The organism is Uliginosibacterium flavum (assembly GCF_040566545.1).
Taxonomy (GTDB): domain Bacteria; phylum Pseudomonadota; class Gammaproteobacteria; order Burkholderiales; family Rhodocyclaceae; genus Uliginosibacterium; species Uliginosibacterium flavum.
Genome location: NZ_JBEWZI010000002.1, coordinates 1 through 57671 on the forward strand (window position 1 = coordinate 1; position 57671 = coordinate 57671).

A 57671-nucleotide genomic window follows, 5' to 3' on the forward strand; every position below is an offset into this window, starting at 1 on the left:
GAAAACGCAAACCTCCTTTGTAGGGACCAATCGAGGATGAGTGCTGAATCCTGTAACCACGGTTGACGCGAACCTGGTTTTTATCGTCCACCCAGGAAACCCGGAAAATGACTATCCGTTCGGGCTCGACCAATCGCTCCAACAAACCGTTGGCAGCGTACTTCGGCTGATTTTCCAGAAAGGGCCACAGACTTTCCATCACCTCCGTCACAGCCTGCAGATACTCCGGCTGACCCGGATTTTGCTTGGCCACGCGAGCGACGAATTCTTCATGTGAGGCGTAATGCATGGACGTGCAGCTCCCTTGGCGAACCTGAATTCGCAGGTGTATTTGATGATCGGTGGGGTGACATATTTGGCGCCGCATTGGAAACAAAACAGAAACCAACAATCGTTCACAGGAGATGCTGCGACTGGCGCCGACAAATAGATTATCGAAAGACAGGACTGACTTTCCTGTACAAACGGCACTTTCAGCCTGAAAACGCGTCTTCTTGAAATCCATGAACATCATAAGGCCACACAGTTTGGCTTGATAAGCCAGGCAAACTGCACAACAATGTTTCCAAAATGGAAACAATGAGGCCTGTATGCACGACATCAATGACATGCTGATCTTTGCCCAAGTAGTCAAGGAAAAAAGCTTCACGGGCGCGGCCACCCGGCTGAATGTTTCCAAATCCCGGATCAGCAAATCGGTATCCCGACTGGAAAGCATGCTGGGCGTGCGTTTACTGCAACGCAGCACCCGCAGGCTCAGTCTGACCGAGGTAGGCGAAGCCTACTTCGAGCATTGCGATCGCATTCTGGATGAGCTCAGCCTGGCGGAAGACACCATCAGTCGTCTGCATCTGGAGCCGCGCGGCACGCTAAAAATCAGTTCGTCAGTCGCATTCGGCACACTGCATGTAGCGCCCGCACTGCCCGGCTTCATGGCGCAATACCCGGATCTTTCGGTAGATCTGACCATCAGTGACCGCTTCGTCGATCTGGTGGAGGAAGGCTATGACATGACCTTACGCATCACCGCTGAGCCTGGACTGAATCTGGTGGCGCGCAAACTCGCCCCGATCCGCAGGAAGATTTGTGCCAGCCCGTCCTACCTTGCCAGTCGCGGAACGCCGCAAATGCCAAGCGATCTGGAGCGCCACAACTGTCTGGACTACTCCTATATGAGTACCGGTGGGCACTGGCGTCTGTGCGGCCCAGATGGTGACATTGCAGTGCCGGTTTCCGGCACGCTGCGCATGAACGACGACGAAGCGCTTTCGCAAGCCGTACTGGGCGGGGTCGGTCTTGCGCTGTTACCCACATTTATCGTGGGTAAAGAATTGCAGGCGGGGAAGTTGGTGGAGGTTTTACCTGGCTATGTCCCAGTTGAACGCTTCCTCTACGCCGTGCATCTGCCTAACCGCCATCTTCCTTTGAAGACCCGGGCATTTATCGAGTATCTGCTGGCCCTGTTTGGCTCTGAGCCGTACTGGGACTAGACCTTGGCTTTTCAAAAAGCCTGAATATCCGCCGCCACCGGCCCGAAAGCTCAATGGCAAGCTGATGTAAAAAACAACAAAGCCAGCTTCAGCTTGGCTCAATCGCGACGAGCGCAGAGCGAAGCACCTGAACCACCTGAAGCGGCTTGCAGGCATCCGCTACGCGTAGCTTGCGTGCTTGGCGGAGTGCCGACCCGACCAGGAAGAGCCCGCAAGCGCGAGGAAGACTCTTTCTTGTTGTTGCGATTCAAGTCAGCCCCCCTGCACCCGAAAGCGTCACAGCCGTTCAAATCCCGCGTCGGCACGACACCTTGGCGTTGGCGTTGATAAACAACTTTCGTGGTGACACTTGCGGGCTCTTGCTGCCCGCAGGCAATGAACATCGCCGACCTTTTGGTAGCAATAAGCTCTAAGTCATTTCTGACTGAGCCAGCTTCGTTCTCATAGGAACGGGTGGCCTGTTTGCAGGCGCTTGAATTCGCCTTGTCTTCAACAGCCACTGCAGGCGGCTGACGTTGCGAGAGCTCGCTCTGCAAGTCCTGAACCTGTTTGCTCAGAACCTGCTCGCGCGACTCAGAGGAATCAATGACGTTCGGGCGAACGGCAATTTCAGAGCCAGTGCTATTGCCTGTGCATGAGATCTCCGAGAACGTCACTTTCCCATTTTCGATGCACTTGAAAACCTGAGCATTCGCCGACCCCATAACCGTCATAAAGCACGCGATGACAGCGATTCTGTTCCTCAGCATTGGACTCCCCTCGTTTTGTTTTGAAGACAAGGCATGCGCGCATGCCCCAAGCATCCATTGTGCAACCCAGAGCTGACTTACACCTGTTGCAAGGCTTGCATGAAGCTGACATGGAGATCCATTCCAAACACCTGAACATGCCCCGCAGTCGACCCGAAAGCGCCAAAACGCACCGACCACACAATCAGCGGCTCGATGCGCTGGATGCAATCGGCCGCACTCGTCACAGGCGCCGCATCAAAGCATGGCCGCGCACGCTCCAGCAGATGCGCCAGATCCGCGCCTTTGCCAACAATCAATTCCGTCACCCGCCCAGCCGCATCGCGCCAGCAGATCTGCGCATCGTCGGAAGCGGGCGCGGCCTCGTAACCTGACAGACATGACCACCTACAGAGGAGGTGGTTTCTAGAAGTCAATCAAGTCCGTCGAGCTTTTCGAACCGACCTGACGAGATCAAAAAAAGCCCGCGGCATGCCTTGGGCTTTTGATTATTGGTGAGACAGGTCTGTACATTCAGACATGCGCCTGCAGGCAGAGAATCAGAACACATCGCGGTGGATACGCCCTGCTTCGAGCAATCGATCCACCTGTTCGCCGCCCAGCACACTGCGCATCGCCTGATCCACACCCTGCGCCATACCCTGTGCACTGCCGCAGATGAGAATGTGGGCGCCCCCTTCCACCCAGACCTGAAGCTCCCTCGCGTTCTTCAGCAAGGCATGCTGAACATAGGACGTGATCGGATCGTCACGCGAGAAAGTCAGGTCCAGCTTCGTCAGGATACGACTGCGCCGCCAGGCCTCAATCTCGACATGGCAGGGGCGATCATGCCGCCCCGAGCGCTCGCCGAAGACAAGCCAGCAGCAGCGTTCAGGGGTGTTTTTTCCGGAGGCTGCGACAGCCTGTGCCCGGGCCTGCAGGTGGGCGCGCAAGCCGGCGATTCCACTGCCGGCGCCAATCAGGATCAGGGGCGTATCCAGACCGCATGCGAGGTTAAAACCAGGGTTACGACGAATCTTGAGCGAAGCCCGGTCATTGGCCCAGGCACTCTGATTGAGCCAGCCGGAAGCCAGGCCAGGCGTGCCATCTTCGCGAATCATGGTCCGCACGATCAGTTCAAGCCGCCCCTCCTCCGGCAGGGAAGCTATCGAATAGGTCCGCGCCCGGCCTTCCGCACCGGGCGGGATCAGGTCGACGAGATCCCCCGCCTGCCATGCCGGCAGGAGGCCGGCCAAGGGCTGCAGCTCCACCTTGAACAGCGGTGCGCCGGGGCTGCCGATATTCAGACAACGACGGCCAACAAAGCGCCAGTCCGAAAAGCCAGTATCGAGTGCAGGGGTCATCACCGCGGTCTGCGCTCCCAAACCCTGCAGGGCGTGCTTCCAGCGCGTCAGGCTTGGCGCATCCAGTCTATCTACATCAATACGCGGAAAGGCCGCAATGGCGCCGGACGCCTGCAGCCATTGATCGAGTTGAAGCCCGAAAGCGCAAAAGTGCGGGTAGCTGCGATCACCCAGCGCCAGTACGCCATAGCTCAGCCCCCGCAGAGCGGCGCATGCTCCGGCAGCCAGACGGGTCCGAAAAAATCCGAGGGCATGATCTGGCGGACTGCCCTCGCCACAAGTACTGACGACAAACAGCACATGGCGAGCGCCGGCGACTTCATTCAGCCAGGGCTGATCGATGCGGCGAAGATTGACAGGCACGCCCGACGCGCCCAAGGCTCGGCCAGCCAGCCGGGCGATTGCCTCGGCCTGTCCGGTCTGGCTTGCATAAATGATCCAGACCGGCTTCGCGTCAGTGCCGATATGCCTGTCCGCTTGAGGGCTGAGCCCCGCCAGCAACGCTCTGCGGTACATGAGGTAGCAAAGCAGCGCGTAGGCCAAGCTCAGCGCGAGCGCGACCTGTACGCGCCAGAGATCTCCAAATACGTATTCCATTACTTCCATTCCTTTAAGGCTGCAACGCCTTGAACTCGGTACTGGATGCCTCGCGCCATTTTCCATCTCCTCCCCGCCATTGCAGCAGGGCGCGCAGCCCTTGCGCTTCGGCGAGCTGCAGGCCTGCTTGCGCCCCCAGCACCATGATCGCGGTCGCCCAGGCATCGGCGTACATGCACTCTTCATGGACTACGGTCACCGAGGAGAGTGCGTGCGCAACCGGTGCTCCTGTCCGTGGATCGATCGTGTGCTGCATGGGGCGCCCGTCCAGCAGATAGCGCCGCCGATAATCTCCAGAGGTCGCCACCGCAAGCCCATGCAGCGCAATGCGTGTGGGCGGCAGAGGACAATCCACTGCGGGCGACTCCAGCGCCACCCACCAGGGCTGAGCATCCGGCTTCATGCCAGCGCCACGCAATTCGCCCCCCACCTCAACCAGGTGATGCACCAGCCCCAAATGCGTGAGGTAGCCAGATACGCTATCTACGGCGAAGCCCTTGGCTATCGCGGCAAGATTCAAGGAGATCCCGCCAGGCTGCTGCAGGCGCCCCTCTTTCACCTCCAGGGCTTGCCATGTCAGCGCTGGATGCGGAATACCCGTTGCGGGGGGCGTGAATCCGGCGTCACCAAAGCGCAGCGCCGCTCCGAAGCCCCACGCATCAATCGCGGGGGCAAGGGCCGGATCGAAAGCGCCCTGACTGAGCCGGGCTACGTCCAGTGCTGCGTGCATGACAAACGCAAACTCTTCCGGCAGCGCCATCCAGTCCCCCGCCTCCAGGCGTGCGAAGCGGCGCAGCACCGAGCTTTCGCGGAAGTGGCTCATCTGAGCCTCAATGCACTCCAGGATAGCTGCGATATCTGTCTGCAACTGACCGGGCACGGTGCGTTCCGAGATGACCACGTGCACACTCCAGATCGTGCCCATACAGGTCCCCGACAGCTTGTACACATCGCCCTCAGGCAGGCCGGAAGCGTGATCGATGCGGGTCGGAACCAGCACCCGGGAAACGGACGAATTCATCATCACACGCTCAGGGTTTGGTCGTCAGACGCACCAGACCGACTTCTTCCGCACCGGAGGCTTCCGCCTTCGCCGCGCTGCGAGGCGGCCACTGCATGGGTAAGCGCAGTAGTTCGTGGCCACCGTGCTCGCGTGCCACCTCGACCACAACTTCGTAGTCGCCCGGGGTCAGTTTCTTGACAGCGTCAGTCGCACCGAGATTGATCACATGATCGCCTGCCGGTCGGGTCGCCCCCGATACGCCATCAATCGGAAAGCTAGCCTGGCTACCACTCACCCGCCACCAGCTGCGCATATCGGGCAGCCACTTTGTGGCGCCGATATTGTTGGGCTTGGTCATGTCGTACCACACGGCAATGTTGCCAGCGAAGTCATGGCTGGCGGCCTTTTCCAGCCACACCGCGACGTAAGGGCGCTTGACCCGCGCGCCCTGAATCGACGGCAAATTGATTTCAAGCTGGGCATCAGCCGCCTGAGCAGGCAAAGCGAGCCCCACGCCGAAGAGGGACAGGATTGAAGAGCAGAGACGAGATTTCATGATTATTCCTTTCAAATTTAGATTCAATGCACAAAGAGCAGCATCAGCAGCAAGGGCAACAGCAGGCCCAGCCCCGTCACCGGCCACACTGTCCAGCGCGAACGTGCATGCACCTGCAGGATCAGCAGGCCGGTCACGCTGAAAATCACACAGGCGACGCCGAACAAGGTAATGAACCAGCTCCACACCCGGCCGGCATTTCGGCCCTTGTGAAGATCGTTAAAGTACGCAACCCAGCCGCGATCACTTGACTCGTACTGGATCGCCCCGCTATGCCGATCAATTGTCAGCGAGGCGTCCACGCCGGGGCTTTTCAGATCCACGAAGACTTCATCGGGCTGCCACTCACTCGCCTTCGGGAAGATCGCCAATTGCCAGTTCTCGCGCAGCCAGGCCTTGAGCGCGGTCGGCACCTCGCGCCCACCCTCACCCGCCTGCGTGTTCAGCTCGGTCAGCACGGCCGCAGGCAGCACGGCGGACTGGCGCGTCACCTTTGCCGTGGTGCTTTCGAAAACATCCGCGTTATTCAGCGTGATCCCACTGGCCGCAAAGAACAGCATGCCCACCAGGCTCACGGCGGAGCTGATCCAGTGCCACTGCATCAGCAACTTCAGCCAGACGGCACGACGCGTTGCCGCCTTCATGTCGGCATTGGAGGAAGGCGTCTCCTGCATCAGGATTTCATTACGTGCATTCATGTTCGCAGACTCTTGTTATGACAATCAAAAACTCACATCCACCGTTCAGCGGGCGGATTCCTGCGCCACCCGCTGAGCCGCCCCCTCCCACGGTGATGCTTCTCCAACCAAGGCATCAGGGCCCGTCCGATTGAGCTGGGATGGCTACATTGAACGACAGGTGTGTGAACCACATAGGGGACTTAGGCGGCGTTTTGTAAATGGCTTGTAAATACCTGTAACTGCATGTTCCCTATGCGAAAAAACCACGCCCCGCAGGCAGCTTCCGGCTATGCTGGAAAGCACCGAATTTCACGCGTACTGCCATGAACAAGAAAATTCTGGTCGTCGACGACGACCCGGAACTGACCGAACTGCTACGCGGCTACCTGGGCAACAACGGTTTCCTTGTCGAGACGGCGGGCGATGGTCAATCCATGCGCAAAATGCTGGAAGCATCTACCCCTGACCTGCTGATCCTGGATCTGATGCTGCCCGGTGAAGACGGCCTGACGCTGTGTCGAAACCTGCGTGCCGCCTCGCGCCTGCCGATCCTGATGCTCACCGCTCGCGGCGATGACATGGATCGCATCATCGGGCTGGAGATGGGCGCCGACGACTACCTGCCAAAACCCTTCAATCCGCGCGAACTGCTGGCACGCATCCGCAGCATCCTGCGCCGCGCCGAAGACCACGAACCCCGCGATCGCCCGGCCAAGGCGCTGCACTTCGCCGGCTGGACCCTGGATCTTGCCGCCCGAAATCTGATCGACTCGGATGGCATCGTGATTGCTTTGTCGACTGGAGAATTTCGCCTCCTGCACCTGCTGGCCGAAACGCCAAACTGCGTCTTCTCGCGCGATCAGCTGACCGATGCCATGGCCGGGCGTGACGCTGGGCCCTTTGATCGCACCATCGATGTGATGATCTCGCGCCTGCGGCGGCGTCTGAACGATGACGCACGCGACCCCCAACTCATCAAAACCGTGCGCAGTGAAGGCTACATGCTCGCCACCAGGGTGGAGGCGAGCGCATGAAATGGCTACCTCACACGCTCTTCGGCCAGATCGCGCTGGCGCTGTTCGTAGTCCTTGCCATCGTGCAGGTGCTGGGTCTGTGGTTGCTGCTGGAGGATCGCGGGCGCCTGAACTACAAATTGCTCGCCGAATATGCCGCCCAGCGCATGGCAGGCATCGCAACCGTGCTGGATCAGGCCGAGCCGACCGAGCGGCCAATGCTCGTCAAGGCATTGAGTGTGCAGCCGACGATGCTCTCCCTCTCGGTGCCTTGGGCCGTAGAAAAAATCGACGAATCGCCTGACGCCCGGCTCTTCGCTGCGGAAGCCACGCGTCAGCTCCCGCAGCCGCTGGAAATCCAGATGCTGGCACTGGAACGCATCGACCCCATGCTCATGGGTGTGCATCCACCGCCGCGCCCCAACCACCCGGAAGGCGGGCACGATTCAGTGCTTAGCCGGGGCAAGCTGTTCGCCCGTACCTACGTCGCCCAGATCCGTCTTCATGATGACGTCGTCGTCACCTTTCACCACCTGCTGCCGGTTCCGGCAACCGACCTGCCCTACCGCCTCATCGCGCTTCTGGTGTTGCTGGGTCTGGCGACGACAGCCCTGGCGATCTGGGCGGTACGGCGCCTGACCCGGCCCCTGGCCCACTTTTCGAGAGCCGCGGCCGGCCTCGCGAAAAACCTGAACCAGCCGCCACTCCCGGAAAGCGGGCCGCAGGAAGTTCAGCAGGCCGTGCGCGCCTTCAACACCATGCAGCGTGACATCAAACGCCTCGTGAACACCCGGGCGCAGGCCCTCTCGGCGGTATCGCACGACCTGCGCCTGCCCATCACACGGATGCGCCTTCGCCTGGAAGGCGATATCGCGCCGGAGCTGCGCGAAAAGATGGCGCGGGACCTCGGTGAAATGGACAGCATGATCGGCCACACGCTGGACTTTCTGCGCGCCGGCTCCGACACCGAACCGATGGTAGCGGTCAGCCTCAACGCATTGCTCGACAGCGTCATCGAAGACATGGAAGAACTCGGCGCCACGATCACCCGCCAAGGCCAATGCACGCACGCCATCAGGGCCCGCCCGCACGCTCTGCGTCGCTGCATTGCCAATCTGCTCGACAACGCGCGCTTCTACGGCGGCGGCAACATCAAGATCGGCGTCGAAGAAACGGATACGGCGGTACGCATCAGCATCACCGACAACGGCCCCGGCATTCCTGAAAGCGAGCTGGAGAAAGTCTTCGAGCCCTACTTCCGGATCGAATCCTCACGCGCCCGCCATACCGGCGGTACGGGCCTGGGGCTGCCAATTGCAAAGGCAATCGCGGAAGCCCACGGCGGCACCGTAACGCTGACATCCGGCATCGGCGAGGGCGTGACGGCAACCCTTGTCCTGGCCAAGCTTTCGGCATAATTCCAGACGGCACTCACCCGCACAACCTAGCTGAAGAGCCGCGCCTGCTGGCTTTCTGCAGGCATGCATCCCGAAGATCAAGACAGGACGGACCTTTTCACGTTTCCGGCCTGCAAAGCGCCGTTGCATGCGGGTCTACGGGCATCATCACGCCTGAGATCCTGCATCAGCACACCATTCACGAAACCGTTCAAACCACCAGCAAGCCACGTCGCTCCGCCAGGCTGATCGTTGCGCGCGTGCCGGCATTGAACTGCACGAAATCATGCTCCATGCCGTCGCTGAAAATCACGCCGTTCTCCGGCATTTGCGACACCAGCGTCAAGGGACTGGCCGGCGTCACCTGACCAAAGCTGATGGCGCTGGAGGACGTCTTGCTGGGCCACGGCTCGCGCACCGAAAAATACAGGTAGTCCGATTCCCAACTGAAATCAGCCATCTCGGCCGCCGCATCATCAGCCGCGCCTGACAGCGCCGACACGATGCCACTGGCGCCGGCGATCACGCTGCGCAGCCAGCCGCTCGCGCCCAGCCCCGTCGACACGATGATGCCGCTGGAGGACTGCTGCTCGGTCTGCCCGCCACAGCTGATTTCATAGCGGGCCGAAGTATGGGAGCGCGGGCCGATGAACAAGTCATTCACCGCGCATAGCGACTCGCCGGTGTTGAGCGTGGCTTGCGCCATGGTGATTTCGCGCACGCGGCGCTTCTCGGCGAAGACCTCCGGCAGCACGCGATCCAGATCACGCACGACGAAGGGCAACAGCACACCTTCCCAGCGCGCCGGGTCGGGATTCACGCCGACCAGCTTCTGGGTCGTCAGGTACTTGAGGACATTGGCCACCAGTCCATCCTGCCCCAGCGCCACGACCGTATCCTGGCCGCCGAACACGAAATTCGGCACGAACGCACGATCCACCACCTGCACGCGCCCATGCCGCGACAGGCTTTGCTCGGCATCGAACACGGCCTGCCGGTAACGCTGGTGTTCGAGCAGATAGTCCGAAAAATCCGCGCCCAGATGCTCGACATAGAATCGCGCCTGGCCTTCGGTATTGAAGCGTTGAATCAAGTCGTCCAGCCGGCTTTTTCGCGTAACCAGAACGATCTTGTTTTCAGTCTGCCGATTCATGCCTATTTCGTCTCGCGACTCAGCAAGCCATTCAGAAGCTCGGGCGAAATATTCAGCTCACCGATTTTCTCCGCATTCTCCGCCAGCTCCTTGAACGCCAAGGCGACCAGCTGCGCCGCATCCAGACGCGCGCAGGTCAAGGCTTGCAGCGTCTTCGGGTCGGTCTGCGACAGCGCCTTCATCATGGCCGATATGCCATAGGCTTTGGCATCCGACTCATCCCGCGCATTCGCGGTGGAGAGCGCCAGCAAATCCTTGTTCTGCTGCTCCAGGGCGATTTTGGTCGCCATCTCGGCTTCGCGCAGTTCGCGCTTTTTCTGCGCAACGGATTTCTCTGCGTCCATCTGCGCCTCCTTGATCTGGCGCTTCTTGTTCTCCACCGCGATTTCGGTATTCAACTCGTTTTCCTTGATCGCGCGCTCCTGCTCCACGGCGAAATTCCGGCGTGTAAACACCGCCTCATCGGCCTGCCGCAGGATGGATTCGCGCGTCTCCGCCTCCAGAGCGCGCGCCGTTTCCGGCGTCGGCTTGATGGCCAGAATCGACAGCCCCAGCACCTCGACCCCCAGCGATGAAATGGCTTCCGCCGCACGCAGACCATCGCGCACGCTGGCTACCAGCGTATCGGATCCGCCCAGCGCTTCGCGCAAAGGCGTCGAACGCAAGGACGTGCTCGTGAGCACCTGCGCATGGTTGATCAAGCGCTGCGGCAGCTTCTTCGAATCGTCGGAACTGAAGTCCCGGCCATTCGGCGCCAGCGTGAAATTCATCAGCTGCGCCAGCTTGCGCGGATCCGCCACGCGATAGGTCAGCTGGCCCTGCACCGTCACCTTCTGAAAATCCGCCGTCACCTCTTCAAAGATGAAGGGCACATCGACACTGCCGACGGGCACACGCACCAGCGACGAGGTCGGGCCGTAGTAGAAGAAGGACAGGCCGGCACCTTCGCGCACGACTTGCCCGCGCTTGAACTGGAGTACGAAATCCGTCGGTTCAACCTTGATGAAACGAATGCCAAACATGTTTTCTCCCGTCGTGTGTCGCTTGCGCAGTCATCCACCGTGAATGCCTGGCTGCGGAAAATCGTCTTTATTGAACCAAGCCCAGAAAGTGATTGAGGATATTGAAATGGTCCTCGAACAGCTCGCCTTCCATCGCTGCCAGCGCCGCGATCGGCACCCAGCGCGCTTCGGCCGCATCATCGGCACCGGCCACCTGCGGCGGACGGGCATTTTTCAGATCGAAGAAATGCGCGTGCGTGATCGTGCGGCCCCGCGCACTGCGATCAGGATGATCGAATACCGCCGTGCCCACCAGCGCCTCTTCCAGCGTCGCATCCAGCAGGCCGAAACCGGTCTCCTCGCGCAGCTCGCGGATCGCGCCCTGCAGCACCCGCTCGCGCCCGTCCAGAAAGCCACCGGGCAGTGCCCACAGACCCTTGCCCGGCGCGCGACCACGACGAATCAGCAAGATCTGGTCGGACGCCTTCACCAGCGCATCCACCGTGATGAACGGGCCGACACCCCACACCCGCTTGCTCGCCTCGATGGCCAGATGCTCTTCACGCAGCGCCGCGAAATGCGCCAGCCGCGCCCAGCCCTGCAGATACTCCAGCACCGCCGGCGGCAACAGCGGCGCCAGTAGCGCACGCGTCACGCAGGCATCCTCGCCCTCGAACCAGATCGCGCGCAGCGCGCTGGCCTCGATCTCGCCCTGCTGCGGCACGGCGATAAATGTCCAGTCCGGGAAGCGATTCAGATACTGGCTGGACGCATCCTTCAGATAACCGATCAAGGCCACCTGTGCGCCCTCACCCACGTGCGCCCGCACCAGCTCGCTGGCCTGCGCCGCCCAGCGCGCATCGTCATAGCAATCACGCATCGGCAGGAAGCTCACGCGAGCGCGCTGCGCCTCATCCAGCGTGCAAGCGATCATCGCTGCCCGCTCCTCCCAGCTGAAGGGGTTTTTGGCATTGCGCGCGGAGAAGGCCGAGCCCAGCAGCACCACGACTTGCGGCGCGGTCTCCAGCGCCTTGGCCAGCAGCGCGGCATGGCCCGAATGGAAAGGCTGGAAACGGCCGATCAGGACGGCGGTGGTGAAGGTTTGGGGGGTAGTCATGTTTTCTTTCTGGATATTCACGAACTACGGTCTTGTAGGGCGGGATTCACTCTGCACAAAAAACACCACTTTCCCGATTCCATAAAACGCTACCGTTGGGGGAAAAAGCCGGGGCGGCAATATCGCCAACAGGCCAAATTGGCCTTTTTGTCGTTTTGAAACAACTTTTGTACATAGACCTCATAGGACAATCAAAAACTTCTTCTCCATATTGAGCTTCAAGCAAAACATGTATTGCGGCCACCGAACTTACTAAAGAACCGAATGACGCTCGACAGAAATTGCTCCCCCTATCGTGCTTTGCAGCATTGTAATCGTCATACCATGGGATCGACTTAGTTGGGCTTTCATCGGACCATGATTTGAATGGCACAAACGTACCTAACAAAGGGTGCATCTCCAAAACAACCTCAAAAACATCAAGCTTCAAATACGGCAAAGCCCTTACAAAATCTTTAGTTGTGTATCTATTTTTCGGCTCATAATTATTTTCTTTTAAAAACTGAAGAAGAAGATACTCAACCTCAGCACACGCAATAGTAAGAACCTCTCTCACTCTATGGCCATACGCAGTCAAGTTTTCCATCACAGGCTCAAGCACCTTGAATATTTGCTCCATAGCCTCAGAAATGTTATGAAACGAACGAACCTCATCAATCAAAGAATTGCTAGTCCGTTTATATTGCTCATACAAGCAATAGCTACCGCGATTCATTCTTAAACTGTATACGCCGGATTCAAGTCGCGCCTTAGAAAATTCAACTATGTTTGGAGATATGTCCCCACCCGAAGACCAAACACTCCAAACAAAATAACTTGCCACCTTACTCATTGGGTCAGAATGCGTCGTTTCAGGAAAACATATATTTAAATCATCCTTTGCCGCAACCCAATGAGATAACTTGCACTCTGATTTTATCGGCAGAAAGTAATTGTTTGCCGCATATATATAGCAATCGTCGCCATCCACTTGAAAGTAACCCTGCGCGCCGCACATCGTTCTAAAAACATAGCTTTCCATAACGAACCCCCAAACCAGACTGTGTCAATTGCATAGGATGATACGCCGCGTAGGCACACCGTGCCCACCCTACATCGCCGGCTTTTCGGCCTCGCAGGGCGCACTTCAGGCTTTTAAAACGACCTGCCTGAAGACCCGCACCCAACGGACCTGAGCGGGCAGGCATGCCGCACAGACAGGCGCAGCGCGGATCTACAGACAGCCTCCTGAAATTCGCCAATCTGCGGCGTGGCAAGCCGCCAGCCTCACTCCGAAGCAGCTGAGCGCAAGACCGCGCGCACGCGCATCAGCACCGTGCCGAGCCGGTTCTGGCCTTGCCATTGGGCGGGATCAAGGGCGCGCGGGTCTTCCTCTTCGAGGCCGATACCCCAGATGGGATCGTCCGGACTGGCTTCGACCAGCAGGGTTTCGCCGCTGGCCAGCAGCTCGGCTGCGAGCGCGGGGTTCTGGCGGAATTTTTCGAGTAGGCCGATGAAGACAAGTTCTTCGCTGCGCGCATCCCAAATCGCAGCATCGAAACCGCGCACCTGCCGGCCGAGCAGTTTCTGGCGGCGCGGGTGCACTTCCTGCAGAATTTTTGCGGCTATTTCGTGATCGCCGAAGAGCATGGCTTTGGCATGCATCATCCACTGCTCGCCGCTATTGAAGCTCTGGCCGTCCACGACGAAAGTGCTCGGATACCAGTTGCCGAGGATTTCGTTGGCACGCCAGAAGAGGGTCATTTCAGGGGTGATGCGCATTGTGGTGGTCCTGACGGGTAATGTTTTTCGCGGCGCCGAGCTGGGAACAAAAGGAGAAGCAGCGGGCCCGAACATTCCCTCCTCATTTAAGGGGGAGGGCAAGGGTGGGGGTAAAAATGTCCAACAAAGGACACGCCTTGTTGTACGTGAGAACCCCCATCCCAGCCTTCCCCCTGCCAGGGGGAAGGAGCCGCGCGGGCCAGGCTTTTGGATTTGCGTTGACTAGATCCAGCGCAGTGGTTCATTTCATGTCGTCAAACCGGGTGCTTGAACACCTGCCGCAGATAAGCCAGAAAGGTTTCGTCCTCGCACAAGGTCTTGCCCGGCGAGTCCGATAGCTTGGCGACGGGCTGGCCGTTGCAGGCGGTGATCTTCATGACAATGTTGAGTGCCTTGTGCGGGGTGTCGTTACTCAGGTCGGTGCCGATGCCGAAGCTGGTCGGGATGCGGCCGCGGAAGTGGCGATACAGCTCAAGCGCGCGCGGGATGTTGAGGCCGTCGGAGAAGACCAGACGCTTGGTCTTCGGGTCGATGCGCAGCTTGGCGTAATGCGCCAGCGCCTTTTCGCCCCACTCCACCGGATCGCCCGAGTCGTGACGCAGGCCGTCGAAGAGCTTGGCGAAATACAGGTCGAAATCGCCGAGGAAGGCGTCCATGCCGACCACGTCGGTGAGGGCGACGCCCAGATCGCCACGGTATTCCTGCACCCAGCCTTCGAGCGCGGCTTTCTGGAAATCGCGCAAGCGGAAGCCGAAGGACTGGTAGGCCTGCAGGTATTCATGCGCCATGGTGCCGATGGGTGTGAGGCCATGCTGCTTGGCCAGATACACATTGGACGTGCCGCGAAAGTGCTGAGGAAATTCACGGGCGAAGGTCTGCACGACTTCTTCCTGCCAGGCGCCGGAGTAGCGCCGGCGCAGGCCGAAATCGAAGAATACGAAGGGTGAATCCGGATCAGCAGCCAACTCCGCTGCGTTGGCCTTGAGCAGTTCGATCTTGCCGCGCAGACGTTCGCGTGCCACCTCCAGTACGCCATCCTGACTCAGGCGGCGGAAGTAGAGCTCATTGACGATGTAGAGCACGAAAATCTCGAAGCCCATGACGTGCACCAGCGGCCCTTTGGCGACGACGGACAGATGCTCGCCCTCGGCGCGCACTTCGATGAAGCGGCGCTGGAAGCGGAAAACGGTCAGGAAGTCGACAAAATCACTCTTGATGAAGCGCAGGCTGGAGAGGTAATCCAGCTCGTCCTGCGCGAAGTGAAGGCTGCAGAGCCGCTCCAGCTCTAGTTCTACAGCCTCCTTCAATTCAGCCAGCGGGAAAGCCGTGGTATTGCGGCAGACGAAGCGATACTCAGCCTGCGCACCGGGATGACTGTGCAGCAGCGCCTGCCACATGGTGAATTTGTAGAGGTCGTTTTCGAGCAGGCTGCGCACGATGGGCGCTTGGTGGTTCTGATTCATGTTTGTTCTTTCAAGGGCCGTGTATTTTCCGGCCAAGATAATCCGGTTTCGTAGGTGCGACTTCAGTCGCACTTCTCGCGTGAATGGCCGACTGAAGTCAGCCCTACAAAATCAGATGTCCGCTTGCAACTCGGCAAGCACATCGCTCGCTCGGGCGATCTGCAAGCCGCGTGCCCGCATGCTGCTGAGAAATTCAGCCTGATTCACCTCGAAGCCGCCGACCGGGCTGATGCAGTCTTCGATCAGCACGAGCTTATGCAGATCGGCATGTTCGAAGTTATCGACGATGTGTTCAACCGTCGCCTTGACGCAATGACTGCCGGCCTCGCCCGCGATGTAGAGGCGATCCGCACGCTGGAGTTGGGCAATCAACTCGGCATTGAGCTGGGTGCTGACATCGGCGGAATCGGGCACCTCGGCCATGATGGCGCTGAAATGCTCGGTCCAGGGATTCGTGCCCTTCACGACTTTGCCGACAATGGCGAGGCGCTGCTCTTCCCAGCGATTGAGGGCGAGACGCAGGTCGTGGTGAATGTTGTGGCCCCAGGTGCCGATCTCGCAATGCACGGGCCAGACCATGTGCGTATAACGCCCGGCCGCCTCCAGCGCATCCAGATAGGCAAGCACGCGGCCCTGCGCCTCGGCGAGTCGGGGCTGAAACTTGCCGGCATACACGTCGGCAGCGGTGATCGGGGTGAAGGGCGCAATCGCCGCGCCACTGGCGTCACACCAGAAGGTGGGATGCGCGATATCCAGATGCTGGTGCGAATCCAGCGTGACGGTGATCTCGCTCAGCCCTGCCCGGCCCGCATCGATCAGCGCAGCCAGACGCTGCATGTCGGCGTGCGCGCCCGTTACCGGCAGCGCTGGCGTCATGGGAAGCCCGCTCAGCGGATCAGGCGGGCAATACGCCGCAGGCAGATCACAAAAATCATTCTGCGGATCAATGATCAGCAGATGTAGCCTGCTTTGCGCCATAAAGATTCTCCTGTCTTCTCGTGATTGCCATACATTCAGCCCGACTCTACACACCTTGGATTCGCCTCACAACGCCCGACAAGGGAATCGTGAGGGACTTCCACAGCGGCATAGCGCCTTGGCTTTGCGTCAATCAGATACTCAGGAAAAGTTCATGGAGGCGTCCGGAAACGACTTGTCGCCCTGGCGCGACGGGAACGCGCGCAATTTATCGTCTATGCCTGCAGCGCGTCACTGCAGCATGAATGTCTCGTACTCAAGACGACCCAATTTGTGATCAAGCAGATACAGGCCGACAAACAACGTCAGAAAGGTAGCAGCACAGTAGCCATAGCCGTACCAGACTGCGCCCATTTTTAGCGTCATTGCGGTGAATAAGACATTGCCCAGCACGAAGAGCGCACAGAGATTAAGAACAATGCGGCGCTGATCCAGATAAAAAAAGACGTTCAGCAAGGCCAGCAGCCCGACCTGAAGACTGGCGCCAACCGTCTGTATATAGAACAGTGAGAGGTAAAGCTCGGATATCCCCAGCGCCTTGAGCGCAGCCGGGCCAGTCACCATCGCCACGAGCACGGCCAGCATCTGTATTTTGCCGATTTCCAGCAAGCCCTGGCGGATCGCATAGAGCATCTCGTCACGCATGTTTTCGATATGCGTGAGCGAGCCGCCGGAGCGGACCGCGTCGTAGAAACGGTCGTAATACTCGACGAAATCAGTCTCGATACGAACCAGGAAAACGGCCATCCCTGGAATGATGAATATGTAGGCCATGAAAACGGGCAAGTCGTAAATCAGCGAGGCGCGCAAGGGGCCAATGATTGCAGTCGAGGTATCTGGATAAAACCAGAACATGATTTTGTCGGCCCAAACCCCAAGGTTGTAAAGCAGGCCAATCACCATCAGTGAAGGGAAAATCACCCCCTTGCGTAAAAAATCAAAGGAGATGAATTGTGGCGAATGAAACTGCCGAGCAATCAGCAGCCACACGCCAACCAGCAAGACGAACTGGCCCACCACGAATCCAGCCAGCAGCCCCTCCAGCCCCCATGGCCGGGCCAGCAAAGCCAGGCAGACCACAATCGCATAGGCGGAGGCATACAGCACGACGATAGCTAGATAGCGCTTCAGCCCGGAGAGCAGGATGGTCGCAATCCAGATGCCGCAGAGCATCACAAAGCCCGAAAGCATAAGAATTCTGTAGACCACCCCGAAGCCCGAAAACAGGGTCATCGCACAGAGCAGACCGAACATGCCGGCGGCTGCGAAGGTCACCAGGAATGCACCATTCAGATTGGAAAAAACCAGGTTTTCCTGATGTTCGAACATGCGGTCGGAGATGAATCGTGTAAACGCCAGTTGCAGCACGCCGGTCAAAATCAAGGACGACGCAATCAAGTACGTTACCGACACTTGAAATTGCGTTACCAGCACGTTTGGCTCGACGACTGCGTGCGATAGAGCGCCTACAATCAGAATGCCGACAATTGACAGCACCCAAGGCCCCGAACTAATCACGCCTGCATAGACATAGGCCTGCAGCAAACCCAGAAGCGTATCTTTGCGCAGCAGTTTTCGAAGCTCGAATCCAATGCCCGCCATGAGAATACCTACCCTCCGAATGGACAGCGCATAGGGGCGAAATCCGCGCCAGGAACACATGCGTGGTTCAAAGCACGCATGTACACGGCTCTGTACCGATCAAACATCAGCTCATCTGAATAATATTTCTCGACACGGGCAATGCCAGCGGCCTGCGCCGCGTACCAGTTATCCGGTTTAAGCAGGCTTATGGCGGCATCAGCCAGTTCTTCCGGATTCGCAATTCCCACGACGCGCCCACCCGCTCCCAGCGCGCGATCTTCCTCGTCCAGGCCATACACCAGCTGACGGCACGCACCAACATCCGTGGTGAGCGCTGGCACTCCGGCGGCAAAACCTTCAAGAATCACCAGAGGCAAGGCTTCTGATATAGACGTTAAAACCACAACCCCGATTTTTGGCATCAAATCTTCGATTTGCTGGAAGCCGAGAAACTGGAGCCTGTCACCCAGACCGAGGTTTTCAGCAAACTCGCGACACTCGCGAGCGTAAGCAGGGTCTTCATCTACCGGCCCGGCAATCCATCCTTCCACAACCGGCATGCGATTGGCCAGAATAAGCATTGCGCGGATGAAGGTCTTGACGTCCTTGATCGGCACAACACGCCCAATCAGACACAGCACCGGCGGGATCTTCTCTCCCCGCCTTTCCCGCAGCGCGGCCAATCGCCCCACGTTCACGCCATTCGGGATGTTGCAAGTGCGTTCCTCGCTAGCACCGTCTTCAATCTGACGCAGCCGGTTCTTTTCGTAGAGCGCGATGATCGGATCGGCGGAATCGTAGCAAATTCGCCCCAACCATTCGAAGAAATGAATCCACATCGTCTGGAAATGAGAGAGCTCCGAAGAATCCTTCTGGAAGGGGTTGCGGTTGTCGCGAATCCACTCACTCTGATACAGATCGATCTTGCGCTCCTTTGTGTAAATACCATGTTCAGACAAGATCAAAGGCAAGCCCCTTGAGCGGGCAAGCAAAGCTCCGAGCAAGCCGGCATAGCCTGTCGACACGGCATGCAGCGCTCTCACCGGAATCATGTTTTTCGCTATATCGGTAAGCTTCCACAGAGGCTGGTGCATGATGCGCACCGTCCAGAAATAATCAACGAAACTCGGGTCAGTGCAAAACCGCCGGTAAGAGTCCGTAATGAACGCCCAGGATTGCTCAGAGTGCAGAAAATCCTTCAAGGTGAGATTGCGGCCATGCATCATCCGCGCCGTGACCTCATCAAATGCTGAAAGATCTACGGCGCCTTGACGTCGAAAAGCATCGTGCAAATCACCCACCCGCGAAAACACTGCAGCGTCACCAGGCCTTGAGACAACGTCGACGCCGTGGCTGCTCAAATCGTCATACAAATAGTGCGTTTCCACGTGGACGACGTTGTCAGGCAACGCATATTTTAGATTGCCGTAGTCCTTGCGCCGGCTCCCCAGAAAAACCACGGCGAACCGGATTTCTGGAAACGCCTGGATGATCTGATTCACCCAGCTTGAAACACCGCCGGAAATGTATGGAAAGGTGCTTTCAAGCAGCAAGGCAATATCAGCATCCGCAGCCTTGGGAAAATTCTCTTCATTGCTCATGCTATCCCCCAGAAACGCAGCAATGGCTGAAGACGGCTCTGGTCAGGATAGGCTCGCAGCGTTTTCAGAAGTCGGAGGACTTCTGAAAAATCACGACGCGCAAACGCCAACTCGGCAAGGTAAGGTAGTACGCGTGGCGCAGGCAGGCCCAGAGAGTCTGCCCGATGATAGGCGGGACCAGCCTCTTCGATCCGGCCCATTTCCTGCAACAAGCGACCATGCCGCAGATGCAGGCCAGCATCCCTTTCTTTATCTGGCGTCTGTTCAAGAAAACGCAGAGCACTCTCTGCGGCATGACGACGCAGATCACCTTGCACCAAGCCTTGATAAATCAACTCCCAGTGCAACGCGGAAAGATGTCGCGCCGCCCCACGGCGTGAAGGCGCGTCCACAGCTTTTTGCCAGACAAGTCGCCATTTGTGAATCTGGGCATTAAGTCGCTTTTCCGGCGAATCGAGCATGCCATAAGCCAGCAAACGCAAATCGTCGGATTTATCCGCCAGCAGATCATGCAGAACCGGACTGGCACACTGCGTCGGCGCACCCTTTAGCGTTACCAAAGCCCTCAAGCGCTGATCCAGAGGAGCCCGATCATTGTGCAAAAAGTGACGCAATCCGGCCTGACGAAAAGCCCACTCGCCCGGTCGATCACGCGGATCCAGAAGTGGCAAGCCCAGCGCGGAAAAATGGGTCTTCTTGACGAACAAGGGCACTCGAAGCAGTGCAAAAGCAATACACATCACCACGACAAAGCCCAGCAGTGGCATGAATGCTGCAACACTAAAAAACAACGCCCAGAGCGCCTGCGATGTTTTTTTGACTTCTCCGGATACAATTAAAAGCATGCATGACGCAAGTGAAGCACTGGCAAGGAAATGCGTCATAAAAAACATAATGAATAGCACATCGGAAGCGCTATCCCGTGCGACGAACAGCCCCCATGCCGCGCACTCAAGCAGTAGCGCGTAGAGCGCAAGCATCGCTTTCAACATTGCATTCCTCCAGAACTTGACTGAGCAAAGTCAGTGGGGGCATGTCCCCGATTTGCCACGCGCGGAAGCTGATTCCAACCCCTTCAAGATTCGTTTCGAATTGCGATGCAAGCCAGCGCTCAGTGCGTGCGAGATAGCCGTCAACTGCTGCGGAGCCCGCCAAAGGCAGCAGCGCCAGCAATGCCCTCGGGCGTGCGGGATCCTTTCCAATCACCCAAGTAACATCCAGAGATCGTTCCTGACGCAGGATACGGGACGGCAAATCTTCGGAGGATTTATTGGCCGCAAAATTTAGTGCAATGAGAGTGCTGGGGACATCACTCTGGCGCTCAAGATGAGACAACCTTTGCAACTCGAGCGCAAACGCAGCCGGGCAGGCATGCCATTCAGATTGAATTGGGGCCACCAGTGCAGCGGCCGACAGACTATCTCCGTAGTAACCGAGCATCAAATTCAGCATATGCAAGGTTTCATCCTGCAATGCAAAAAACGGCAATGCATCCACGATCAAAAGCGCATGCATATTTTGTGAGACGTCTGAAACCGGAGCAACGACCAGGTAATGGCTGTCTTTTCGCTGATCACCATCAAGACTGCCGACATGGCAAAGAAGCTCTTCGTTCAACGCTCTGCACAGCAACGGATCATTCGTAACCAAAGCGAAACGAGCGCCGAGAAAGACTGCTTGTGAAGCCTGTAATGTCTTATTCTTGATTGGAACCAGCGCGGCTCGTTCGATCTGACAAAACTGTGCGGCCAATTTCAAAAACTCATCACTTGCAGGTAAGGATTTTTCAGGATCTGAAACAGAAGTCAGATCACGTAAACCGGTCAGCGCATCGCGCATCGACACGGGACGTGATCGCAGCTCTTGCTCCAGCTGATCATGAGAGAGCCGCAGCAGATAATGTGTTTGCGTCAGACTCCCCAGCCTGCGGTCAAGGTAGTCCTGAGTGGCTTCGGCACGACGCACTCGCCCTCGCCAGATTGATGCAAACTCACCCGCCAGCATCACCATGATGAGGCCACCTAAAAAGTAGAGCGAGGGGATTTCCTGCATGCCGAGATTAAAACCCTCGAGCCCATACCATCCCAAAAACAGACACAGCGCACCACCAAACCCCGGCAAGGGGCCGTATCGCAAAGCCAGAATAAGTGGTGTAAGCCACGGCCACGGAAATTGAGTACGGGCGAATAGCGGATCGTCGGGACTCAGCCACACGCCAAGCGCCAGCATTGCAGCAGGAAGCAACAGCATCTCAACCCCTGCTGCAACAGGTTTGCCAATCGGCGCAACGAGAATCGACAGTTTTGATGTCATGCTGGATCACATCCTGATCAATTCTTGCTGAACACAGGTTCCAGCATGGACTTCATTAATTTCTGCCCGGCGGCAGCCAGCGATTCGCGCGAGCCACCACTCTTCGCCCCAACTGCGGACCAGATAACGCGACCATCAGCCAGATCAACTATCCGCAAGCTGACCCCTACGACAGGCTCTCCGTCGACCCCCACCTTGTAGCGCCACTCTTGCACAGAGCCCGCCAATGCAAACCGGGCCTGCTGCGCGCGAGCCCACATCAGGGCCTGTTCTTGCGTATATCCCTGCCCCTGCCCGAACTCGAAAAGTTTTTCTTCCTGCATATTCTGTGGATAGCGCTGAATATCATTCACACCCAGCGTTTGAACCAGACCGAGTGCGACGGCTTCCGCGCGCTGTCCTGCTAGAGGAGTTTCTGTGCCATTTGAAAACGGCAAAACCACCCATCGAACCGTTCGGTCAAGTCGCACCAGCGGAGCGGAATCAATTGTGGTGGCGCAAGCAGACATCAACAAGCCAACCAGGCCCAGAAAAACAAGCCGACAAACCAGCTTCGAGTAAGCAAACATTTTCGATCCTTCCCTGGATAGATGTTGCCAAAACAGTAAATCAACGCGACCACATGGATATATCAATACGCAAGCCAGTAGCTGATGCCGAAAAGCGTGCTGCGTGGCAATGAGCGATGCCCCCCTTTCTCGGTAGTTACGCCAAACGCAAGTCTATCCGCCCCAAACACACTGCTGGCCACCCCTGCCGTTACGGCATACCCGACTCCTGAATACGTGTTATAGGTAACGTCAGCAGATCCATAAGGCCTGATTTTCCGAGAATACATACGCTCTTTTCCCATCTCAGAACTCAGCCTTAACCCGTAGAGCTCATAGCCAACAGGCATAAACGTTGCAACTTTTTCAGAAGAACTTTCATCTCCAGGAATACGCTCAGCAACTCGATCAAGATCTTCCGAATCAGAAAAATCTGAGCGCGCCTTGAAATGGTTATGGCTCAAGAACAACTCGGCGCTCAACTCTCTCGAATCAACTTTGAAACTATGGGAAAGGGTGGCTTCAATCTGCTGCCCCTTACCCAACCTTATTCCATTTTGCGTAGAGTACTGAGCCGCCTGACCTATGATCGTGAGTCGATCCTGATTAGTAAAATGGTAACTTCCATCAAATCCTGCAGAGTTACGCCAGCCGAAGGCCCGCAACTCCAGACTCTCCGACGTGGGCTGCCGCCAGCCTGCGTGCAACTTCAGATCCCAGTCGTCAGTCGCCACAACAGACTGAGACAAAGATATAGGCACCCAACTCGCAAAACTATCGTGCGCCCCGAGTCCAATCTCCGTGACATAAGCATTCCTGCTGCGGGAAAAAACGAGGTCGGCGTAACGCTCATTAGGTGCGTCGACCACTTCCTGATCGACATTTCGAACGATTCCTCCCAAAGCAAGCGAAAGGCGCGCCCCCGGAGCCACCCGAGACTCAACCTGCGCCACAGCCTCTGTTTCTCGCCACTCCCCATATTTCCTGTATTCCAGTTCAACGCTGGCACGTGCGGCTTGATTCAGCAAAGTGTCATTTAGCAACTCTTGCAGCGGCTCGTCGTCACGCAGAAGCATCTGGCTCTCGTAAGCGTCGCTCACCGCCACCTCAGGAGAGCCGAGCGTCAATGCTGAACTCGCCATATCGTATCTGGATGAAGGAACAGTCCGACGACTTAGCACCTGCGAAGCAGCGGGACGCCCACCAACCTCCTTAGCTACTGCGAGGGTCGCCCACTCTGGCTGAGAAACTCTGTCTGCATATCTTGCCCAGAGATAGCCGCGCGCCGCTTCCGTTTCATTTTGTGCGAGCAACCACGCCAGCAACAACTCATCAGATAAAGAACCTGGCTTGGTCTGCGCGACGCGATCCAGTCGCAAAAGTTCTCTCAACCCCGAAAGAGCGCGATCCCCCGGTGTCTGCGTCAGAGCAAGCCACACTCTCGCCTCGCGCAAGGCTTGGTCGGGTACAACATCAGGCGCTGCTCGCGGGCGCTCCTGCCACAGCGTTTGGCGCAACTGCCACGCCATATCGCCCTGCTGATCCTGCTCCAGCAAGTCAGCGTAATTCATCATCCACAGAAGGTCGCCCTTATGCTTCCCCACACGCGGGGTGAGATAGCGCTCCAGCGCCACGCGCGGAACGGATAATGTTTGCCAGGCAGCAGCGAGCGCGTCGTGCAGGCGCTCGCTGCGCGACCATTGTTCTTCATGTTTAGCCAGAAGCGACTTAAGTGCGCCTGCGTCACGGCCTTCGACCAGCAACCACAATACGCCTTCACATGCATCAGGATCATTCGGTGCGAGGGCTCGCCAGCGCTCGTAATCCGCAAGCGCCGCAGCCGTACGCCCCAAGGATCGAAAATACGCCGCACGCATTGCAAGAAAATGCACGTCAATGTCGCCTTTAGCCTTCCATTGGGGATTCAGATGAGCAAATACCTGACCGCTTCGCTCCTGACGCCCAGCCTGTGAAAAATAGTCCAGCGCTTGCAGAACGTGTGGCCAGCTATTGAACTGACGAGACGCACGAAGTGCAACTTCACCGGCTTGAGCGGGATCCACGTCGGACAATATGTCAATCAGAACATTGAAATCATCAACATCAGCCAGATCAAGATTTACCAGTCGTGCATAAGCTTCGCGCGCTGGAGTCTTGTCCTGCAGCCTTGCGGCCAACGCCCCTGACAAACGCCAATACTCCGTATCGTCGGATAGAACTTGCGAGCGTGCACTTTCCAGAGCAGCGTATGCGTCATCAATCCGGCCAGCCCCCATCAACATTGCAGCGAGCTTCATCGAGCGATCTCGCGTCGCGCCAAATCTGGTATTGATCTGCAGCAAAGTCTTGATCGCCAGTTCAGAATCCGCTGCACGCTCGGCCAGATCAGCCAACGCCTGCATGGGCTCCTCGGAGGGGTGCTTGGCAATAAAGCCTTGAAGAATGGCAATGCCTGCTTCAGGCTCGCCCATCCGTTCGTAAACATCGACCAATGCGGATAGCAACCGCAAGTCGTCGGGGTTTTGCGACAGCTCAAAATTCAGACCAAGCTGCAATGCCTGGTCATCGAAAAGCCCTGGTGCGAGACGTAAAAGAGCCTGTGCCACCTCGTCCTGCTCCCTGCGCAACCCGGAACCATGCTCAGCCAACCAGCGCCAATGAACAATCGCATCCTGCGGTCTTCCGGAACTCTCTGCGACACGCGCCAGCCTCCTTCGCCATGTCGCGTTTAGCGGTGCTTGCCTGACAGCGGACTCTGCAACCCGATAAGCGTCATCCAGATCGTTATTGGCCAAAAATGTTTCATACGCCAATGCATAGATTCGATTGTCAAATGGCAACTTCAGGTTGAGATCACTATTGGGGCTATCGGCAACAAATCGCCATTGCACCGAAAACTCGTCGGCGTCGGCCAGACGGTTCAGCTCGTCCTGCAAGGCGCAGCGCAACATCAAACGAACATATTTTGCGGCTTCTTTCGGTCGATTCGCTGCACGAGCCAGCTCAACCATTGAGACGAGACTTGTGAGGTCACTTTGCAGATCCTTGAGCTCTTTCTCAGCCAGAGCCAAAGCTTCAGCAGGCTGGTTTTGCGACAATGGAACACCAAACGCGGCAAAGAAATAGCTACGCTTGGCAGATACGGCCTGCGATCTATCTCGTGCAATCAGAAACAATTGAATGGCAGTTGCATACTCTCCTTGCCCTATCAGCTCCCTGGCGTGTTCCGCATACCAATCTGCACTGAACTGCAGGCCGTTGCTACCCAAGGTTTCAAACAGGCGCGTAGCCAAAGCTCTGTTTCCAAGATGGAGAGCGCCTTCTGCAATCTCAATCTGGGTTAGCTCATCAAGCTTGAGCACAGACAGAGCAGATAACTCAGTCATTAACTCCTGAAGAAGCTCCGCGTGGCGCGGGCTTCCAGGCGCCTCTCTGTGCCATTCCTTTTCACCAGCCCGCCACAGGAGCATCCGTGCAGAGATCCTGTCCGCCTCGCTTGCTGCAGTTAACACAGAATGCAAAGACATTCGCATAGACAAAAAATCCTCTTCTGCGAACTGATGTTGTGCCAGGCGCAATGCAAGATCGTTGTTTGACGGATCTGATCGCAACAGAAGATGTAAATAGGACACGGAAAGGTCCCCTCCGCGCTGATCACGCAACACCCCGTCAACCAGATCTTTGGCGGGAAACATCAGCGCTAGTGCCGCCGTCACCAACATTGATGACGATGCCAGAATCCAGGGGGAGATCAAACGCGGACGCTTAGCAAGCGCCACAGCAAACATTGAGTGTTGTCGCATAATCAGGGACTCGGAAGCGAAGCAGTTTGCCTTCTGGGGAGCCGGTTATGGCTCGTTTATTCGCCGTTACAGCACATCCAAGCGCATTGCTCAGGTCGAATTCGATTGGCACATTTCCTTTGATTTCTGCATGAACAGAACGCCCATTCCTGTCCCAGCTCAAGACGCGAGCATTTGAATTTGAGAGATAGACGGCCGTTTCAACCCCACCAACCTTATCGAAATGCAGACGCGCATCAGCAGCGGAGAGGACGAGATAACGGCCGTCCGGGCCTTCATTCCATCCGGCAATAGCACTGCTTGAAATCAAGCGTGGTTCACCAAGTGAAAGGGGTAGACGCATTGACCGTAACTCTCCGGCATTACGTACAAGAACAGAGCCGTCAGACAAATCACGCGCGAGCACGACGTGATTGAAGGAGTCCGCAATTGAAATGAATTCAGAGGCAAAAACCGGCCTGACGGAACGCGCCAATGCCCAGTCATACACTTTACGCAAAGCACCTAACGCGGCCGGCTTGGTTGCCGAATAGGTATGAAAATAGATATCAATCGGTTTTATTCGGCGAGGACTTCCTGTCATCTCAAACGTTTCCGTTACGCGTTGAAACCCATAGAATGGACCGCGCCATAAATTCGTATAAATATTCTCGTTGGTTATTGGTGCATAGACTTGGAAATACTCGTCAAGCCACGCACCAAGCGGAGAAATATTGGTGATACTGGGATTTGACCTAGAGATCAGAGTGTCGCCACCATTCATATTAAAAAGCTTGGCGGCCGCCATTACACGCATAGCCTTCACGTTAAGCACACAATCACCTGACCACAACATCACACGAACAGGCTTGCCCGCTGGCGCAAGGCGTGTGCGGATATAGTCAATAGATCCAATGATTTCGCGTTCAAACGATGGCGTGTAATTCGGAATGGCTAAACTGTAATCCTCGCCTACCTCACGGCTAGGCTCGTTCGCTTCGAATAAGCTCCAAACATACGGATGCGAATATGTATGACTTGCTATTTCAACATTCGGCAACTCGAACATTTTCCGCGCAATGCCTTCCAGTGCCGCACTATCCTGAGGATAAAGCCCTTGTGGGGATAGCTCTCCCTCAATGACAGATATCGTGTGCGGCACCATTGGATAACGTTTCAAGATTTCATCCAGCATGACCTGCGCACCGTAGGGACTCCCCGTAAACTCGGCTCGCGAGGGAAATCCGTCACCATCCATGTGCGCAAAAAGCATACGGCGGCCGGCATCGCTGGTTGTATCAGGAACAGGACGATCCTCCAAAGAGAGTGCTTGAGACAAAAACACCCAAGGATTCACAACCCAACGACTCAGATCCTCGGCATATTCATCCACAGAAAATGATCGCCAGGCAAAACCTCCCCAAGCAGTCAGGCCAATGCCATCAAATTTTTGACCCGCAGCATCACGCAAACTCAACCAGCTCTCACCAGCACCAGGACGCAATCGCAGCGCGACAAATGAACGGACCTGGGGAAATGGCTCCGACTCATATCCAACGCCAGCAGCCCGTTTATCAATCACAAGACGACCGGAAGGGTTGGGCGCCAATGCCAGCCCCAGTAACGCCAAGGTGTCGTTATCTGGAACGAAGCCCAGCTCATTAAATAACGCAATCCGCCAGCCTTCACCCACGCGTGCGCGCAGCCAGCGCTCGTAGCGACCCGATGATTCAGTAGTCTTCAACGGACCGTCAAACCACGCAACGATTCCGGCATATCGCCCCCGGTCTGGCGCCGGCAAGGCCCCGCTGGCATCAACATAGTCCGCCACATAGCCAAAATAGTTGAGTATCATTTCTACATAACGATGCGGGGAACGAAAATGCATCTCCGGGCCATCCCGACCGTCATATACGATCAGAATGTGCCGTGGAAGAACTTCTACTTTTCCAACGCCCAGAGTCGAAACACCTCCATCTGTAACCCACGGAACGAAGCCCGACTCCCGGATTTTTGCCGCAGTATCACGGGCCAGTCCGCGCGCATTCGGCGACACATAGTCGATCGCAATAACCGGAATTCCATAGCGACTTTTGACTTCATTCAACTGCGCCAAAAGCCATTCACGGCTCTGGGTTGGCACTTCAAAATAGACGCCTTTGCTGGCGTTCCAACCGCGAAATAGTGATTCAGCAGCAACCGCTTCAATCTCGCCGGCTAAATCAGGCATCAACTCGAAGCCACGATTTGCGATGAGCCGAATACCAGGGAAGCGCCGATGCAAGCTCTGTATCAGCGTGATCAAACCTGCTTGCTGGGCTGCGAGATCGGTTTTGGCACCACCAAGTCGGTAAGAATCCAGCGTATCAAGGAAGAATCCTCGATACCCACGTGTCCAAAGTGGCGCCATGATCTGCTCGACAAAAAAATCTCTCCACGCAGGGCTGCTCTGGTCAAGAATTCCTGTTCCCCAAATCGCGTTACCACCCAACTTCCAGTCGGCAGAAACCAGATTGGCATATGACTTGGAGGGATTGATTTCACCTACGCTTACATACGCAAAAAGTTCACTTGACGCGGTCCGATACGCGACAGGATCAAAACCATGATCGGGTTCCACAACGGCGACATCAAACGCGTGCAACTCATCAAGAGGAGCGTCAGCACCGTAATGGAATGCTATTGACTGCAAGGCGGCCTGCGCATTGTGGCCACACAATGCGAAAAGGAAAAACAGCCCAACTAAGCCGCTGAATAATATCCACTGTTTCATTGCTCGACCCCGCGCAGCCGAACCCGCCCCAAAGCAATTCGGCATATCACTGCACAATCAGGATCGAGCACCCCGGGGGCCGGGCAGTAATTAAGGCCCCAGATGTAGTATTTGCGACGCCGGTTTGGCAATTTATGCTTTTCGGAGTTCGCCGCCGCCGATGTAAAACCCGGCGTCCTTAAGATCATAGTCAGCCACGCCGGCAAAGCCCTACAGACAGAAGGGCAAGAAAAAAATATCGAAGCAACTTACAAAAATATAAATAGCATACAAATTTCAAACAATTCTGCAGCCACATTCATTGTCATGCGCTGCGCATACACGCCATTCTGAAGACAAAAAAAGCCCGCCGAGTCAATCCGGCGGGCGTCTTGTCATCCACACAGCGACTTACTTTCCGACTTTGGCTTCTGCCTCATTGATCGCTTTATCCAACTGATCCGGCGGCAAGTAGCCGCCCAAACGGCTGCCATCGGCCAGGAACATCGTCGGAGTGCCACTAATGCGGTATTTGCGCGCCATCTCGGCGTTTTTGGCGATGGGGTTGTCACACTGAGCATCCGCCGGCATCTTGTTCTCGGTCATCCAGTCGTTCCAGGATGCTGCACGATCCTTGGCACACCAGATGTTGCGGGATTTATCCATCGAGTCCGGGCTCAGGATCGGGATCATGAAGGTGTAGATCGTGGTGTCCTTCACGCCCTTGAGTTCCTTGGCAAGCTTCTTGCAGTAGCCGCAATTCGGATCTTCAAAGGTCACCAGAATGCGTTTGCCTGTGCCACGCACCTGCTTGACGGCCTGCTTCAAAGGCAAATCGGCAACATTCACGCGACTCAACTCGGCTTCACGCGCAGCGGTGACATTCTTCTTGTTCTTCAGGTCGATGATCTGGCCGGTGAGCAAGAACGTGCCTTTGTCATCGGCATAGACCAGATCACCATTGCTGAGCACCACCTCGTACAAATTGCCGTAGGGCACTTTCTGCAGGCTGACGATCTTGCCCTCTTCGCGCATGATGCTGGCGATGCCCTTGCGCACTTCAGCCTCGCCCGCCAAGGCAGGCAGGCTGATGGCGAGGATGCTGGCGGCCACGAAGGCACGACGAATTGATGATTTCAAAATACTCTCCACGCCGATTGGGCGACAGGTTAAAACAAGCCCGCAGCGTAACGTGCCATCACGCTGCGCAGCGGTGAAATCGCGCCGACCAGACTCATGCCGGCATTGCGTAAAAAATTCAGCGGCGCTACATCCGCCTTGAACAGACGCTGCAGCGCGTCTGTCGTGCCCCGCACCAGCAGGGTTTCTTCGGCCCGCGCCCGCGCATAGCGCTGCAGGGCCGTCACATCACCGCAATCGCGGAATTCCGGCAGTGCCAGCAGCACGTCGGCCAGTGCCTGCGCATCCTGAAAACCCAGATTGATGCCATGGCCTGACAGGGGATGCACAGCGTGCGCCGCGTCACCAATCAGGGCAAGGCGCGGTGCAACAAGCGTTTCAGCCTTCATCCAGCGCAGCGAAAAGCCAGCCGGCGCGGTCATCAATTTCAGCGTCCCGAGTTGCTGCCCGCCCGCCTCGGCGACCCGCGCGCAGAACGCCTCGGGCGCCAGCGCCAACAACTCCTGCGCGTGCAACTCAGGCGTTGACCACACGATCGAGATCTGGTTTCCCGGCAGCGGCAAATAAGCCAACACGCCATCCGGGCGGAACCACTGGAAGGCGGTACCGAAGTGCGGTTTCTCGCACTTGAAGTTCGCCACCACGCCCAGCTCGCCATACGGCCGCATCTCGGTTGCAATGCCGGCCTGGCTGCGCACCCAAGAATTCACACCGTCAGCGGCCACCACCAGCGAGGCTGTTATCCGGCGGCCATCTTCGAGCATGACTGTTGCAGAGGCGCTATCGACGGCCATCTCCACGGGGGATGCCGGGCACAGCACGCTGATATTGGGTTGCCGACGGACGGTCTGCCACAGCTCATCCGCCATGCGGCTGCTCTCGACAATCCAGGCCAGCGCTTGCAGGCCGCATTCGTAGGCCGAAAAGGCCAGCTTGCCGCCCGCATCGCCGCGCACATCCATCTTCTCGACCGGCAGGATGCGCTCGCGCGGCAGATGTTCCCAGGCGCCACAGCGCTGCAGAAACTCCACATTCGCCGGGCTGATCGCGTAAATGCGCGCATCCCAGCCCTCAACAAGCGACGGCGGCTGACGTTCGACCAGGCCGACACGAAAGCGGCTGCCACGCAGCGCACAGGCCAGGCTCGAACCGGCCAGGCCGGCGCCAACGATCAGGATGTCGAAATGGGTGCTGCTGCTCATGCGCGAGAGCCTTGCGGCTGAATCAGGAAGCGGGATTCTGCCATGTCTGCGCCCGCCACACCCAGACTGATATGCTTGGCCGACCAACGCACCAAGGATTCGCCATGCAAAGCCTGCGTATCGCCAGCTATAACGTCCAGAACCTGTTCGCGCGCCCCGCCGCGCTGAATGCCGACAACAGCGGCGAGGTGCTGCGCGAAGGCGCCGAACTCGCGGCCCTGCTGGATCGCCCGAGCTACGACGGCGCAACAGGGGAACGCATCCTGAAACTGGTGCGCAAATACAATCTGCATCGGCGCGACGTCGATCACCCCTGGTTCTCGCTCAACGAAGTCCGCGGCGGGCTTCTTGCCCAGCGCGACGGACGGCTCTTCGGCCTGCGCGCCAAAGGCGCCGCCGACTGGGTCGGCTGGCTTCAGTGGAAACAAGCACCGGTGGAAGAGCTGGGCATCCAGAACGCAGCCCGTGTCATCGGCGAGTTGCGCGCCGACGTGCTGGCCCTGACCGAAGTCGAAAACCGCCCGACCCTGCAGCATTTCAATCAGGGCGCGATTGCCGAATTTCTGCCGCCCTACCCGTATCAGATGTGCATCGACGGCAATGACGCGCGCGGCATCGACGTCGCCATGCTCTCGCGCCTGCCGCTAGTCTCGATGCGCTCCCACGTCTTCGACAGCTTCACCGCGCCGCGCACGGGTTTGCCGCACACCGTATTCGCCCGCGATTGCCCGGAATACGAACTGGCGCTGCCGAATGGCCAATCGCTGTGGCTGCTGGTCAATCACTTCAAGAGTCAAGGCCCCGGCCGGCCGAGCGATCCGGCGCCCGAAGACGAATGGCGTCGCGTGCAGGCGCAACGCGTCGCCGAAATCCTCGACCGCTTCGATCTGCAGAAAGACTGGGTCGTCGTCGCCGGCGACCTGAATGAAGATCCTGCGCGCGGCAATCTGGCGGCCTTGCTGAACAAGCCCGGCCTCACCGACGTGCTGACCACCGACAAGGCGCCGGCCGAGACCTGGACTCACCGCTTCAAGGACGAGCGCAGCCGGCTCGACTATCTGCTCGTCTCCGAGCCACTCCGCGCCAGGCTCGTTGCCACCGGCATCGAACGACGCGGCATTTTCTCGCCCTCCGGTCGGCAGGATGAACGCTTCCCGGAAGTCACTGATCGCGCCACGCAAGCCTCCGACCACGCCGGCATCTGGGCTGAGTTCACGCTATGAAGCGCCTGCTTTGCGCCATCCTCGTCACCCTGAGCTTCGCCGCCCAGGCCGAGCCCGCGCCCTGGTACTGGTGGGCCAGCAAGGCCACCGGCCAACAGGTCTGCAGCCAGAGCTCGCCCGGCGAAGGCTGGACGCGCGCCGGCGGGCCGTTCCGGGATTCTCGCTGCGGTCGTTGAGCAAACACTGCCTGAAGACCCGCACCCAGCGGTCCTCTACAGCCGCCCTATCCGCACTGCGAGACAGGGCGCCCCTGTGCAACAAGGCTGCCCTGCAAGGCAATACCGGAGCGGCTCTTCAGGCAGCCTGCATAGCGGGCGCTACTGGCGCCGACGCACTCTCCACCGAGCTGCGGATCAGGTGATCGAAGGCGGATAGCGAAGCCTTGGCGCCCTCGCCCATGGCGATAATGATCTGCTTGTAGGGCACCGTCGTGCAGTCCCCCGCCGCGAACACGCCGGGCACAGAGGTCTGGCCCTTGGCGTCGATTTCGATCTCGCCGCGCGGCGACAGTGCCACCACTCCCTTGAGCCAATCGGTGTTCGGCAAGAGGCCGATCTGCACGAAGATGCCTTCCAGCTTGATGCGCTTGATCTCGCCACTGACGCGGTCCTTGTAGTTCAGGCCATTCACCTTGTCGGTTCCCGTCACTTCGGTCGTTTGCGCCGAAGTAATGATGGTTACGTTCGGCAAGCTGCGCAGCTTGGTCTGCAAGACCGCGTCGGCACGCAGGATGCTGTCGAATTCGAGCAGCGTCACATGCGCCACGATGCCGGCCAGATCAATCGCCGCCTCGACGCCAGAATTGCCGCCGCCAATCACCGCCACGCGCTTGCCCTTGAAGAGCGGGCCATCGCAGTGTGGGCAATAGGCCACGCCCTTGGTGCGGAACTCGGCCTCGCCCGGCACGTTCATGTTGCGCCAGCGCGCACCGGTCGACAGGATCACCGTTTTGCTCTTCAACACCGCGCCGTTTTCCAGCGTAATCTCGACGCCGCCCTCAACCGGTTTCAAGGCGGCGGCGCGCTGCAGATTCATGATATCGACGCCATATTCCTTGACGTGTTCTTCCAGCGCCATCGCGAGCTTCGGCCCATCGGTCGCCTTCACCGAAATGAAGTTCTCGATGGCCAGCGTATCCATCACCTGCCCGCCAAAACGCTCGGCCACCACGCCGGTGCGAATGCCCTTGCGCGCCGCGTAAATTGCCGCAGCCGAACCGGCCGGGCCACCGCCAACCACCAGAACATCGAATGCCTCTTTCGCGTTGAGTTTCTCCGCGTCACGTGCGGCCGAGCCCGTATCCAGCTTGGCGAGGATCTCTTCCAGGCTCATGCGGCCCTGGCCGAAGAGCGCGCCATTCAGGTAGATCACTGGCACGCCCATGATCTGGCGCGACTCGACTTCGGACTGGAACAGTGCACCGTCGATCATCGTTGTGCGCACATTCGGATTCAGCACCGCCATCAGATTCAGGGCCTGCACTACGTCCGGGCAGTTGTGGCAGGACAGCGAGATGAAGACTTCGAAGTCGTGTTGGCCCGGCAAGGACTTGATCTGCTCAATGACATCCGCCTCAACCTTGGGCGGATGACCACCGGCTTGCAGAAGCGCCAACACCAGAGACGTGAACTCATGACCGAGCGGAATCCCGGCAAAGCGGATGCCCATGCTCGTGCCGACGCGTTGCACCGCGAAAGACGGCTTGCGCGGGCTGGAAGCCGGGTCTTCGCGCAGGCTGATCTTGTCGGAGAGTGCGGCAATCTCTTCAAGCAATGCGCGCACCTCACTGGATTTGGCACTCTCGTCCAAAGCTGCGACGAGTTCGATAGGTTGTTGCAAGCGCGTGAGGTAGCCTTGCAATTGAGTCTTGAGGGTGGCGTCCAGCATGGTCAGCTCCAGTCTTCGGTAAGGGATTCAGGGGCCGCCGGAGCGGCAAGGGTCATTTCATTTCTCAGCCCCCGAAAATAGGGACTCAGAAATGAAATCTCGCGGGGATATACAGCTTGGTGTGGCAAGGCGCCTGTAGGAGCTAACGAAGCTGGCAATGACCTGGCTGATCGCCAGCTCCTACAGGGGAAGAACCACTATTTAGATCTTGCCGACCAGATCAAGAGACGGCGCCAGCGTGGCATCGCCCTCGTTCCACTTGGCCGGGCAGACTTCACCCGGGTGGCTGGCGACGTACTGGGCAGCCTTCACCTTGCGCAGCAGTTCGGAGGCATCACGGCCCACGCCGCCGGCATTGATCTCGACGATCTGGATCTTGCCCTCGGGGTCGAGCACAAAGGTGCCACGATCTGCCAGACCGGCTTCTTCGATCATCACGCCGAAGTTGCGGGTGATGGTGCCGGTCGGGTCGCCAATCATCGGATAGTTGATCTTCTTGATCGTGTCCGAAGTGTCGTGCCAGGCCTTGTGGGTGAAATGGGTGTCGGTCGAGACCGAATACACCTCGACGCCCAGTTTCTGGAACTCCGGATACAGATCGGCCACATCGCCCAGTTCGGTCGGGCAGACGAAGGTGAAATCGGCCGGGTAGAAGAACACGATGGACCACTTGCCCTTCAGGTCGGCGTCCGAGACGGGCACGAACTTGCCATTGTGGAAGGCGGTTGCATTGAAAGGCTTGACGCTGGAATTGATGTAGGACATGGCTTATGGCTCCTGAGATGAATGTTGTCGGAAGCGACAGGAGTCATCCTACGGAGATCGAACCAATAGCTCTAATTTATTAGCACAACAATTGCGATAGCCGATGACTATAAAAGATCGCAGATATGAAAAAGCCGCCCGTCCTTGCGGACATCGGCGGCTCGGATTTACGGCCCCGCAAGAAGACGGCGCCGCAACGTTCGAAGGCTTCTGCAAAGCTCGCCCGTCAGCAACCGGGCCGTAAACGAAAAAGGGCTAGCCGAAGCTAACCCTTTGAATTTATTGGTGGTGATGGGCGGAGTCGAACCGCCGACCTATGGGTTATGAATCCGTGAGCCCATAAAACAACCAAGACAAACCAACCTTAACAAACCTATACGCAGCATAGCTTTCACGACATAATCACCTTAACAGGCTAGCATGAAATTTGATGAAATTTGCTAGCCCGTGCTAGCCCAGTGCTAGCCCACAAATCCGAGGTGAATATGGAACGTTTAAAATTCACGAAAACCGCGCTGCTTGCGCTACAGCCCCCTCCTATGGGCGCACGCCTGACCATTTACGACACAGAGATCCCTAAACTGGCCCTGCGCATGACTCACGCCAGGACACAAACCTTCTACGTCATAAAGCGGGCTGGCAGTGCTATGGCTTGGGTCAAACTCGGCATTTTTCCTGAGATGACGGTAGAACGCGCTCGCGAAGAAGCACAAAAAGTGCTCGGAGCCTTCGCCAGTGGTGCAAACCCTGCGGAAGCAAAGCGGATATTCAAGGCTGAGCCCACCCTCACTGAGTTTTTTGCTGAGTACGAATCCCGTCACGGCACAAAAAAACGGGCTTGGCCTGCGGATGAACAACGCTTTCGCGACTACCTGAAAAAGCCGATGGGCAACTACAAGCTGTCAGAAATCACCCGCGCGATGATTGCGAAGGCCCTGAGTGATGCCGAAAAAGGCACGGCAGAGAAGCCGGGCAAATCGGTAGCGACAGTGCGAAACATCCGGGCGCTGGCTTCATCTGTGTTCGCCAAAGCGATTGAGTGGGGCTACCTAGAAGCAAACCCTGTGCAGGGCGTAAAAGTGGCCGGAAAAAAGGTCAGCCGCGACCGCTTCCTCCTTTCTGATGAACTGCCTCGCTTCTTCGTGGCACTTGCTGAGGAGCCCAACGACACCATGCGTGACTTTATCTTGCTGGCGCTACTCACGGGCGCTCGCCGCGCCAACCTCTGCGCAATGCACTGGACAGAGATCGATCTGAGTTCAAGCACTTGGCGCATCCCTCGCACCAAAAACGACGAACCGCAAACAGTTACGCTTTGCCCTGAAGCAGTAACGCTCCTGAAGGCCCGTAAAGAAACCACCGGCAACGGTTTCGTATTCCCCGGAAACGGCGAAAGTGGGCACGTTGAAGAGCCCAAGAAAGCCGTCATCCGCGTTATGGAACGGGCCGGAATCCCCTACGGGCGCGACGTACCCAACGGCGTCACCCTCCACGACTTGCGGCGTACGCTCGGCAGCTGGCAGGCCCGTACCGGAGCCAGCCTTGCCATCATTGGAAAAAGTTTGAATCACAAAAGTCTGCAGGCCACAGCCATCTACGCCCGACTCGACCTCGATCCGGTACGCCAATCCGTCAATACCGCCACATCCGCTATGCGGGAGGCCAAGGCCGTTACGCCTGAAGCCGACAACCCTCAATCATCCGAAAACGAAGCGGCATGAACACATCCAAAGTCAGGAAATCCAGACCTAAACTCAGAAAATCCCGCTGGTCGCCAAACGACAAGGACGGGGCGCTCAGTTTGATGCGCCAAGTCACGCGTGCGTTTCTTGCGGGACATCCCTTGGATGACCCTACCCAACCACACACCATTGCGGCCAACATCCCGATCATGGCGGCCAACTACCTCATTGAGGCCTTTGCTGCCATTGAGGCGGGCATTGATGCGAACAATGCGCTATGCCTCAAGCAAAGCGTCGGCGGGACACAAAAGCAGGCACGCCACACAGTCATCGCCATCGAAATCGATGACCTCAGACGCAAAGGAATGCTGCGCGAGGATGCCGTTGAAGCTATTGGAAAAAAATACCATTTGAGTCCCAGCGGCGCTGATAGCGCATACCGTTTAGGAACACCGGGCGCACAACACTATCAAAACATCCTGCGTCAGGAACAATTGGGGGCCGAAGCTGCTGCGAACTACCTTGAATTTTTGCGCGAGTCCATGTGAAGAATTCGCCCCAATTCTTCACATTCGAGATTAACGACTACATGCCTATCCTCCGGAACCATACCGCAACACAGCGGGGTTATCTGGAGTTTTACCATGGCACAACGGACTGTCGTCACCGCGCAACTCGACGAACTTCTGGATGAAAAGCAGGCAGCAAACCACCTCACCGTAAGTCCGGGCACTTTGTCCGTATGGAGGAGTACCGGCCGCTACGCCCTGCCCTTTTTCAAAGTCGGCCGCATGGTTCGTTACCGCCGCTCCGATCTTGATGCATGGCTCGAAGCACGCGCACGCTCTTCTGGCGCAACGGCATAAGGGCGCGGCAATGAGCATCGAAACCATTCTTTCCCGCCTCGACAAACCCCGGCGTACCGGCCAGCACAGCTATGTTGCCTGCTGCCCCTCGCATACAGACAAATCTCCGTCACTCACACTTCGGGAGATGGATGACGGTCGCGTACTTTTGCATTGCTTCGGGGGCTGCAGCATTCATGAAGTAGTTGCCGCTCTCGGCCTGACGCTTTCGGACTTGTTCCCGGAAAAGGTTGATAGTCACCATACCCAGCGTGAACGTCGCCCCTTCCCGGCCGCAGACATTCTGCGCTGCATTGCCTTTGAAGCACTGGTCGTCGCAACCGCAGGGGCCGCCCTGCTCTCCGGGCATACCTTCTCTGATGTAGATCGTCAGCGACTGATGCTGGCTATCGGGCGCATTCAAGCCGCTCTGACGGCCGGGGGGTATGGGCATGGATAATCACATTGCACACGGCGCGTCATTCCTTGACAGCATTGCGCTAGGCATGGCGAGTGACGCCTCGCCCGAACACGCCTTCGGCAACGCTGACAACGGGAAGTGGCCTGATCCGCAACCCCTGTCCGTCAAAGTCAGGTCGGAGCCGTACCCGCTGGATGCGCTCCCGGATTCGATCCGCTACGCTGTCGAGGAGGTCGCAGGGTTCGTCAAAGCGCCGTTGCCGCTTGTGGCCTCGTCCGCGCTCGCAGCTGTGTCGCTCGCAGCGCAAGCGCATGTGGATGTGAAACGCGCCGAGAAGCTGACCGGCCCGACCGGGCTCTTCCTGCTGACCATTGCCGACAGCGGAGAACGGAAGTCCACCTGTGATGGTTTTTTCACGAAACCCATCCGGGAGTACGAAGACGCGCAAGCAGAAGCAGCCAAATCCCTGAAACGCGATCACGCGGCAGCCACGGAGGCGTGGGAGGCCAAGAATGCCGGACTGAAGGAACAAATCCGCGCGCTCGCAAAATCCGGCAAGGCAACTGATGGCATCGAAAAGGCCCTGCGTGACCTTGAACACGAAAAACCGGACGCTCTGCGTATCCCCCGGCTGCTGTACGCCGATGCGACACCTGAGGCTCTTGCCTATGGCCTCGGAAAACAATGGCCTTCCGCTGGCATCGTTTCAGCCGAAGCGGGCATTGTGTTCGGGTCACATGGCATGGGCAAAGATTCGGCCATGCGAAACATGGCGACACTCAACCAGTGCTGGGATGCCACCCCGCTGAACATTGACCGTCGCTCCAGCGATTCCTTTACCGTTCGCGGGGCAAGGCTCACGGTCGCTTTGCAAGTACAGGAAGCCACAGTGCGTGAATTCATTGGCCGCTCCGGCGCGCTGGCTCGCGGCACAGGCTTCCTCGCCCGTTTCTTGGTGGCATGGCCGGACTCCACCCAAGGTTTTCGCCCCTTCAGTGAGGCTCCGGCAGATTGGCCTTGTGTCAGTCGCTTTCATCAGCGCCTTGCCGCGATTCTGGAGATGCCTGCCCCGATTGATGCAGACGGAGCACTCAACCCGATCATGCTTCCGCTCTCCCCCGACGCCAAGGTTGCATGGATTGCGTACCACGATGCGGTTGAAGCTGAGTTGGCTCGTGGCGGCGAACTGTGCGATATCCGCGATGTAGCCAGCAAATCCGCCGACAATGCTGCGCGACTCGCAGCATTGCTCCACCTGTTTGAAGGCGGGGATGGAGCCATCAGCGCCGAAGTGTTCAACGGCGCCAGCCGAATCGCCGCATGGCACCTCAGCGAAGCCAAACGTTTCTTCAACGCGTTGGCCATGCCCGCCGAACTCGCAAACGCCTGCCGCCTCGATACCTGGCTGATTGCTTGCTGCACGCGCGAACAATCTTGCTCGGTCGGGAAAAATCATGCTCGCCAGCACGGCCCCCTGCGCGACGGCACACTCTTGGATGCGGCGATCCACGAGCTTGCACAACTGGATCGTGTCCGGTTGATCAAGGACGGCCGCCGCTCAAGCATTCAAGTTAATCCGGCCTTGCTCATGGGCGAGGTGACAGCATGATCCTCGCCGAACTGATCCGAAAGAAAGAGCCGTCAGCTACTGCTACACCTGCTACTTCTGCTACATCTCAGCGCACAAAGCCGGCAACCGTAGCAAGAATAGCAATCGTAGCAGTAGCAAAGCCTCCCGCAGTTAATGCGGGAATGAATGCTGCACGTCCTCGCCCATTATTCCCTGTGGAAGAAGATACCATCAGGGCATGGCTCACCGTGCTGGGCGAGGCCGACCCGGTCATCATCAATGAAGTCCTGCATGTCTGCCGCAGCGACGTAAGCGCTCGCGACTACTACCTCGAACGCTCACGCCCGCCCTCGGTGGCGCCAAATATCGAAGATGACAGACGAACATGCAACCAGTGCGCGCAACTGAGTCATAAAGGAAGATGCCTCGCAGCCCAGCGCAGAGAGATTGCCGCCAGCCCGAACTACGAACCGATCCGCGACTTACCGCGCCGCTGCGAAGGCTATAAGCCCGGCCCTGACGACAATGACAGACGCACGGGACGTGTGCGGTGGCCATTCTTGGTGACGCATGCGGACTGAAGCAGCCGAGGCCCGCAAGTTGTCAGCCAAGTTGTCGATGTTGTCGCTCCGCGCCAAAAAAGGCGCGGCACAATCAACTACCCAGAATCTGGGTAGTATCGCCCGATCACACGGTAGTCGGTCACGGTTTTCGGGGGCTTGCCACCGCCACCCGAATGGCAGCTTGCAGCATTTCAACCAGCTTTTCTGCTTCGGCGACAGTCATCTCCAATTCCGTATTGGAGGTGACGATGTCATCTGCCAAAACTTTGCAATTGGCATCAACTTCAGGATTAAGCCGCCACGTTTCAAGGTTAACAAGGCCAGCATGAATGTTGGGCAGTACCTCGACGAAGCCTTGACGATAGGAAATAGCTGCGCACCGTATTCTTGATTGATTCATTGCCATTCCCTCAGTTCAGCGCCGCCAGAGCTGGTTTTTTACCGCGTGCGGTTTGATGCCGCCAATGCCCGTAAGTTGTCGGCCAAGTTGTCGAAGTTGTCGCTCAACTCCTAAAAAGAGCGACAACCCAACCGCCATGTTCGGGCCAAAGGGGTGCGTTTGAAACGCGACCCCTTCCCGCAAATCTCAAGCAATCCTCGCCGCGTATAAATCAGCCAATTCCTTATCCGCCGCGCGTATTGAAAACGGCACTACGCCGCCCGCATCTCCATCCCGAGAAGCAATCTCACGGACGACTGAATGCTTGGCTTGGCCATGATTTCCAGCAGCATGTCATCGCCGCTGGCCTTTTTGATGAAGTCGAAAAGCATTACCAGCAGCCACTCGAAGAAAACGCACAGGTCGTCCCCCTCCCAGTTGGCTTGGTTCTTGATCCAAAACTCCCCAAGGGCCGCCCGCAATCGCATCGGCAATTTGACTTCAGTAAAGCCTTCGATGATCTGGTAATCAGGATTCCGGCCTGCAAAGATGTCTGCATACCGCCGTATTTGGGCGTTGCACTTATCGCGGAACATCACCTTGTCGAACCGGACAGGGCTCGAAAGTAGCTCCTCGAACTCGGCACAGAATCGGCCCACAAGCATGGTCACCACCTCGGGATTGCCAAGGTACGCCTGCGATTTCACCTGACTCACTTGGCGCATTCCTGAGCCTGAAAGGCATACATAGCCTCCCATACGCCCATATATGCATCGTGCCGTGGCCGCTCCTTCACGCTCGATTTGAAGTTGCCGTAATTCGTCGCGCGCACGGCATCGGCCATGCGCAGCGCGACCGCTTCACGATCAATGCGAGCACGGTACTTGTAATCTGTGCCGCCCCCAACCTGCACCTGGGCCTGCGGAAACACGCGCTCGATATCACCCTTGTGCCGCGCACGCACCAGCAAGGTCTGGCCCGTCGTGTCGCCCTTGTCGACCACCGACAGGTACGCATCATTCAGAAAAATCCACATATCTACAGTCCTATCCAATAGATGACGCATTGCAAATGCAGCCAGATTTCAGTCGCGTCAATACAGCTTGTGTGCCACATCCGTAGCAAAGTAATCCAGCATGTCCATCAACAGCGTCTTTGCCTTTTCTTCAGTCCCTTCGAAGTATTCTCGGTCGAGATTGGCCTCTGCCACCGTGGCAATGGCGCCCTCTTCCTGCGGAATGAAATACACCCTGAAGAAGTAGTGGCCCGTCCAACTGCGATACATGTGCAACACATTGCCGGAAAAATAGGCAAACCACTTGTCGTCATCTGAGTGAGGAATCATGCCCAGCCGCAGGTTTGCAAACTGCCGCGCACCGAAGTTCCGGTTGATTGCCCAACCCATCACATCGCGCCCGAAAGGCAATGTTTTCCAGTCCAGCGCAGTAGCAACCTTCGGCTTTACCTCTGCCGCCTGCGCCTTAAGGTGGCAACGCAAGGCCGATATCACCGGCGCGTCAAATTCGCTGGTCACGAAGGTTTCCAATTGCTGCGACGGCACCAAGTGCACCGCCTGCGACTCCCAGCACATCTCGGCAGGATTGCCGCCGATACGGCGGGCAAGGTAGTAGCGGGTTCGCGTAGATGTCCGGTCAGCATCAACCAGAAAACCGGTCAGCTCAATCATCAGCCCGGCTTCCTCGAACACCTCTTTCAGCGCAGTCGCGCGCAACGACAAAACGCCCTTGGTTCGCCCCTTGGGGACGGTGTTCGCGTAGCCCCCAAACTCGTTGCTTGGCGACACCACCCAGACGCGTCCGTCATCCTCAATAACGACAGCCCCGGCTGCCTCTTTCATGCCCTTGGAGAGAACGAAATCCGGCTCTTCAAAATCGTAACACCCCGCCCATTCCTCCCACTGCTCGCGCGTCTCCGGCATTACGCCAGAGGTGAGCGCTTTTCCGTTGATGCCAGCAGACATGTCGCAGTCAGGTGTTGCCGTGACAATGCTTGATGCATCACCCCAGCTTTTTAATTCGCTGGGCGTATGCGGTTTGTAGATTGGATGCTTCTGGCCCTGCTCGTTCAAACGAGGGTGATAGATCACGCTCACGCCTCCTTGAAAGCCTGCCTCTTGTCCCAAGGGCCAGACTTGAAGCTCTCCCCTCCGAATGCAGATTCCTCCGATGGGGCCGCCCACCAGTCGCCCATCCGTGCTTCCGGGCATTCGGCCGCACGTTCCTTCAACACTTGCAGCACTCGCTCTCGAACGCTGCTATGCAAAAACACCGGGGCCAGCATTGGCCAGTACGCACTCATTTGATCCAAGGCCTGCAGCGCCGAATCCCAATCGGCCAGCAAGGGGGAATCAGCCGCTACGCGTTCTGCCGAAAAGTCCTCGCCCAACAGCTCTTCAAAATATGCCGCGTCGGACTGCTTGCTGACCCGAAAGCCAATCGTCCCAAATGGAGTGATTTCAATGGACAGGTCAACCCCGCCGCCCTCGCCAGCCATCTCTACCAGCCTGATTCTCTGCAACTCGTGCATTTAAGCATCCCCTCAAAATTACGCCCGGCGTGAATGCCGGGCACATACTCACTCTGCCACACCACAGACTCACAGCATGAGCCTCATGCGAATTCCATTGCAAACAGCGTAACGGTTAGCGCAGTGAGTCTATTTTTTTCCCTGCATTCGCTTCCACAGCTCCTCGCAGGGCTTCGGATGGTCGCGTATGTCAGCGATCTTCTCCGCGCCAAAGCCCAGCGTCCCTTCCTTCGCATAGTTCATCAATTTCGCCCTGCGCTTCTCGCTGGCCAGCTTGCCATACTGCCCATGCACATCAGGCTTGAGGTAATCCTCCAGTAGTGCGTCCACAAATCCAGATTCGCTTTGCCCGTGTTCAGCATGTCGCAACGCCAAGTCGTGCCCCAGCTCATCAACGGGGATGAAGTAGGACTGCGCATCAAAAACCTGTGCCGACAACTTCAACACCTCATCCACAGAAGAGTCTTGCGTCAGCAGTCGCAGCACATCTTCGATGTACGGTCGGGTGCCGGGCTTCTGGAAGACGATACGAGCCCGCATGAAATCCCCTTCGTCAGGGAACACAGACAGCCCGTTTTCATCGTTGATTTTGAATTTCGCTTGGGCCGACAGACTATCCAGTGATGAGGTTGAGGCCAGCACCCCGCGCACCCGGAAATTCCAAACCTCACCCTCGAACTCCACCGGCTGCCCGCTGGCCAGAAGCTGCCTCTCAACAACGTGCGGCATGTAGAGCGTGGAGACGATTTTGTAATCCGACCAACCGCCACCCGCGCCAATCGTCAGCCCCTTGGGGTCAACAAAACCAAAGGTTTGAGTTTTGGTTTCGTGATCCAGAATCCAGACGATGAAATCCGGATAAAACCAATCAGAGTCGTCCACGCGCAGCCGGAAGGATTGATCGTTTTTTTCGATATTCCGTTTCAGCCAGATGTCCTTGCTGCCCCACTTCAGTGGCGTCTTGTCGCTTTTCGGATGGTCACCTGCAGGGTAGAGGTAGCGGATCAAGTCACGGACAAAAGCTTCCTCGTTGCTATCAAGCTTGCCCGGCCCGACATCAACCTCATCGCTCTTGGACGACAGCAGCAGCGGCTGATACACGCTGCCCGGAGCCAAGACTTCAATGCCGCCCATAGGCTCAACGATAATCGGCATGCCGCTCACGTTCGGGCAAGAAAGAGCCGCTCCGAAAAGCCCGGCCTGAATCGGCTGGTTCTTGTTTTTACTCGACATTCAGAAATTCCTTGTAATACAGGTCAGGGATGCCGCTCTTCACTGCCGGAATCAAGGCGTAGCGACTCCGTTTGTTTTCCTGCTTGCGGTAGGCGCTTTCAAACAAGCGGCGAACGATGGTGACGGCCAGCCGATTGATGCGGGCAATATCGGCCGGCTCGCGCACCCTCCACATCCCCGGCAGGCCTAATATCTCGAACTTGCTGCTGTTCAGCGCCGCATCAATCGCGCCCATGTCAAAAGCAAAATTCCAGAGCTGCTTGCTGCGCTTCCACTCCACCATTTCCCGGTACACCGCATCGCGGTCAATCAAGCCAAGAGCTTTCTGGAAGTCGGCGGTTATGTCCTGCCCTGCCACACCTTGCCGGGCTGACACAGCGCCGTCCTGCATCCCGGAGGTAGCAATCGAAGCCGCCAGAGAGACCGTCGTTTTCTTGACGCTGGAGAGCCACTGGCTGCCCGTAACGAGCGTCTGGAAGTCCGCTTTGTCAGGCGCAATGGCGCGCACCGACTGTAGCAACATGGGTGCGTGTTTGTGGACGCCACACTCCACCCGCTTTACTTCATGCACGCCGTTGTCTGACAGCCCCTGCAAGAAGGTGTTTAGATAGCCAGACTTCAACCCATAGACATAAGCAGTCTGCAGCGGCGCCAATACATCGGCAGGTTTTTCCAGCCGCTTGCCATCGCCACCCACGCCCGCAAAGCGCACCACGCGACCGAACATTTGGATGATGAGCGAGCCCTCGCCCTGCCCAAGTCGCAGCAGGGTCAAACTGGACGCCCGGTAGTTGTCCCAGCCCTCAGCGAAGCGCCGCGAACCAACCAGCACATTCAGGCCGCTGCCGGGCGCATCAAGGCGAGCAAACAGCGAGCCCGTCATGGCATCGTCTTCTACTGCCAAGCCTGTAGCCTCCAGCGCCTTTTTGAGCCCGGCAGCATCGCCTACATTGACCACGCCCCAGTAATGCGTCACGTCGCCGCGTAGCAGTCCCAAGCCCAGTTCGCCCGTTGCCGCTTTCACAAGCCGCAGCACCGGCTTGTCACCCGCCTGCCAGCCAAAACAATCCGCCAGCACGCGACCCGCCAAGCTCTTGGCATCCACCCCTACTACCACCGCGCGCACGCTGGCAGGCAAAAGGTCGGCGCCTTCAGTGGCCGTGGCCAGCAGGCCCTTCAGGTTCTCGTACAAACGATCCGGCTGAGACAGGATGCCGTTCAGATAGCACAGCACATCCACCACATCAGAAGTCTGCTCCTTGTCGCCATCGTTCTTAGTGCTACCGATGACAGACAAGCCAAGCAGCACCCAAAGGGGCGCCGCAACTTTAAGATTGGCCTGCTTCGCCGCTTTCTTGGCATCGGCAGAGCGGAAACTCGCCACCTGATGCCAGTACGCCAACAGCGCCGCCGTCAGCGTTTCATGTTGAGCTGCATCGTCGGCATCCGTGCTGGACTGCACGCGCACATGCCAGAAATCCTTGCCGTAGCGGTCTTGGTGGAAGCGGTCGTAGGCGTAATCAAAGACCACGGCTTTGGCATAGCGGGAGAAACTGTTTTCGCCCTCCACCACCTGGCCAAAAGTGGCCGAGAACTCGATCAGCAGCCCTCTGTGCTTGGCCTGCTCAGCACCAATGCCTGCCAGCGTGCTCTGGATTTCCTTCCAGACGCTGGCCTCGGACTTCTGCCCCTTGTGGCCTTCATCCACGAAAACCAGATTGCGCCCCTCACTGAAGACCGAAGTCGGCACCGTCACGCCCTCGCCCTTCTTGTCGGTCGCCAGCTTGTTGATGTCCAGCACGATCACCGTCTCCGGCGACAAACGCCCCATGGCTGAAGCATCGCCATCCATCGGGTAGGCAAACACCTCCCACTCGCCTAGCGCGCGGAGCTTGTCGGCATGCTGGCGCGTCAGGGCTTCCGAAGGCGTGATGACGATCAGCCGATCCCACGCCTGTTTTTCCAGCAGGGCGAGGCAGACATGCAGCACATGGGTCTTGCCTGCGGCAGTCGCCATCCAGAATGCCGCCAGTTGCAGGTCAGCCTCGGTGAAGTCCGGCACATCCTCGCCCTTGGGCTTGTGCGCCGACAGCCATGCATTAAGGCGTATCAACAGTGCGCCAGCATCATCCTGCAGCGCAGAGGCCCAATGCGCGAACAGCAGCAGAGCCAGATACTGGGCGTAACGCGGTGCAAGCTGTGCACGGCTGCAGGCGATCCGCACTCGACCATCCAATTCGGCCAGATGGCTTGTATCGCCCGTGCTGACTGAGGCCAGCGCATCCAGATACTTGCCTTCCGTCAATGCCTGCGCCGTGCTGACATTGCCTTCTACCGTGCGCAACTGTGCCATCGCGGCTGCGAGCGGCAAGCCCACCTCTTGCGCCAGCGCATCGCGCAGCACCAGCGCGGCTTTCAGCCGGGCATGGCCGGAACGCTTGGCCGCCATCACGCCCTCCCGAACTGCAGGGCAAACACCGCTTCGATGGCCTCTAGTCGCTCGCAACCATCAAAGCTCAGGCTGGCCGGATCGTTGGCATACACCCGGTCGGCCGGATGCTCTGCCAGCTTCGCCGCAACCCAGTCCGCCGAATCGCTGGCGGCGCAGTCACGGAAAAAAACCGCGACTTGCTGCTCTCGCCGATTACGGCCCAGCATCACTACGCCTTGCGGCTCGCGGTACAGGCGGCTGATATCCAGCCCCAGCAGATAGGGCAAGCTTTCCACCAGATCGACATCACAAGGCTGCGATTCACCGCCCCCCTGCGCACGCTTCAATTGATAGCCAAAGGGCGAGGCGAACTGGCCAATGCTCGTGTATAAGCCATGCGCCGTCTGGTCAAGGCGGTAGCGCAGGGCAAAAGCCGCATCCTCAAAGGGCAGGTCGCCGGAATCTCCCGCATAGCTCCCGGCATCGAGACTTTCCAGCGTGTCGTCGTATTGCTCCAGATGCTGCACGCGAACAAATCCGCCGGGGCCGCTGACGCTCACAGCCAAACCGCCTTCCCATTCGAGGGACGAAATGACTTTCTTGACCCTGTTGAGCGTTACAGACTCGAAATACTTGTTTGTCTCGACGACCAGAAATTTACGCCGCCCGTCATCATCAGCGTTCATTGCGACAACCGCATGAGCCGTTGTTCCAGAACCCGCAAAAATATCCAGACACCAACCCTCATCGTCTCGAAGCCCTGTGACCTTGAGGCAATCCTGCACCGCGAGAAATGACTTCGGATACGAAAACGCGTTCTTTCCAAACAGCTTTTTTATTATCGCAGTGCCATATTCTGTTGCTGAGTGTCGTGCCTCAGCCCAGATCGTTGTTGCCTGAACCCCTTTTTGGTTTGGACGATATTTGAAGTACACCCAGCGCCGACCAGACCGATCATCCTTGACTTGAAATTCGTCTGGATTGGCAGTTACTTCGTCATGCTTCCAGCGCCATGTTTTTTGCTGCCCTTCCTCATCGATAGGAAAAACAATTTCTTCGCCTTTCTTGGGCTTTTCCTGCAAAAGCCACTCCTTGCTGCCCTCATTCCAGACGATTTTTGGGATACGTAGCGACGAAGCAGAAAGAAACATCGGGTAGTAAAGCCGCCAGCGCGCCGAACGGTCGGAGTTGGAGCCTTGCCGACGAAAATTCATCCATTCGAACACGCCTTCTTCATCAGACTCTCGATAGCGATCTTGCTGCTTTTGGGTGCGCTCTATTTTTTCAAGGACGCTTGATGGATCGTTCCTGAAGAAAATGGCGTATTCATGCGCGACAGCCAGACCGGTTTTCGTCGGACGCCCTCGTGGGTTTGCACGAATGGCGACTGTCCCCACTCTGTTATCTGCTCCAAAAACTTGCTCCATGATGGTGTGCAACTCGCGCTGCTGGTAGTCATCAATGGTTGCGCATGCAATCCCGTCCAGACGCAACAAGCGTCTAGCCAACAGAAAACGGTCTTGTATCAAAGATGCCCAAGAGCCTTTTCGATATCCATTCTTGTAGTCAATAGGGCCTGCATCGGTGTTGTACGGAGGGTCAGCGTACAAAGCTTGAATCTGGCCACAGAACTTTTCTTGCAGCGTATTCAGCGCCTGCCAATTGTCCGACTGGATGGCGATGCCATCGATAGCCTCATCCAGTGCTGCCGCAGCGGTCACGGCAGCCAACAAACTCCACTTGAAATCCACATCGAAATTGCGCGTATCCACCGGCAGCGGCAGGTAACACGCGGAGGCAGGCGTAGCCAGATCGCCTTCCGTTTTGCGCACACAGGCATCCGGGGCGGCGTAATCGCCCAGCCCCAACTCCAGCCATTCCGCCCGCTGTTTTTTCACGATGGTGGCAACGTGCTGCGCCAGCCAGTCCGGGCAGTATCGCTCCAGCCGGTCAAGCGTGATGACGTAGCGGGTTTCAAAGACCAGCTTTTTCTTCTCCCACAGGGCTTTCTGGAAGCCTTCCAGCGCCGCAAGAAAATCGATGATCTGCGCGCCTACGTCACGAACGATGCGCGCGGTCTTGAATGCCCGTGCCGGTAAATCGCCGCCCGCCAGCAACTGATCGGCATCGAGCACTTCAGTCTTGATGAAGATGTCGAGGTCTTCGCGCAGGGATTCTTTCAGTCGCTTGTGAATGAAGAAGTCGCTTTGGTTGCGGGCAACGAAGACGTTGAGCCAGCGACGAATGTCTGCGTCCTCGCCGCCAACGGCATTGCGGACAGCAGCGACGATTTCGTTCTTCTGCTTGTCGCTCTGCGCGCCCTTGAGATAGTGCAGGCTGATCTTGTGCGCCTCGCCCGCTTTGCTGACGGTGTGCAGCTCGTAATGAGCTTTGTCATTGGGCTTGAGGGCGGCACGGGTTGTTTGCAAGCTGTCCGGCTCCACGCTGAAGACGATGCGCTGTCCACCGGCCAAGCGCACCGGAAAGTCGGTAAAGATGTCGCCCGACTTGATGTAGTACATGTCTTCCGTGGCCCAGTGGAACTCGGTGTCCTCGCCCGTGGACTTGATGTACCGCGAGCCACCTTTGCCGTAACGGCGTTCGACGATGAAATCGCCGTCCTGATAGTGGCGCGAGAAAAACTGGTACAGCCGGTTCAGCGCCTCGGCGCGGTCATCCTGCACGGTCTGCTGCCCGGCCAGCGTTTCGGTGCGGCTACGATACTCCGCCGCCAATGCCTTGACGGCCGGGATGCCCTCGGCTTGGGCGAGGGTGGCTTCGCGCTGCTGCTGGGTCATGCCGGGCTTGAGGCCGAGTTGACCTTCCAACTCCTTGATGCGGAGCTTGTCGTCGGCCTGCGCTTCATGGTCGAGCTGCAAAAAAGCCGTGTCCAGGAGTTCGGCCAATTTGCCGCCCTCAAGCTGTTTAAAGTCTTTCCCCTTGATTACTTCACCAAGGAAAGCCTTCACCTCCTTGTTGTGACGGCGAATCACCCGGTAGATGCCGAAATCCAGTGCCTCGGCTTCATCCATCTGGAAAAGTTCGGTCATCAATTCGACAAAGCGGGTTTCCTGCTCCTGCCGGATGGCTATGCCCATCGTGTGTGCTCCACTGGGTCTCGGCCGCAAACAGACCGGTAAAATTGGCGAAATCGCCAATTGTAGCCGAGCATTAGACATACACGCCTTTGCGGCTACGCCATTTGATTCTGAAAATTGGCGGATGATCGATATCGGCCAAGTTATTCGCGGCATGCGGAAAGAAAAGGGCGCCACGCTGGAGCAACTGGCATTTGACGCCCGTACCGATGCCAGCAATCTGTCGCGGGTGGAATTAGGCAAACAAACACCATCCTCTGAGTTGCTCATGAGGATTGCCGCAGCGCTCGGCACGAATGTATCCACGCTCTACCAGATCACCGGCAGCGTTGAAGCCACGGGGACAGCACTTCAAGCTGACGACTACGCCGAAGATGCCGTCGAGTTGCGCTGCACCTTCCGCGTACTCAACGCCGAAAACCGCAGACTGACAGTGGAATACGTCAAGCTCCTGTATCGGCTGCAGGAATCGAAACCCGCCTGACCGCAAGTGGCGGGGATTGCGTCTTGTTCGGTTGAGTAGCCCCTAGCTCCTAGAGGCCGCTCGCTTTCACCAGTACCCAAATTTGGGGAGTGGCTCTTATCCTTTTCACCGATACCGGAATTTCGGTATCGCTCCCTCGCCAGCAGCGACAGGGCCTTTTGCTCATTTTTGAGCGAAAGCCGTGACAAGGCTTTCCCACTACAAAAGGGATAGGCTCAGGGGCCTGCGAATCTGCCCGGACTAAGCCCCCTCGATCACGCAGGGATAGTCCATCGAAACTACCGGTTTTCCGGTAGTAAGGTAGGCCAGCCAGCAATGACGTTTGTCCCTGCTTCCGCGCCTGCGCCCCCAATACCGGGATTTCCCGGTATCCCCACAAATTGCCGTGCATGGAAGTTTGGCAACCGTTATCCCGATAACGGGATATCCAGCTATTGGTCACTCTCACGCACCAGCAGGGACAAACCTGAAACCATCTCAGGAACAAGGTGGATGAAAAAAGCGCCGCCCGGAAGGCTCTAGCCTGCGCCACATACAGAAAAAGCCAAGCCCTGAGGTTGCGCAAAGCGCCGTGCGGACGCTCCCGTAGCTGCTCGCCACGCTAGCCCGGTGCTAGCCCAGACCGTAAACGAGAAAGGCCTGCATCGCTGCAGGCCTTGGTATTACTGGTGGTGATGGGCGGAGTCGAACCGCCGACCTATGGGTTATGAATCCATCGCTCTAACCATCTGAGCTACATCACCTCCGAAGAGCCGGCGATTATAGGGAGAACAGTAAATCAGGTCAATCACCTTGCGCGACAAATCCTTATTAACGGAATGGCCAAAGCACCGTCAATTCATGCACTTGGGCGGCTTTGCATTGACTTTGAAGAGTTGATCATCGACCATGCAAACCTTACTTGAACCCCTGATTTTCCTGTGGAAAGCGCCATGAAAAAGCTCTTGAGCATTGCCTTGAGTCTGGGTTTGCTGCTGGCCTCGACCGTTTACGCACAATATTCAGATCCGGTTCGGCCGATTCCGGCGAATGCCCCGAAGGCCAAGATGATCGTGGCCGGGGAGCGCACCCTGAATCTGAACGGCAAGGACTTCATGCTTGCTCCGGGCGGGGTGATTGTTAATGAGAAAAACCTGAGCACGGTCACGACGGCGCTGGACAACGGCTACACCTACATCGTGCGCGTTAAGTTCGACAGTCAGGCGCAGATCCAGCGCGTCTGGATCCTGACGGCCGCCGAAAACGAAGTGGAAGCACCGAAACTGGCTGGCGATTCGTCTTTCTGGCAGTGGCTGTTCCCCTGGCTGTAAGGCCTGCCCCAAAACAAAGTGAAGTGATTCGATGAAGAAGCTGTACATCCGCACCTTCGGGTGCCAGATGAATGAGTACGACTCAGACAAGATGGCCGACGTCCTTGGCGCCGGCGAAGAACTGACCAAGACCGACACGCCCGAAGACGCAGACATCATCCTGTTCAATACCTGCTCGGTACGGGAACGGGCGCAGGAGAAAGTGTTTCACGACCTCGGCCGGGTCAAGCACCTCAAGAAGCTGAACCCGAATCTGATCATCGGCGTGGGTGGTTGCGTCGCCTCGCAGGAAGGCGCGGCGATTCTGACCCGCGCACCTTATGTGGACGTGGTGTTCGGGCCGCAAACCCTGCATCGCCTGCCGGCCATGATTGATGCGAAGCGCGAGTCCGGCAAATCGCAGGTCGACATCAGCTTCCCCGAGAACGAAAAATTCGACTCGCTGCCACCGGCCCGCGTCGATGGCGCGACGGCTTTCGTGTCGATCATGGAAGGCTGTTCCAAATTCTGCACCTACTGCATCGTGCCTTACACGCGCGGCGACGAGATCTATCGTCCGCTGGGCGATGTGCTTGCGGAAGTCGCCGGCCTGACTGAACAAGGCGTGAAAGAAATCACCCTGCTGGGCCAGAACGTGAATGCCTGGCGGGCGCCGATCGAACCCGGCTCGGACGAGATGGCGGACTTCGCCTTCCTGCTCGAATGCGTGCATGAAGTGCCCGGCGTGGAACGCATCCGCTACACGACATCGCACCCGCGCGAGATGACCCAGCGCGTGTTCGAGGCCTACGCCAAGCTGCCCAAGCTGGTCTCGCACCTGCATCTGCCGGTGCAGTCCGGTTCGGATCGTGTGCTGGCCGGCATGAAGCGCGGCTACACCGTCCTTGAGTACAAATCCGTGGTGCGCAAGCTGCGCGCGGCGCGCCCCGACCTGTCGCTATCGACGGATTTCATCGTCGGCTTCCCTGGCGAGACGGAAGCGGATTTCGAAGCGACCATGAAGCTTATCGAGGACATCGGTTTCGACACATCCTTCAGCTTCATCTTCAGCCGCCGCCCGGGCACGCCCGCAGCGGAGATGCACGACGACACCGCGCCGGAACTCAAGCTCGCGCGCCTGGCCCGTCTGCAGAAACGCATCGAAGAGATGGCTGCGGTGATCAGTGAAGATATGGTCGGCACGACCCAGCGCGTGCTCGTGGAACGCCTCTCGCGGAAAGATGCGAACGAAATGGCGGGGCGCACCGATAATAACCGGGTGGTCAACTTCAAGGGCAACCCGCGCCAGATCGGCCATTTCGTCAATGTGAAGATTACTTCTGCGCTGCCACATTCCTTGCGAGGCGAGGTCGAGATTGCTGAGTAAACGGTTTTCCTGGTTTGCCCTGTGCGGGCTATGTGCCCTGTTAGCCGCCTGCGCAGGCACTCCCCAGCACGCCCCTTCGGCAAAGCCCGTCAACACCAAGCCTTCAGCCATAGGGGCCGCCAAGCCAGTTGTGGCGCCGGTCGCCAGTGCATCAGCGCCGGCCATACCCAGCAATCCCAATCTGAAGCCTTACGCTGAAGTCATCAAGGATTTCACCCGTCTGCCGGGCTATCTGACGGTATACAAAAAGGACGAGCGCTACATCATTGAGCTGAAGGAAAGCGATTTCGCCCAGCCTTTCTTCTTCACCACCCAACGCAGCCAGGGGATTGGCGAGCGCGGGCTGTGGGGCAGCATGATGTTGGAATCCGGCGTCGGCAGTTTCGTGCGCTATTCGGACCGCATCCACTGGATCGAACGCAACACCAGCTTCGTCGCGCCGAATAACGCGCCACTGCAACGCGCCGTGGCCGACGGATTTTCGGACAGCCTGCGCGGCGCGGCCGCCATCCTGAGCCAGCCCGAGCCGAAAACCCACGCGATCCTGGTTGACCTGAACGCCCTCGTCCTCAGCGACTTCTCCGGCACGGCGACCCTGCTGCAGAGCATCTACCGCCAGCCTTATCAATTCGACCGCAACAACACCCTGATCCGGCAAGCGCGCGCCGAAAAAGCCGAAACCAGCTTCGACATCCGCGCCCACTATGCAGCAGCTGCATTGTCCATCGCCACGCCCGGCCTGCCCATCCCGCCGAGTGTGCCGGCCACCCTGCCCGATCCACGCAGCATGTTCTTCGGCTTCACGCTGAGCTTCTCGCCGCTACCCGATCTGATGACGCCACGCGCCGCCGATGCGCGTGTGGGTTACTTCAAGACCACCCAGCGCAATTTCGACAACGATTTTTCCGCCTCCAACCGTCAGCACCTGATCCACCGCTGGCGTCTGGAAAAGAAAGACCCGGCTGCCGAGCTGTCCATACCCAAGCAGCCGATCACCTTCTGGCTGGATCGCAACATCCCGGCGAATTATCGCGAGGCAGTGACGCACGGCATTCTGGCCTGGAACCCGGCCTTCGAAGCCATCGGCTTCAAGGAGGCCATAGCGGTCAAACAGCAGCCCGATGATGCCCAATGGCGCAGCAGCGAACGCGATTACGCCACAGTAAAGTGGTATCTGGCCACCGACAACGCCGTTGCCATCGGCCCCTCGCTGGTGGATCACCGCAGCGGCGAAATCCTGGATGCCGACGTGATCATCACCGACTTCTGGACGCGTGGCCCGCGCCAGCAGGCGGTACAGGACATCCTGCCACGCACGCACGCCCACGACGGAGAGGACTGCCAATACGCGGTCAGCGCCTTTGCCGAGATGCAGCAGGCTCTGGATCTTCGCGTGGCGCGCGGCGAAATCGCGCCGGACGGCCCCGAGGCAGAGGCCTTCGTGCAGGACGCACTGGCCGCAGTAGTCACCCACGAGATCGGTCACGCTCTGGGCCTGACCCACAACTTCCGCGCCTCCAACGCCTACACCCTGACCCAATTGCGCGACCCGGCCTTCGTTGCCAAGAATGGCATCGCCACTTCGGTGATGGACTACGTGCCCTACAACACGCCCGCCAAGGGTCAGCGCGACACCGAGTACATGCAGAAACGCATCGGGCCGTATGACTACTGGGCCATCGAGTACGGCTACAAGCCCCTGCCCGCCGACAGCGAAACGGCCGCCTTGCGCGACATAGCCGGGCGTGCTGCCCACAACCCTTCCCTCGCCTACGGCGATGATAACGACGCGGGCGGCGGCGGACTCACGGCCGGGATTGATCCGGCCACCGGGCGTTTCGATCTGGGCGACGATCCAGTCGCCTATTTCCGTCAGCGCCTGCTCCTGAGCCACGAACTCTGGGACGCACTGGCCCGGCGCGCCCCCGATGGCAGCATCAGCGAAGCGGCCGACACCCGCTCAACCGTGCTACGCAGCCTGAGCGCTCTTGGCTCTGCGGCCAGCAATGCGGCGCGCAACATCGGCGGGGTCAGCGTCACGCGCCACACCTCACCGGCCCAGCGCGAAGCCTTCAGCGCCCTGCCCGCCACGACTCAACGCGTCACGCTCGCCGCCCTGTCCCAAGGCCTGTTCCAGCCCGCCAGCTTCCGCATCGATCCGGCCTTGCTGCGCCGCCTGGCGCCGAATGCCCTCGACAACAACAGCGCCGAACAATTGCCGCTGGCGGGCCTTGTGCTGCAACTCCAGACTGGCGTACTCGACCAGCTCTTCTCTGATCGCCTCAGCATCCGTCTGCTGGAAGCGGAACTGAGCACAGCCGCCAGCACTGATCGTTTCCGCCTCGCCGAGCTGCACACCGGCCTGCGTCAGGACATCTGGCAGGAATTGAAGAGCAGCAACAACATCGACCTGATGCGCCGCAATCTGCAGCGCGCCCACCTCAGCCGCCTGAGCGCGATTGTGCTGCGTGCCAATCCCGGCACCCCTGCAGACGCGCGCGCACTGGCCCGCTACGAGGCACATGCCCTGCAAGCCACGCTACGAGCGGCTCTTCAGCAAGGGGGTCGTAACATCGAGACCCAGGCGCACTTGCAGGAAAGTCTCGCCACACTGGACGAAGCCCTGCGCGCGCCACTGCTGCGCACCAACCCCTGACAATCCGGCTTGCCGCCGAAGGCCCGGAAGGCGACAATCCGCAAATTGCCGGCGCCATGCGGGGCCGTACTGAAATATCCAATCACGCGTCGTTCAATTTCCGGGGACATTCATCATGAAGAAACTCAGCGCAGTACTGGCCTTCTCTCTCGCAGCAGGCCTGCTGCTCTCCGCTTGCGGCAAGAAGGATGAAGCCACGACAGCTCCGGCTGCGGCACCGACAGCCAGCAAGATCATCATCGGCCTCGACGACAATTTCCCGCCGATGGGATTCCGTGACGAGAAAAACGAACTGGTCGGCTTCGACATCGATCTGGCCAAGGAAGCGGCCAAGCGCATCGGCGCCGAGGTGGAGTTCAAGCCGATCGACTGGAATGCCAAGGAAGCCGAACTCAACGGCAAGCGCGTCGACGCGCTGTGGAACGGCCTGACCATTACCGAAGAACGCAAGGCCAACATCGCCTTCACCACACCCTATCTGGAAAACCGCCAGATCATCATCGTCACGGCCAAATCGGCGATCAAAACCAAGGCTGATCTGGCCGGCAAGGTCGTCGGGATTCAGGATGGCAGCAGTGCTGTCGAAGCTGTCGCCAAGGATGCCGCAACCGCCAAATCGCTCAAGGAACTGAAGAAGTTTGGCGACAACGTCACTGCCCTGATGGATCTGACAACAGGGCGTCTGGATGCACTGGTGGTCGACGAAGTCACCGGCCGCTATTACACAACCAAGAAGCCCGGCGAATACGTCGTGCTGACTGAAAATTTCGGCACCGAAGACTACGGCGTGGGCGTGCGCAAGGATGACACGGCACTGCTGGCCAAGCTGCAGACCGCGCTGGACGAGATGAAGAAAGACGGCAGCGCGGCCAAAATCGCCACGCAGTGGTTCGGCTCCAACATCGTCAAGTAATCACCCGAGAAACAAAGCAACACCCTGACCGGCCCCTCGCGGGCCGGTTTTGGTTACAAGGCCGAACACATGGACTATGTACTCAACATTCTCGGCCCACTGATTGAAGGCACGGGCGTCACCCTCAAGATGTTCATGGTGACGATCGTACTGGCCGTACCACTGGGCCTCGCCCTGGCGCTGCTGCGCATCTCGCGCTGGCCCTTCGTCAGCACGCTGGTCAATGCCTATATTTGGCTGATGCGCGGCACCCCGCTGATGCTACAGATGCTCTTCATCTATTTCGCCCTGCCTTTCGTGCCGGTGATCGGCATCCGTTTGCCCGACTTCCCCGCGGCCGTGGTGGCCTTTGTGCTGAACTACGCGGCCTACTTCGCCGAGATCTTCCGCGCCGGCATCCAATCCATCGACCGCGGTCAGTACGAAGGCGCCAAGGTGCTGGGTCTCTCCTACGCCCAGACCATGCGGCGTATTGTGCTGCCGCAGATGGTCAAACGCATCCTGCCACCGGTCAGCAACGAGACCATCACGCTGATCAAGGACACCTCGCTGATCTATGTGCTGGCCATGAACGATCTGCTGCGCGCGGCGCGCGGCATCGTCCAGCGCGATTTCACCACCACCCCGTTCATCGTCGCCGCCGCGTTCTATCTGGCCATGACCCTCGTCCTGACCTGGGGCTTTCAGTATCTGGAAAAACGCTATGCCGTCTACGATGAGTGAAGCCATGGCAACATCAATGATCAATGCCGAAAACATTCACAAACGCTTCGGCGCAGTCGAAGTGCTCAAGGGAGTATCCCTGCAGATCAGCAAGGGTGAAGTCATAGCCGTGATCGGTCCGTCAGGGTCAGGAAAAAGTACCTTTCTGCGCTGTCTGAATCACCTTGAAACCATCGACAGCGGACGCATCGAAATCGAGGGTGCCGTGCTCGCCAGCACCGATGCGAACGGCCATTGCCACTATGCACCGGACGCCGAAGTGCGCCAGATCTGCCGCAAGATGGGCATGGTCTTCCAGCACTTCAACCTGTTTCCGCACCTGACCGTACTGCAGAACATCATTGAGGCGCCG

Annotated in this window: 51 protein-coding genes and 1 tRNA gene (1 of these 52 running past the window's edge); 19 read left to right on the forward strand and 33 right to left on the reverse strand. The window is 58.0% G+C overall.

Translation table 11 applies throughout. The features are described 5' to 3' along the window. Positions 1–505, reverse strand: a 505-nt coding sequence (locus ABXR19_RS01740; protein ID WP_354599357.1) for a Glu/Leu/Phe/Val dehydrogenase dimerization domain-containing protein, incomplete at its 3' end; no start/stop codon positions are given. Between the two features lie 85 nt (positions 506–590). Here ABXR19_RS01740 and ABXR19_RS01745 point away from each other — a divergent pair. Next, positions 591–1490, forward strand: a complete 900-nt coding sequence (locus ABXR19_RS01745) for a LysR family transcriptional regulator (protein ID WP_354599358.1) — start codon at positions 591–593, stop codon at positions 1488–1490. 98 nt (positions 1491–1588) lie between these two features. Here the strand turns inward: ABXR19_RS01745 and ABXR19_RS01750 are convergent, their stop codons facing one another. Next, positions 1589–2269 carry a hypothetical protein gene (locus ABXR19_RS01750; RefSeq protein ID WP_354599359.1) on the reverse strand — a complete coding sequence of 227 codons (681 nt, stop codon included), beginning with the start codon at positions 2267–2269 and terminating at the stop codon, positions 1589–1591. A gap of 11 nt (positions 2270–2280) precedes the next feature. Here ABXR19_RS01750 and ABXR19_RS01755 point away from each other — a divergent pair, with 11 nt between their 5' ends. Then, complete coding sequence (locus ABXR19_RS01755) at positions 2281–2613, forward strand: hypothetical protein (RefSeq protein WP_354599360.1); 333 nt, start codon at positions 2281–2283, stop codon at positions 2611–2613. 165 nt (positions 2614–2778) lie between these two features. Here the strand turns inward: ABXR19_RS01755 and ABXR19_RS01760 are convergent, their stop codons facing one another. From ABXR19_RS01760 to ABXR19_RS01775, 4 genes are read right to left on the reverse strand one after another with little or no spacing between them, the layout of a single operon-like run. Next, on the reverse strand, positions 2779–4179 hold the full coding sequence (locus ABXR19_RS01760) for a sulfite reductase subunit alpha (protein WP_354599361.1): 1401 nt from the start codon (positions 4177–4179) through the stop codon (positions 2779–2781). 13 nt (positions 4180–4192) lie between these two features. Continuing rightward, positions 4193–5203, reverse strand: coding sequence for an FAD:protein FMN transferase (locus tag ABXR19_RS01765; protein ID WP_354599362.1), 1011 nt, complete (start codon positions 5201–5203; stop codon positions 4193–4195). A 7-nt stretch (positions 5204–5210) separates the two neighbouring features. Next, the gene (locus ABXR19_RS01770) at positions 5211–5738 is read right to left on the reverse strand and encodes a DUF2271 domain-containing protein (RefSeq protein ID WP_354599363.1); all 528 of its coding nucleotides are present in this window, start codon (positions 5736–5738) and stop codon (positions 5211–5213) included. Between the two features lie 23 nt (positions 5739–5761). Next, on the reverse strand, positions 5762–6436 hold the full coding sequence (locus tag ABXR19_RS01775) for a PepSY-associated TM helix domain-containing protein (protein ID WP_354599364.1): 675 nt from the start codon (positions 6434–6436) through the stop codon (positions 5762–5764). 305 nt (positions 6437–6741) lie between these two features. Here ABXR19_RS01775 and ABXR19_RS01780 point away from each other — a divergent pair, with 305 nt between their 5' ends. Both ABXR19_RS01780 and ABXR19_RS01785 read left to right on the forward strand, forming a co-directional pair. Next, positions 6742–7452 carry a response regulator gene (locus tag ABXR19_RS01780; RefSeq protein WP_354599365.1) on the forward strand — a complete coding sequence of 237 codons (711 nt, stop codon included), beginning with the start codon at positions 6742–6744 and terminating at the stop codon, positions 7450–7452. Then, positions 7449–8849 (forward strand): ATP-binding protein, encoded by a 1401-nt coding sequence (locus ABXR19_RS01785; protein WP_354599366.1) that lies wholly within the window; start codon positions 7449–7451, stop codon positions 8847–8849. Before ABXR19_RS01780 ends, ABXR19_RS01785 begins: the two co-directional genes overlap by 4 nt. 190 nt (positions 8850–9039) lie before the next feature. On the opposite strand, the gene ABXR19_RS01790 is transcribed toward ABXR19_RS01785, so the two are convergent. The 16 genes from ABXR19_RS01790 to ABXR19_RS01865 all read right to left on the reverse strand — a co-directional run bounded on the left by ABXR19_RS01790 (position 9040) and on the right by ABXR19_RS01865 (position 31223). Continuing rightward, positions 9040–9981 carry an NAD(+)/NADH kinase gene (locus tag ABXR19_RS01790; protein WP_354599367.1) on the reverse strand — a complete coding sequence of 314 codons (942 nt, stop codon included), beginning with the start codon at positions 9979–9981 and terminating at the stop codon, positions 9040–9042. Positions 9982–9983: 2 nt separating this feature from the next. Then, positions 9984–11003 carry an SPFH domain-containing protein gene (locus tag ABXR19_RS01795; RefSeq protein WP_354599368.1) on the reverse strand — a complete coding sequence of 340 codons (1020 nt, stop codon included), beginning with the start codon at positions 11001–11003 and terminating at the stop codon, positions 9984–9986. A 67-nt stretch (positions 11004–11070) separates the two neighbouring features. Further along, entirely contained in the window at positions 11071–12099 is a 1029-nt protein-coding gene (locus tag ABXR19_RS01800) for a bifunctional nicotinamide-nucleotide adenylyltransferase/Nudix hydroxylase (protein ID WP_354599369.1), read from the reverse strand. Between the two features lie 46 nt (positions 12100–12145). Further along, on the reverse strand, positions 12146–13120 hold the full coding sequence (locus tag ABXR19_RS01805) for a hypothetical protein (RefSeq protein ID WP_354599370.1): 975 nt from the start codon (positions 13118–13120) through the stop codon (positions 12146–12148). A 245-nt stretch (positions 13121–13365) separates the two neighbouring features. Next, positions 13366–13860, reverse strand: a complete 495-nt coding sequence (ybiA, locus tag ABXR19_RS01810; protein ID WP_354599371.1) for a riboflavin biosynthesis intermediates N-glycosidase — start codon at positions 13858–13860, stop codon at positions 13366–13368. A gap of 254 nt (positions 13861–14114) precedes the next feature. After that, positions 14115–15323 (reverse strand): nicotinate phosphoribosyltransferase, encoded by a 1209-nt coding sequence (pncB, locus tag ABXR19_RS01815; protein ID WP_354599372.1) that lies wholly within the window; start codon positions 15321–15323, stop codon positions 14115–14117. A 111-nt stretch (positions 15324–15434) separates the two neighbouring features. Beyond that, positions 15435–16301 carry a cysteine hydrolase family protein gene (locus tag ABXR19_RS01820; protein WP_354599373.1) on the reverse strand — a complete coding sequence of 289 codons (867 nt, stop codon included), beginning with the start codon at positions 16299–16301 and terminating at the stop codon, positions 15435–15437. Between the two features lie 231 nt (positions 16302–16532). Further along, the gene (pelG, locus tag ABXR19_RS01825) at positions 16533–17903 is read right to left on the reverse strand and encodes an exopolysaccharide Pel transporter PelG (protein ID WP_354599374.1); all 1371 of its coding nucleotides are present in this window, start codon (positions 17901–17903) and stop codon (positions 16533–16535) included. An 8-nt stretch (positions 17904–17911) separates the two neighbouring features. Next, complete coding sequence (gene pelF / locus ABXR19_RS01830) at positions 17912–19486, reverse strand: GT4 family glycosyltransferase PelF (RefSeq protein WP_354599375.1); 1575 nt, start codon at positions 19484–19486, stop codon at positions 17912–17914. Further along, positions 19483–20478 carry a tetratricopeptide repeat protein gene (locus ABXR19_RS01835; RefSeq protein ID WP_354599376.1) on the reverse strand — a complete coding sequence of 332 codons (996 nt, stop codon included), beginning with the start codon at positions 20476–20478 and terminating at the stop codon, positions 19483–19485. The genes pelF and ABXR19_RS01835 overlap by 4 nt, the downstream gene beginning before the upstream one ends. Continuing rightward, positions 20438–21799, reverse strand: a complete 1362-nt coding sequence (locus ABXR19_RS01840) for a PelD GGDEF domain-containing protein (RefSeq protein ID WP_354599377.1) — start codon at positions 21797–21799, stop codon at positions 20438–20440. Before ABXR19_RS01840 ends, ABXR19_RS01835 begins: the two co-directional genes overlap by 41 nt. A 17-nt stretch (positions 21800–21816) precedes the next feature. After that, on the reverse strand, positions 21817–22368 hold the full coding sequence (locus tag ABXR19_RS01845) for a DUF4136 domain-containing protein (RefSeq protein WP_354599378.1): 552 nt from the start codon (positions 22366–22368) through the stop codon (positions 21817–21819). Between the two features lie 62 nt (positions 22369–22430). Continuing rightward, on the reverse strand, positions 22431–26150 hold the full coding sequence (locus tag ABXR19_RS01850; protein ID WP_354599379.1) for a tetratricopeptide repeat protein: 3720 nt from the start codon (positions 26148–26150) through the stop codon (positions 22431–22433). Continuing rightward, a complete protein-coding gene (locus tag ABXR19_RS01855; protein ID WP_354599380.1) occupies positions 26113–28902 on the reverse strand; it encodes a bifunctional glycoside hydrolase/polysaccharide deacetylase family protein in 2790 nt (929 codons plus the stop codon). Before ABXR19_RS01855 ends, ABXR19_RS01850 begins: the two co-directional genes overlap by 38 nt. A gap of 390 nt (positions 28903–29292) precedes the next feature. Then, positions 29293–30021, reverse strand: coding sequence for a DsbC family protein (locus ABXR19_RS01860; protein WP_354599381.1), 729 nt, complete (start codon positions 30019–30021; stop codon positions 29293–29295). A 29-nt stretch (positions 30022–30050) separates the two neighbouring features. Continuing rightward, complete coding sequence (locus ABXR19_RS01865; protein ID WP_354599382.1) at positions 30051–31223, reverse strand: UbiH/UbiF family hydroxylase; 1173 nt, start codon at positions 31221–31223, stop codon at positions 30051–30053. A 104-nt stretch (positions 31224–31327) separates the two neighbouring features. Between ABXR19_RS01865 and ABXR19_RS01870 the strand changes: the two genes are divergently transcribed. Further along, positions 31328–32446 carry an endonuclease/exonuclease/phosphatase family protein gene (locus ABXR19_RS01870; RefSeq protein ID WP_354599383.1) on the forward strand — a complete coding sequence of 373 codons (1119 nt, stop codon included), beginning with the start codon at positions 31328–31330 and terminating at the stop codon, positions 32444–32446. After that, positions 32443–32622: a hypothetical protein gene (locus ABXR19_RS01875; protein ID WP_354599384.1), complete on the forward strand. Its 180-nt coding sequence runs from the start codon at positions 32443–32445 to the stop codon at positions 32620–32622. The genes ABXR19_RS01870 and ABXR19_RS01875 overlap by 4 nt, the downstream gene beginning before the upstream one ends. A gap of 118 nt (positions 32623–32740) precedes the next feature. Here the strand turns inward: ABXR19_RS01875 and ahpF are convergent, their stop codons facing one another. Continuing rightward, the gene (ahpF, locus tag ABXR19_RS01880) at positions 32741–34333 is read right to left on the reverse strand and encodes an alkyl hydroperoxide reductase subunit F (RefSeq protein ID WP_354599385.1); all 1593 of its coding nucleotides are present in this window, start codon (positions 34331–34333) and stop codon (positions 32741–32743) included. Between the two features lie 201 nt (positions 34334–34534). Continuing rightward, positions 34535–35098 carry an alkyl hydroperoxide reductase subunit C gene (ahpC, locus tag ABXR19_RS01885; protein WP_354599386.1) on the reverse strand — a complete coding sequence of 188 codons (564 nt, stop codon included), beginning with the start codon at positions 35096–35098 and terminating at the stop codon, positions 34535–34537. A 485-nt stretch (positions 35099–35583) separates the two neighbouring features. Here ahpC and ABXR19_RS01890 point away from each other — a divergent pair, with 485 nt between their 5' ends. From ABXR19_RS01890 to ABXR19_RS01915, 6 genes are all read left to right on the forward strand, one after another. Continuing rightward, positions 35584–36819, forward strand: coding sequence for a tyrosine-type recombinase/integrase (locus ABXR19_RS01890; protein WP_354599387.1), 1236 nt, complete (start codon positions 35584–35586; stop codon positions 36817–36819). After that, positions 36816–37328: a hypothetical protein gene (locus ABXR19_RS01895; RefSeq protein WP_354599388.1), complete on the forward strand. Its 513-nt coding sequence runs from the start codon at positions 36816–36818 to the stop codon at positions 37326–37328. The genes ABXR19_RS01890 and ABXR19_RS01895 overlap by 4 nt, the downstream gene beginning before the upstream one ends. Positions 37329–37424: 96 nt before the next feature. Beyond that, on the forward strand, positions 37425–37646 hold the full coding sequence (locus ABXR19_RS01900; protein WP_354599389.1) for a helix-turn-helix domain-containing protein: 222 nt from the start codon (positions 37425–37427) through the stop codon (positions 37644–37646). A gap of 10 nt (positions 37647–37656) precedes the next feature. Beyond that, positions 37657–38085, forward strand: coding sequence for a CHC2 zinc finger domain-containing protein (locus ABXR19_RS01905; protein WP_354599390.1), 429 nt, complete (start codon positions 37657–37659; stop codon positions 38083–38085). Further along, on the forward strand, positions 38078–39655 hold the full coding sequence (locus ABXR19_RS01910; protein ID WP_354599391.1) for a YfjI family protein: 1578 nt from the start codon (positions 38078–38080) through the stop codon (positions 39653–39655). The genes ABXR19_RS01905 and ABXR19_RS01910 overlap by 8 nt, the downstream gene beginning before the upstream one ends. Continuing rightward, on the forward strand, positions 39652–40197 hold the full coding sequence (locus ABXR19_RS01915; RefSeq protein ID WP_354599392.1) for a hypothetical protein: 546 nt from the start codon (positions 39652–39654) through the stop codon (positions 40195–40197). Before ABXR19_RS01910 ends, ABXR19_RS01915 begins: the two co-directional genes overlap by 4 nt. A 121-nt stretch (positions 40198–40318) precedes the next feature. Here ABXR19_RS01915 and ABXR19_RS01920 read toward each other — a convergent pair whose 3' ends face one another. From ABXR19_RS01920 to ABXR19_RS01955, 8 genes are all read right to left on the reverse strand, one after another. Further along, positions 40319–40585, reverse strand: a complete 267-nt coding sequence (locus ABXR19_RS01920) for a hypothetical protein (protein WP_354599393.1) — start codon at positions 40583–40585, stop codon at positions 40319–40321. A 245-nt stretch (positions 40586–40830) separates the two neighbouring features. Further along, positions 40831–41274, reverse strand: coding sequence for a hypothetical protein (locus ABXR19_RS01925; protein WP_354599394.1), 444 nt, complete (start codon positions 41272–41274; stop codon positions 40831–40833). Then, the gene (locus ABXR19_RS01930) at positions 41271–41594 is read right to left on the reverse strand and encodes a hypothetical protein (RefSeq protein ID WP_354599395.1); all 324 of its coding nucleotides are present in this window, start codon (positions 41592–41594) and stop codon (positions 41271–41273) included. Before ABXR19_RS01930 ends, ABXR19_RS01925 begins: the two co-directional genes overlap by 4 nt. 57 nt (positions 41595–41651) lie before the next feature. After that, positions 41652–42665 carry an NUDIX hydrolase gene (locus tag ABXR19_RS01935; protein WP_354599396.1) on the reverse strand — a complete coding sequence of 338 codons (1014 nt, stop codon included), beginning with the start codon at positions 42663–42665 and terminating at the stop codon, positions 41652–41654. Positions 42666–42667: 2 nt separating this feature from the next. Beyond that, the gene (locus ABXR19_RS01940) at positions 42668–43105 is read right to left on the reverse strand and encodes a hypothetical protein (protein WP_354599397.1); all 438 of its coding nucleotides are present in this window, start codon (positions 43103–43105) and stop codon (positions 42668–42670) included. Positions 43106–43234: 129 nt separating this feature from the next. After that, the gene (locus tag ABXR19_RS01945; RefSeq protein WP_354599398.1) at positions 43235–44338 is read right to left on the reverse strand and encodes a hypothetical protein; all 1104 of its coding nucleotides are present in this window, start codon (positions 44336–44338) and stop codon (positions 43235–43237) included. After that, on the reverse strand, positions 44328–46787 hold the full coding sequence (locus ABXR19_RS01950; protein WP_354599399.1) for a DEAD/DEAH box helicase family protein: 2460 nt from the start codon (positions 46785–46787) through the stop codon (positions 44328–44330). Before ABXR19_RS01950 ends, ABXR19_RS01945 begins: the two co-directional genes overlap by 11 nt. Beyond that, the gene (locus tag ABXR19_RS01955) at positions 46787–50137 is read right to left on the reverse strand and encodes a DNA methyltransferase (protein ID WP_354599400.1); all 3351 of its coding nucleotides are present in this window, start codon (positions 50135–50137) and stop codon (positions 46787–46789) included. The genes ABXR19_RS01950 and ABXR19_RS01955 overlap by 1 nt, the downstream gene beginning before the upstream one ends. On the opposite strand from ABXR19_RS01955, the gene ABXR19_RS01960 reads away from it, so the two are divergent. Further along, positions 50022–50351, forward strand: coding sequence for a helix-turn-helix domain-containing protein (locus tag ABXR19_RS01960; protein WP_354599401.1), 330 nt, complete (start codon positions 50022–50024; stop codon positions 50349–50351). The two genes, ABXR19_RS01955 and ABXR19_RS01960, sit on opposite strands and share 116 nt — an antisense overlap. A gap of 666 nt (positions 50352–51017) precedes the next feature. Here ABXR19_RS01960 and ABXR19_RS01965 read toward each other — a convergent pair. Then, positions 51018–51094 (reverse strand) — tRNA-Met (locus tag ABXR19_RS01965). Positions 51095–51283: 189 nt separating this feature from the next. Here ABXR19_RS01965 and ABXR19_RS01970 point away from each other — a divergent pair. The 6 genes from ABXR19_RS01970 to ABXR19_RS01995 form a co-directional block, all read left to right on the forward strand. Next, positions 51284–51661 carry a hypothetical protein gene (locus ABXR19_RS01970; RefSeq protein ID WP_354599402.1) on the forward strand — a complete coding sequence of 126 codons (378 nt, stop codon included), beginning with the start codon at positions 51284–51286 and terminating at the stop codon, positions 51659–51661. A 31-nt stretch (positions 51662–51692) separates the two neighbouring features. Continuing rightward, positions 51693–53027: a tRNA (N6-isopentenyl adenosine(37)-C2)-methylthiotransferase MiaB gene (gene miaB / locus ABXR19_RS01975; protein WP_354599403.1), complete on the forward strand. Its 1335-nt coding sequence runs from the start codon at positions 51693–51695 to the stop codon at positions 53025–53027. Next, positions 53017–55683: a zinc-dependent metalloprotease gene (locus ABXR19_RS01980; RefSeq protein ID WP_354599404.1), complete on the forward strand. Its 2667-nt coding sequence runs from the start codon at positions 53017–53019 to the stop codon at positions 55681–55683. The genes miaB and ABXR19_RS01980 overlap by 11 nt, the downstream gene beginning before the upstream one ends. 115 nt (positions 55684–55798) lie before the next feature. Further along, the gene (locus tag ABXR19_RS01985; protein ID WP_354599405.1) at positions 55799–56596 is read left to right on the forward strand and encodes an amino acid ABC transporter substrate-binding protein; all 798 of its coding nucleotides are present in this window, start codon (positions 55799–55801) and stop codon (positions 56594–56596) included. Positions 56597–56665: 69 nt separating this feature from the next. Continuing rightward, positions 56666–57319 (forward strand): amino acid ABC transporter permease, encoded by a 654-nt coding sequence (locus ABXR19_RS01990; protein ID WP_354599406.1) that lies wholly within the window; start codon positions 56666–56668, stop codon positions 57317–57319. A gap of 16 nt (positions 57320–57335) precedes the next feature. Beyond that, positions 57336–57671, forward strand: the start of a protein-coding gene (locus ABXR19_RS01995; RefSeq protein ID WP_354599659.1) for an amino acid ABC transporter ATP-binding protein. Its footprint extends 417 nt past the window's final position; 336 of the gene's 753 nt are visible here — the first part of the coding sequence; its start codon is at positions 57336–57338; its stop codon lies off the right edge, out of view.

What these genes read in the sequence shown, in the direction of transcription:
- ABXR19_RS01745 (WP_354599358.1), top strand. Translation starts at nt 591, where the DNA reads ATGCACGACATCAATGACATGCTGATCTTTGCCCAAGTAGTCAAGGAA.
- ABXR19_RS01755 (WP_354599360.1), top strand. Translation starts at nt 2,281, where the DNA reads ATGCCCCAAGCATCCATTGTGCAACCCAGAGCTGACTTACACCTGTTG.
- ABXR19_RS01760 (WP_354599361.1), bottom strand. Translation starts at nt 4,179, where the DNA reads ATGGAATACGTATTTGGAGATCTCTGGCGCGTACAGGTCGCGCTCGCG.
- ABXR19_RS01765 (WP_354599362.1), bottom strand. Translation starts at nt 5,203, where the DNA reads ATGATGAATTCGTCCGTTTCCCGGGTGCTGGTTCCGACCCGCATCGAT.
- ABXR19_RS01770 (WP_354599363.1), bottom strand. Translation starts at nt 5,738, where the DNA reads ATGAAATCTCGTCTCTGCTCTTCAATCCTGTCCCTCTTCGGCGTGGGG.
- ABXR19_RS01775 (WP_354599364.1), bottom strand. Translation starts at nt 6,436, where the DNA reads ATGAATGCACGTAATGAAATCCTGATGCAGGAGACGCCTTCCTCCAAT.
- ABXR19_RS01780 (WP_354599365.1), top strand. Translation starts at nt 6,742, where the DNA reads ATGAACAAGAAAATTCTGGTCGTCGACGACGACCCGGAACTGACCGAA.
- ABXR19_RS01785 (WP_354599366.1), top strand. Translation starts at nt 7,449, where the DNA reads ATGAAATGGCTACCTCACACGCTCTTCGGCCAGATCGCGCTGGCGCTG.
- ABXR19_RS01790 (WP_354599367.1), bottom strand. Translation starts at nt 9,981, where the DNA reads ATGAATCGGCAGACTGAAAACAAGATCGTTCTGGTTACGCGAAAAAGC.
- ABXR19_RS01795 (WP_354599368.1), bottom strand. Translation starts at nt 11,003, where the DNA reads ATGTTTGGCATTCGTTTCATCAAGGTTGAACCGACGGATTTCGTACTC.
- ABXR19_RS01800 (WP_354599369.1), bottom strand. Translation starts at nt 12,099, where the DNA reads ATGACTACCCCCCAAACCTTCACCACCGCCGTCCTGATCGGCCGTTTC.
- ABXR19_RS01805 (WP_354599370.1), bottom strand. Translation starts at nt 13,120, where the DNA reads ATGGAAAGCTATGTTTTTAGAACGATGTGCGGCGCGCAGGGTTACTTT.
- ybiA (WP_354599371.1), bottom strand. Translation starts at nt 13,860, where the DNA reads ATGCGCATCACCCCTGAAATGACCCTCTTCTGGCGTGCCAACGAAATC.
- pncB (WP_354599372.1), bottom strand. Translation starts at nt 15,323, where the DNA reads ATGAATCAGAACCACCAAGCGCCCATCGTGCGCAGCCTGCTCGAAAAC.
- ABXR19_RS01820 (WP_354599373.1), bottom strand. Translation starts at nt 16,301, where the DNA reads ATGGCGCAAAGCAGGCTACATCTGCTGATCATTGATCCGCAGAATGAT.
- pelG (WP_354599374.1), bottom strand. Translation starts at nt 17,903, where the DNA reads ATGGCGGGCATTGGATTCGAGCTTCGAAAACTGCTGCGCAAAGATACG.
- pelF (WP_354599375.1), bottom strand. Translation starts at nt 19,486, where the DNA reads ATGAGCAATGAAGAGAATTTTCCCAAGGCTGCGGATGCTGATATTGCC.
- ABXR19_RS01835 (WP_354599376.1), bottom strand. Translation starts at nt 20,478, where the DNA reads ATGTTGAAAGCGATGCTTGCGCTCTACGCGCTACTGCTTGAGTGCGCG.
- ABXR19_RS01840 (WP_354599377.1), bottom strand. Translation starts at nt 21,799, where the DNA reads ATGACATCAAAACTGTCGATTCTCGTTGCGCCGATTGGCAAACCTGTT.
- ABXR19_RS01845 (WP_354599378.1), bottom strand. Translation starts at nt 22,368, where the DNA reads ATGTTTGCTTACTCGAAGCTGGTTTGTCGGCTTGTTTTTCTGGGCCTG.
- ABXR19_RS01850 (WP_354599379.1), bottom strand. Translation starts at nt 26,150, where the DNA reads ATGCGACAACACTCAATGTTTGCTGTGGCGCTTGCTAAGCGTCCGCGT.
- ABXR19_RS01855 (WP_354599380.1), bottom strand. Translation starts at nt 28,902, where the DNA reads ATGAAACAGTGGATATTATTCAGCGGCTTAGTTGGGCTGTTTTTCCTT.
- ABXR19_RS01865 (WP_354599382.1), bottom strand. Translation starts at nt 31,223, where the DNA reads ATGAGCAGCAGCACCCATTTCGACATCCTGATCGTTGGCGCCGGCCTG.
- ABXR19_RS01870 (WP_354599383.1), top strand. Translation starts at nt 31,328, where the DNA reads ATGCAAAGCCTGCGTATCGCCAGCTATAACGTCCAGAACCTGTTCGCG.
- ABXR19_RS01875 (WP_354599384.1), top strand. Translation starts at nt 32,443, where the DNA reads ATGAAGCGCCTGCTTTGCGCCATCCTCGTCACCCTGAGCTTCGCCGCC.
- ahpF (WP_354599385.1), bottom strand. Translation starts at nt 34,333, where the DNA reads ATGCTGGACGCCACCCTCAAGACTCAATTGCAAGGCTACCTCACGCGC.
- ahpC (WP_354599386.1), bottom strand. Translation starts at nt 35,098, where the DNA reads ATGTCCTACATCAATTCCAGCGTCAAGCCTTTCAATGCAACCGCCTTC.
- ABXR19_RS01890 (WP_354599387.1), top strand. Translation starts at nt 35,584, where the DNA reads ATGGAACGTTTAAAATTCACGAAAACCGCGCTGCTTGCGCTACAGCCC.
- ABXR19_RS01895 (WP_354599388.1), top strand. Translation starts at nt 36,816, where the DNA reads ATGAACACATCCAAAGTCAGGAAATCCAGACCTAAACTCAGAAAATCC.
- ABXR19_RS01900 (WP_354599389.1), top strand. Translation starts at nt 37,425, where the DNA reads ATGGCACAACGGACTGTCGTCACCGCGCAACTCGACGAACTTCTGGAT.
- ABXR19_RS01905 (WP_354599390.1), top strand. Translation starts at nt 37,657, where the DNA reads ATGAGCATCGAAACCATTCTTTCCCGCCTCGACAAACCCCGGCGTACC.
- ABXR19_RS01910 (WP_354599391.1), top strand. Translation starts at nt 38,078, where the DNA reads ATGGATAATCACATTGCACACGGCGCGTCATTCCTTGACAGCATTGCG.
- ABXR19_RS01915 (WP_354599392.1), top strand. Translation starts at nt 39,652, where the DNA reads ATGATCCTCGCCGAACTGATCCGAAAGAAAGAGCCGTCAGCTACTGCT.
- ABXR19_RS01920 (WP_354599393.1), bottom strand. Translation starts at nt 40,585, where the DNA reads ATGGCAATGAATCAATCAAGAATACGGTGCGCAGCTATTTCCTATCGT.
- ABXR19_RS01930 (WP_354599395.1), bottom strand. Translation starts at nt 41,594, where the DNA reads ATGTGGATTTTTCTGAATGATGCGTACCTGTCGGTGGTCGACAAGGGC.
- ABXR19_RS01940 (WP_354599397.1), bottom strand. Translation starts at nt 43,105, where the DNA reads ATGCACGAGTTGCAGAGAATCAGGCTGGTAGAGATGGCTGGCGAGGGC.
- ABXR19_RS01945 (WP_354599398.1), bottom strand. Translation starts at nt 44,338, where the DNA reads ATGTCGAGTAAAAACAAGAACCAGCCGATTCAGGCCGGGCTTTTCGGA.
- ABXR19_RS01950 (WP_354599399.1), bottom strand. Translation starts at nt 46,787, where the DNA reads ATGGCGGCCAAGCGTTCCGGCCATGCCCGGCTGAAAGCCGCGCTGGTG.
- ABXR19_RS01960 (WP_354599401.1), top strand. Translation starts at nt 50,022, where the DNA reads ATGCGGAAAGAAAAGGGCGCCACGCTGGAGCAACTGGCATTTGACGCC.
- ABXR19_RS01955 (WP_354599400.1), bottom strand. Translation starts at nt 50,137, where the DNA reads ATGAGCAACTCAGAGGATGGTGTTTGTTTGCCTAATTCCACCCGCGAC.
- ABXR19_RS01970 (WP_354599402.1), top strand. Translation starts at nt 51,284, where the DNA reads ATGAAAAAGCTCTTGAGCATTGCCTTGAGTCTGGGTTTGCTGCTGGCC.
- miaB (WP_354599403.1), top strand. Translation starts at nt 51,693, where the DNA reads ATGAAGAAGCTGTACATCCGCACCTTCGGGTGCCAGATGAATGAGTAC.
- ABXR19_RS01985 (WP_354599405.1), top strand. Translation starts at nt 55,799, where the DNA reads ATGAAGAAACTCAGCGCAGTACTGGCCTTCTCTCTCGCAGCAGGCCTG.
- ABXR19_RS01990 (WP_354599406.1), top strand. Translation starts at nt 56,666, where the DNA reads ATGGACTATGTACTCAACATTCTCGGCCCACTGATTGAAGGCACGGGC.